Raw genomic sequence first — 57,671 nt, forward strand, 5'->3', positions numbered from 1 at the left:
TCAGGCAAAACGCTGCAACGATCGCTCCGATTGCAAACTTCATTTCGACCTACTCAAATGAGCGCTCATCTTAAGAGGCGTTGAAATCAAACCGCAAGCGCCACGCGAATCTTCAGCGTCACGCCACCGCGACAGGCGCGCGAAGTGCGGCCCGAGCCCAACCCACAAGTTCTTACTTTGTTCTTTCAACTCCCGCGTGTCAATCCGGAAACTGAACTGCAAGGCGCCAGCGCCTTACTTCGCCTCGCTCGCCTTGACGCCCGAGCTTTCAACGAGCTTTGCCACGCGTGGCAGATCGGCGGCGAACAGGCGCGCATGCGCCTCGGGCGTCAACTCGTTCTCAGGAAATGGCAGGGTGCCGAGTTGCGTCAGCTTCTCCAGCAGCACCGGGTCAGCCAGCGCCTTGCGGAGCGCCGAATTCAGCGCGCCGACGGTTTCCCTGGGCGTGCCCTTGGCCACGTAGAGGCCATGCCACATCGTGTAGCTGACCTCGGGCATGCCGAGCTCGGCGGTGGTCGGCACGTCTTTCAACTGTTCAAGCCGTTTTGGCGACGTAATGGCGATGCCGTGCAGCGTTCCGGCCTGAATCTGCGGCAACGCATTGGTCACCTGGTCCCACAGCAGATCGATCTGCCCGGCGAGCAGATCGCCGATCGCCGGCGCCGATCCGCGATACGCCACGACGGTCGGTTTGAAGCCGAGCACATTGCCCATCATCACGGCGCACAAATGACTGTTGGTGCCGATACCACCATGCGCGAAGTTCGCCTTGTCGCCCTGCGCCTTGATCCAGGCCACATAATCCTTCGGTCCCGCGCCGGGAATCGACTTGCGGCCGATCAGCACCATCGGTGCGTTGTTGACGAGGCCGACCGGCTCGAAGGCGGTTGCCGTGTCGTAGCGCAGATTGATGAACAGGCTGGGCGCCGCCAGCAGCGCGACGTGATTGATCAGGATGGTGGAGCCGTCAGGTGCCGATCGGGCAACACGGTCATTGGCCAGCGTGCTGCCGCCTCCGACCACGTTCTCGATGATGACGGTCTGGCCGAGCGTGCCCGACATCCGCTCGCCGATGAGACGCGCCACGGTGTCCGTGCCGCCACCCGCCGCATAGGGTACGACAAGCGTTATGGTCTTGGGAGACGATTGCGCTTGGGCCTGCGTCACAAGCGCAGCAAGCAAGAGGCCAAGGCCGATAAGCGCGCTGCTAAAAAGCCGGTTGATCACGACGGCGTCCTTCCCATGGTTTTTCTTGTCATGCCGCATGTTTGCGGTCGTGCACGCGTTCGCGAAATCGCACTGCAGCAAAGCGGGCGGTATCGCGTGAGTTCAGATCATGCTGATTGTGCGTCTGCAAATCAAATACAATGCGACGCGGGCATTCCTAGCGTGCCGGGCTCAATGTCGGGCGCTGGTAGCGAAGCCATAGGACGGCGGCAGCGGCGGCCAGCATCAGCAGCACCGAAAACCAGTTGAGCGGATGCCAGCCCCAGCGATCCTGCAGAAACCCCGCCATGAAGCTCGACGTCGCGGTGGTGCTGAACACCAGGAGATCGTTGAGCGCCTGGGCCTTGCCACGCTCGCTCGGGCGGTAGCAGGTCGTCACGACAGTGGTGGCGGCGACGAACAGGAAATTCCAGCCGACGCCGTTGACGGTGAGCGCGATCCGGAAATTCCATTCGCTCAGCCCGGCGAGCGCGGCAGCAACGCCGGCCAGCATCAGCGCCACACCCCAGGCCATGACCGTCGTGGCGCCGAACCGGTTGATCAGATTGCCGGTGAAGAACGACGGCACGAACATGCCAAGCACATGCATGAAGATGACCCAGTGGGCTTCCGCGTGCGGAAAGCCGCAGCCGACGATGGCCAGCGGCGAAGCGCTCATAATGAAGGACATCGTGCCGAACGCCAGCATGCCGGCGATGACTGAGGCGATGAAGCGCGGCTGGCTGGCAATCACCCAGAGCGGACGCGGCGGCGCTGAAGAGACGGCAGCCCCCTCGGCAGCCGTCGAAGCCGCGACCGAGGGGAAGGTGATGAAGGACATCACCGCAAAGACGATCACATGCAGGCCGAGAATGGCGGCGTAGGTCGCAAGATACAGCGGCATCACCAGATCGTGCGTCACGCGCACGAGGCTGGGGCCGATCACCGCAGCGGCGACGCCGCCGGCCGTAACCCACGAAATCGCCTTGGCGCGGTAATGGATCGGCACCAATTCCGCCGCGGCAAACCGGTACATCTGCAGACAGGCGACGGCGTAGCCGAGGATGAGACCGCCGGCGCACATCACCATGAAGTTGGCGGTGTATAGTCCGGTACACATGATGATGGCGCCGGCCATGCCGAACAGCGAGCCGACGCGAAAGCCGATGCTGCGGCCGACCCGCTGCATCAGCAGCGCGGCCGGGAATACCCAGATCATCACGCCGAGGTGCTGCATCGTGACCGGCAGGTTGGCGAACTCGGGATGGTGATAGAAGGTGATGACGGACAGCCCCGTCGCCGCAAACATCATGGTGTTGCAGGACTGGCCGACCGCCTGGCAACAAGCCAGCAGCAGCAGATTGCGACGTGCCCGCCGATCGAGGTCCGGCGCGGGATCAGCTTCCGGCTTGAGCCCTGATAGGGGGTTCAGCGCATCCATTTTGGTTTTTTGCCTAACTGACCTCGGAGCGCCGATTGCGCGACGGTTCGTCACCTTCTCTAGGAGAAACGTTCCCCATTCAAGGCCTGGGTGGAAGATTTTGCTGCGCATAGCCGCATGGGAGGCATGAAAATCCCTTTGGCGTTGATGGTCCGACGAAATCGCGTAAGCTGACGGTCCGGGGGAAACGAATGTCCGACGATCTGAAATTCACGGTCCAGCGCCCGCCGGCCTATGGCGAATTGACCGACGTGCTGCCCGGATTGTTCTGGGTGCGGCTGCCGATGCCGACGATTCCCAATCACGTCAATTGCTGGCTGCTCGACAACGGTCCGGGATGGACGCTGGTCGATTGCGGGCTGAACACCGACGACACGTTTGAAATCTGGGACAAGCTCTGGCGCGGGCTGTTGCGCGCCCGCCCGTTGCAGAACCTCACCTTCACGCACGCCCATCTCGATCATCTCGGCCTCGCCGGATATCTGGTGAAGGAAATGAAATGCACGGTGCGCATGCCGCTTGCCGAATGGCTCAGCGGCTGGAAGATGTGGCATGAGCGCGAAGAGGGTCCGGACGAGCATTTTGCCGGCTTCATGAAGCGGAACGGCGCCTCCGACGAGGACGCCACCGGGATCATCCAGGCGCAGCGCCCATCCAAATATCCTGGCCTGCGACCGCCGGGCGAATTCATTCGCATCCGGGACGGCGATGTGATCGCCATGGGGCAGCGCGAGTGGCGGACGATCACGGCGGGCGGACATTCACCCGAACATGCGATGTTCTATTGCGAGAGCGACAAGCTCCTGATCGCCGGCGACCAGATCCTGTCGCACATGGCGCCGTCGGTGATCGTGCCGTCGGCGCAGCCGGAAGCCAACCCGATGAAGGAGTATCTGGAGGCGTTGACGCGGCTCGAGGCGCTGGCGCCGGATACCCTGGTGCTGCCGTCGCACGGCCTGCCGTTTCGCGGACTGCATGCCCGGCTCGCCCAGCTGCGCGAGCATCATCAGGCGCGGCTCGACGAAGTGGCATCCGTCGTGTCAGGCAAGACGACTGCGTTCGCGATCGCGCAGGAAGTGTTTCCGCGGGTGCTGTACGCCAATCCGCGCCAGGCTTTTGGCGAGTCGCTTGCGCATCTGAACATGTTGGCTTCGATCGGCAGATTGACGCGCGATGTCGATGCTAATGGTGCGATCAGCTTCGCACCGGCGTAACACAACGTGCCTTCAGCAACCGAACCGAATCCTCCCAAAGCATCTGTCGGCCTTCTCCACTCCAAGGCGTGGCAGATTGCGATGATCGGGCTGGGCACGGCGACGGCGCAGCTCGACACGTCAGTCAATATCGCCTTCCCTGCCATCACCCGCGGCTTCGAACTTTCGATCGGCGACATCCAGTGGGTGGTGATCTGCTACGTTCTGACCTACGCCAGCCTGCTGTTGGCGCTCGGGCGCATCGGCGACACCATCGGTCACGCGGTCGTCTACCGGGCCGGCCTGATCTGCAGTGCGGTGGCGTTGCTACTGGTCAGCTGTGCGCCCAGCTACGGCGCGATGCTGGTGTTTCGCTGCCTGCAGGGGATCGGCGCGGCACTGGTGATGAGCTGCGGCGTAGCGCTGGTGACGTCGCTCTACGGCGAGGAGCGACGCAGCCGGGCGCTCGGCATCTACACGATGATGATGGCATTGGGCTGGATGCTCGGCCCCTTGCTCGGCGGCGCCTTGACGGCCACCTGGGATTGGCCGGCGGTGTTCTGGTTCCGAATTCCCGTCGCAATCGCGGCACTGCTGCTGCTCCGCGGCCTGCCCGCGGCCCCGCCGCGCCTGACAAGCGAACGCTTTGACATTCCGAGCGGCATCGCATTGGCGCTGGGCCTGGTGACCATGCTGATGGCGATCAATCGCGTCAGAGAGTTCTCCGCCGTCTGGCTCGGATTGCTGTCCGTCGTGGCGTTTGCAGGCTTTGCCTTCCGCCAATCCCGCACGGCGCGACCGATCATCGCGATGGACGTTCTCAAACGGCCGGGATTCACGCTGCTCAACTTTGTCAGCGTGCTGGCCAATCTCGCAGCCTTTTCGGTCTGGCTGCTGGTGCCTTATTATCTGGCGCGAATGCCCGGCTACACGCTGACAGAGGGCGGCGCCATCCTGGCCGCTGGAGCGGCCGGCGCGGCGCTGGCAGCGCCGATCGCCGGCCGCCTCACCGGACGGCTGATCTCATCGGAGCGGCTGGCCATCGCAGGTGCCGCCATCATTGGCGCCGGGCTTCTGCTGCTGGGCGCGTGGACCGAGCAGACCCCGACTGCGCTGCGGGTGACAGGGCTGATCGTGCAGGGTATCGGCCTCGGCCTGTTCCAGCTCGCCTATTCGGACATCGTGACTGCAACACTTCCGCTGACGGAGCGCGGCGTCGCGGGCAGCCTTGCGCTGCTCACGAGAACGCTGGGCACGGTGACCGCGGCATCGGTTTTCTTTCTGGTGTTCGAAATCCTGCAAGCGGCGCATGGCTTCTTTGAAGCCTTCCAGCAGACGTTTCAGCTGGCAGCAGTACTGGCATTTGTCGCGGCGGGGTTGTTGATGCTTGCACCGCGCAAGATCGGCAAGGCGTAGCCACGCTCAATCCGGCGACACCAGCAGCCAGGCCAAATAGCCGTAATAGCCGGTCGCGCCCAGCGCGATGGCGAGCGCAAGGGCGGCGATGATGTCGGTCGTGGCAGATTTCGATGCCTTCATCCACCAATAAGGCAAATGCTCCGATGTTGGTTCCCCGGCATTACCGATGCATCGAGGAAGCTCGAACCAGCCCGCCGTCGCTTGCGCTCATCGCGGGCATGCCGCGCCGAAGCGCAAGCGAAGGCGGGTGACGGAGATCACCGTCCAGTCGCGGGAACTGACGGTGGCTCATCCGGGTTCCGGCCCGACCCTGGGCGAACTCGGGCAAGTGGGCCTTTCTCAAATGGGCCGCAAACCGGCTACGCCCCATTTGGTCTCGAAGGTGGCCAACGTGTCGAGACCAGACATTGGGTCGCGCACGTCATCGACAGCGCGAAACTCGAACAAGGCTTGGTCTCGCGTAAATGTACAACGCGTGTAACCGTGACGTTCAGCATCGACGAACTGGATATGCGGATTGTCCGGAAGCGACGCCATATAGCCACTGTGATCGCCCAGGCGGGAGCTGATGGCGCCGCAGACGATGTGGGCTGCGACAGTATCCGAGCGAATATTCTGTCGCCGGGATGGAACATTCGAGGCGACGAATCCGTGAATATCGCCTCCGAGAACGATGGTGTCGCGGCGTGGACGTGCGGCGATCAGATCGATGACGCGCTGATGGGCTGCCGCGTAGCCATCCCAGCCGTCGGTGGAGAAGCCGGTGCCGGATTTCAGCTTTCGCTCGAATGGCGAGAACATGAGTTGCTGTCCGAGAAGCAGCCACCGTCCGCGAGCCGGCTCGGCAAGGCAGCTCGCAAGCCAGCTCTCCTGATTCAGTCCGAGCATCGTTCGCTCGGGGTTGAATGCGTCTGCGCATTCCGAAGCAGAAACCAGGCGGCTGCGATCAAGCGCCGGTGCTGGTGGTGGGCAAGGGAGCGGCGAGCGATACTGGCGTTCGTCCAGCATGATGAGGTCGATCAAGTCGCCGAACGCCAAGCGCCGATAGAGGATTGCGTCCGGTCCCAACGGGCGCTGTGCGTTCCTCAGTGGCATGTGCTCCCAATAGGCCTGGTAGGCCGCAGCCCGCTGCCGCAGGAACGCCGCCGTCGACGGCCGACCGGCAGCGTGGCTTCCCGCATAGTCGTTCTCGACGTCGTGATCATCCCAGATGGCAATCCAGGGAAAGGCAGCGTGCGCCATCTGGATCGCCGGATCGGTCTTGTACCATGAATGCATCCGCCGATAGTCGGCCAGCGTCTTTGGAACGTCGAAGGGAACGTCGCGGACCTTCTGCTTGACGGCGGCAGGGCTAGATGACGGAGCCTCGTAGATGTAGTCTCCGAGGTGCAACACGAAGTCGAGGTCTTCATCGGCCATCCGTTGATAGGCGGCCCAGTTCCCGTACATCCAATGCTGGCATGCGGCCGCAGCGAACCGCAGACGCGACACCTGCTGTCCCGGCGCAGGCGCGGTGCGAGTTCTACCGATTGGACTCTCGGTCTTCTCGGCCCGAAAGCGGTACCAATAGGAGCGCCCGGGCTCGAGGCCGCCGACCTCGATATGCACCGAATGCGCGACTTCCGGCATCGCCAGGGTGACGCCGGCCCGCACGACATCCTGCAAACGTTCGTCGCGCGCCACTTCCCAGGTAACCTCGACGGGAGCATCACCCATACCTCCGTCGGGAGCCAGAACGTCACGAACCAGCCGCGTCCACAGCACAACGCCATCGGGCCATGGATCTCCAGATGCGATCCCCAGTTTGAAGATGCTGCTGCCTGAGGACGCGCGAACCGGATGAGATGCAAGTGAAGTCGACAAGGCAATGCCGATGGCTCCGGCAAGCGTGTCGCGGCGCGTATACGACGTCATGGTCGGCTCCGATTGATCGTCAGCCCTGCCAGGGCATCGAATACGTCCGCACGTTGGTGAAGCCTTTCATGGCTTCCACAACTCCCTCCTTGTAGCCCTGCCCAGAGTCTTTGATGCCGCCAAACGGCGACATCTCGGTGCGATAGCCCGGCACCTCCCAAACGTTCACCGTGCCGACCTCGAGCTCATTGATGAAGCGCGTAATGTAATCGAAGCGGTTGGTGCAAACGCCGGAGGACAGCCCGTAGGCGGTCGAATTGGAAATGCGGATCACCTCTGCGATGTCGTTCGGACAACGGATGATCGGAATCACCGGACCGAACGTCTCCTCGTGCACCAGTTCGCAATCGTACGGCACGCGGTCGACGACAGTCGGGGAATAGAGCGCACCCTGGCGATCATTGCCGTGAAGCAGCTCGGCACCTTTCGTCACCGCGTCGTTGACACGGCTTTCGAACAGCACTGCGGATCGCTCATTGATGACCGTGCCGACGTCGGTTTCCGGATCGGCCGGGTTGCCGCATTTCAGCTTCCTGGCCTTTTCGAGCACGCATTTCGAGAATTCATCGGCAACCTTCTCGACGACGAGAATGCGCTTCACCGCCGTGCATCGCTGGCCCGAATTCTTCGTCGCACCCTGCACGGCGAGTTCGGCCGCCTTGTCGAGGTCAGCGTCTTCCATGACGATCAGCGGATCATTGCCGCCGAGTTCGAGCACTATACGCTTGTAGCCTGCTGTGCGGGCGATGTGCTTGCCGACGCGTACGGAGCCGGTGAAGGTAACCAGGTCTGCGTCCGGATCAGTGATCATCGCATCACCCATCGTGGATGGATTGCCCGTGACCACAGAGAGCATTTCGGGCGGCAGTCCCGCCTCATAGAGCACGTCCGCGAGTGCAAGCGCGGTCAGCGGAGTCAGCTCGGTCGGCTTGAGAACGATCCGGTTGTTGGTTGCGATCGCAGGCGCGAGCTTGTGGCTCACCATGTTGAGCGGATGATTGAATGGTGTGATCGCCGAGATGACGCCCAGCAACGGCGTTCGCAGCGTATGGATGCGGCGCGCCTTGCCGTTCGGCGAGATGTCGCAGGCATAGGACTCGCCATCGTCCTTGACGGCGAGTTGCGCGGCGAACGACCAGACGTCGTAAGCGCGCGTCGACTCATAAATCGCGTCCTTCCAGCACAGGCCGGACTCCGCGGAGATGATACGCGCGAAGGATGCGCGCCGCCCCCGCAGCAGTTCAGCGGTTTTCTGCAGAATCTGCTGACGCTCGAAACGCGATAGTTTCGGTTTGAATGCTTTCGCCCTGGCAAACGCTTCGCGCACGTGTTCGGGGCGCGCTGCCGGCACGGTACCGACAAGCGACCCGTCGTAGGGATTACGGACCTCAACGACGTCATCGGTCGTGATGTGTTTGCCGGCAATGCGCATAGCCTCCCGCTTTGCCGCATAACTAAAAGGCACGTTCATGGGACCGGTCCTCAGGACACGAGATTCAAGGCGACGTCGAAAACGTCGAAGTTGCGCAGCGTCCGCCCGGCGGGAATCTTGATCTTTCGATTGGCGATCATCGGCACGGTCTGCTCCGTGAGACCGCCATGCGAACGCAGCGGTTCCGTGAGTCCCGACAGATCGTGCTTGGCGGCGGAGGTGCCGAGCACCTTGTGTTTCGACGAAAGCACGACGACGTCGCCAATGCGGTCGGCCGGAAGCTCGAACCGCTTGCAAGCCTCCTCCGCCGGGATCGCAACTTCGACGCCCGCGATCGTCTTGATGTGATCGAGCACGGCTTGCCGCTTGTCAGCATCGACGTAGACAGTCGCGAATGAGCCGAGCGCGCCATGATGCGCGACATATGGGTCCGTGATCGGGAGAATCACCCGGGTCATCCCGGAACCGAATTTCTCATCAAGGATCTCCTGCAGGTAGATAACGTCCGGCTGGCCGTTTGGCAGATGCTTGTCGTTCATGCCGTGATCGGCGGTCATCACCAGCACACAGCCCAGCGCATCGAGCTCTCCGACGTAGCGGTCGAACATCTTGTAGAAGCTGTCGGCGATCGCCGAACCTGGCGCCGCCTTGTGCTGCACGTAGTCCGTGGTCGAAAGATACATCACGTCCGGCCGGAAGGTTTTGAGCAGTTTGACGCCGGCCGCGAAGACGAATTCCGACAGATCGGCCGAGTAAACTTCCGGCAGTTTCATGCCAACGAATTCGAGCACGTTGTCGATGCCGTTTTCGGCCATGTCGGCCTTGTCGGCCTTCTCCGATGAGAACGCGATAGCGGTACCCTTTTGAAAGTCGAGACCCTTGCCCAGCAGCGTGCGCAACTTGTCCTTCGCGGTCACCATAGCGACCTTGCTCCCGGCCTTCTGGAAGTCGGCGAGGATCGTGGGTGCGCGCAGGAAGCGGGCGTCGTTCATCATCACTTCCTGCTTGGTCTCGCGATCGTAGAAGAAGTTGCCTGCGATGCCGTGCACGGCCGGCGGCCGGCCGGTGATGATCGACAGGTTGTTCGGGTTGGTGAAACTCGGGATCACCGACAGCGCCAGCGCGTTCGTGCCGGTCTTAAGTATCCGGTCGAGATTGGGACAAAGCCCCTTCTCGATAGCGCGCTCGATATAGCCTGGCTCGGAGCCGTCGATGCAAATGACGACGGTCGGGGTATTGGGGAGGCGATAGCTGCGGCCATTCGTCGTCACGGAAGCGGGAGTACGTGTGAGCATGGCTCATCCTTTCCAGTGTTGCGCCACGCGGTGGAGCGCTGAGGGGTTACCGTCTTCTCGGCAATGCCGGGAACGTTCATAAAGTGGCCGGGCAATATTCGCACGGCCGAGTCGCGTCAGCGGATCATCGAGCGGACGCGGGAGGAAAGGAGGTCGGTGACCAACACCATCGCAAGGATAACCAGGATGCAGGTCGCCGTGTCCTGGTACTGGAACAGCTTCATGGAGGACACGAGTTCGAAGCCGATGCCGCCCGCGCCGACCATGCCGAGTACGGTGGATTGCCGCACATTGGTCTCGAGACGGTAAAAGATGGTGCCGAGCCAGGCCGGCAGCACTTGCGGCAGCACCCCGAAGAAAAAGGTCTTGAATGGGCCGGCGCCGGCCGAGCGAAATGCTTCGAGCGGTCCTTCGTCGATGTCTTCCATGGCTTCGGCAAAGAACTTGCCGAGCATGCCGGCGCCGTGGATGGCGAGGGCGAGCACGCCGGCGAACGGGCCGAGGCCGATGGCGGCGACGAAGATCAGCGCCAGGATGATCTCGTTGATGCCGCGCATGCAGTTCAGCACCTGGCGGGTGAAGTGATAAATCGCCGGATGCGGCGAGAGGTTGCGGGCCGCGAAAAAGCTGATCGGCAGCGAGATCGCGACGCCGAGCAACGTGCCCCAGATCGCAACCTGCAAGCTTTCGAGCGCCGGTCGCCAGAGCTTCTCAATGAAGCCCGGGTTTGGCGGCATCATGCGGACCATAAAGTCCCACATATAAGGGATACCGTTCCACAGATTGGTCGCGTTGATCTGCGATCCGACCGCCGCCCAGTAGAGGAATCCAAGGATCACCAGACCGACGGCGCCGGTGCCCCACCAGCCGAAGCGGCCCTGAGGCGGACGAAGGACGAGTTGATAGCTGGACATGGTCATTCTCCTGCTCAGGCGGATGCCGCGAGGGCGACGGGATCGAGCGAATTCGACACCAGGCGTGGGCCTGCGTTCGGCCGCAACACGCGGGCGACCCCCGGATCTTCGAGCCCTGGATAGATCTGGTGCACGACGTCGACGGTGAGGTGATCCGGCGTATCGTCGAAAACCACCTTGCCGCCGGAGAGACCGACGATGCGCTCGCCAAATTCGACCGCGTAGTCGACCTGGTGCAGATTGCAGATGACGGCGATGCCTTCTTCCTTGCAGATCGCCTTGAGATAGCCGAGCACGACACGCGAGGTTTTCGGGTCGAGGCTCGCCACCGGCTCGTCGCACAGAATGACAGCCGGGCGTTGTGCCAGTGCACGGGCAATGCCGATGCGCTGCTGCTCTCCGCCGGAGAGCTGATCGGCACGCGACATCGCCTTGTGGGTCAGCTCGACGCGCTGAAGACATTCCATCGCGATCTCGACGTCCTTCGTCGGGAAGATTTGAAGTGCAGAGAGGATCGACGACATCCCGGCCATCCGGCCGACCAGAATGTTCTTGAGCACGGTGAGTCGCTTCACCAGGTTGTGGTTCTGGAAGATCATCGCGACCGGGCGCAACCGTCCGCCGGCCGCACGTTTGGAGTCGAAGATCGCGCCGTCGATGACGATCTTGCCGGCGTCCGGCGGCGTGAGGCCGTTGATGCAACGGAGCATCGTTGATTTTCCGGCGCCGCTCGGACCCAAGACCACGAGGAATTCGCCGGACTTTACTTCGAGATCGATGCCCTGGAGCACCGGCCTCCCGCCGTATGATTTCTTCAAACCTTCGATCTTGATCATCTGAGCAGTCCTATGCCGGAGGGTTGGTTACGGCGTGTTAGCGCAGTGGGCTCATTTCATCTTCTTCAGATCGAGATTAAGCGCTTTTGCGGTATCCCGAATTACATCGTAGGCCGCGTCGTTGGTTTCGACGAAGCGGTTGAGCTTGCCCTGGTCGGCCCAGGTGATGTCCCTGATGTCCAGGAACGCGGTTTTGATCTTCGCCTTGAGCTCCGGCGTCAGATTCTTGCGCCACACCGTCGGTGATTCCGGGATCGGGCCGGAACTCCAGACGACGTGGATGTCCTCGCGCTTGACGAGATTCTTCTGCACGGCGGCATCCAAGATGCGGTCGGCGATGGTGGCCGCGTCAACGCGCTTGTTGGCTACCGCCAGCGCGTTGGCATCATGCGAACCGGTGAAGAGAACGCGGCCGAAGAATTTATCCGGGTCGATACCGAGCTTGAGCAGGCCGGCCTTGGGGAAAAGGTGACCCGATGTCGAAGACGGATCGACGAACGCGAAGGTTTTGCCCTTCAGATCGTTGATATCCTTGATACCGCTATCCTTCCGCGTGATGATCTGGCTGTGATAGAAGGTTCGGCCGGACTTCGAGGTCTCGGCAGTCGCGAAAGCTTCGATGTTCGCAACGCTTGTGCCGAGCACGTAGGAGAACGGCCCAAGGTAGGCCACTTCGACGTGGTTCGAGCGCATCGCCTCGATGACACCGTTGTAGTCGGCGGCGACAAAGCCCTGCACTTTCATGCCGAGATTCTTTTCGAGCGCATCGAGCAATTGCTGGCTCGACGCCAGCATCGCGCGGGAATCTTCCGACGGAATGAGGCCGACGCGAATCACACCCTGTGCACGCAATACATTCGGCATGGAGACTAAAGCGCCGGCAACCGCAACGGACCCGACGAGCATTTTTCGACGCGTGATGGTCATGTCTTTCTCCCTTTACGCGGCCGGTCTTTGTGACCTTGTCGGTGATCTAATGATTGGTGCGTTCGCCTCTAGCTTTGTTTCACTACGCTGCCTTGACGGTCTGCCTTCCAATGAAATTCCTGCCGCGCTCGCCTTCCAGCGCCTTCTCGACCAGGCGTGTCCACTCGGCGGGCGAGACCCCATACGCGGCTGGATCAGTCTTGACGCCCATGCCCTCGAGGAAGGACCGCAGCTTTCGGATGCCTTCGCTGAGGTCCGGGCCAAAAATCCGGCGCAGTGCAGCATCGCAGTCGGAGCTGTTGCCTATTGCCCACCCCATTACGATCGGAAGCGAGAACGAACAGGCGATGCCGTGGATCAATCCGGTCTTCAGCGTAATGTCGTAGGAGATGTTGTGCGCCAAAGCCGTCTTGGTCTGCGAGAACGCGAAGCCGGCGAGCAGACTGCCGCGCACCTGACGGGTGCGCAGATCGATATCGCCGAGATTGTCGAGCAGGCGCGGCAGCGTTTCGATGATCTCGCGCGCAGCCTCGACCGCGAAGCTCGCCGAGACCGGGTTGGCATTGACGTTCCAGATGCTCTCGAGCGCATGTGAAAGGGAATCGAGGCCGGTCGCCAGAGTCAGCCCGCGCGGCGCCCCGAGAATGAGTTGCGGGTCCAACACGGCGGCTTCCGGATAGAGCAGTGGATGTGCGAGCGAATATTTGCTGCCGTTGGCCGAATCCCACACGGTTGCCCAATGGGTGACTTCGCTGCCGGTTCCGGAAGTGGTCGGTACCGCAATGATCGGCACGATCGCCGAGGTGTCGAGCGGCGCCTTCTCAGTAAGGTGGCGGCGGACATTCTCGAAGTCGCCCTTGCTGGCGGCCAGCACCTTGGCAGCATCCATCATCGAGCCGCCACCGAGGGCAACGATGACTTCGGGCGCTTGCGTTGCAGCGCCGAAGACTCGGCAGGAATTCACCAGATCGGCGCAATCCGGGTTGGTGTCGATATTGTCGATGACGGCGACCGGCTCACCCGCGACTTTTGCAAGGCGGGCCGCTAAGTCATTGAAGATTGGCTGGTTATAGGTGACGAGGGCATAGCGTCGCTTGCCGATCAAGCCCTCAACTTCATCGAACGTGCCGGCGCCGAAGCGAACTTTTACGGGATTCCAGTAGGCCCACCGCATGACGTTCCACCCTTGATCGCGCCTGGAGCGCTGCCACTTCCGCGCTTCTCAGGAGCGCTCGTTATGCCGAACCATCGCTGGAAGCTGATACATCGACAAATTGATTTTTTTGGAGAAATAGATAGGTTTATTCTATGCGTTATAGCCAGCTCCGCTCTTTCCATGCAGTGGCAACCGCCGGTGGCTTCAACGCCGCATCGGATGCCGTCCACATCACCCAGCCGACGCTGACAGCGCAGGTCGGCGCGCTGGAGGAGGAGTACGGTGTCGAACTCTTCATCAAGAAAGGGCGGCGGCGCGAGTTGACCGATACGGGGCGGCAACTATTGGCGATTACGTCACGCCTGTTTGCCGAAGAGGAAGAGGCGGCGGCATTCCTCGAGCAGTCGCGCGAGCTCAAGACCGGTCGGCTTTCCGTCGGCGCGGTCGGTCCATATCATGTTACCGAGATGCTTGCGGCCTTCAATCGCGCCTATCCGGGGATCGAGCTTGCCGTGAAGCTCGGCAACTCGCACGACGTGCTCGCCGATCTCCTGGACTACAGGAGCGATATCGCGGTGCTCGCACACATCGACGAGGATGATCGTCTTCTCACCATTCCATATCGGCGTCATCCGGTTGGCGTCTTTGTGCGCACAGATCATCCGCTGGCAAAGCGGAAGAACGTAAAGATCGCCGCACTCGAAGGTGAGCCGCTAATCATCCGTGAGACCGGCTCTACGACGCGACGCGCGTTCGAACAGGCACTCGCCAAGGCGAAGATCAAACCGCGCATTGTCATGGAGATCGGAAGCCGCGAGGCGATCCGCGAAGCCGTCATTCGCGGGTTGGGCATAAGCTATGTCTCTGAACCCGAGTTCGTTCCGGACCGTTCTCTTCGTCTCATTCCAATCGGCGATACGGAAATCTTCACTTATGCGCATGTCGTGATTCTACAGAAGCGCGAAAACAGCCGGATCATTCGCGCATTTCTCGAAGTCGTGCGCAAGACAAAACTCTCCAGTGCAAGGTAGGTCATTCACGGCAATCGGGTTGATCGGGACGACTGGAGAATCGGCAGATCTCGTGGAACGAGATCACATGCGCATCTTCAACCGCGTCGGTATCGCCGGCCATTGCGGCGTGACATTGTCGGGTAGCCGGCAGTATTCGGAACGCGGCGGCGTTTCCGTGTATCGCCCTTTACAGGCAATCCTGAAGGCGGGTGGCGGAGAGAGTGTCAGATTTGGCCTATATTGCGCTCCTTCGCACACGTTCGCCGGAATTCACGAAACGGTTGCTCCTCAAGGGCTTGGGGTACGCTGGTCTTCACGTGCATTCGTCCCAATTCGCATGCAATTTTCAACCAAGTATGGGCCAGAGTATGGGCCAGAACGTTCGATGTAAGATTGGATTGAGGACTGAATGTCGACTCCAGCTCTTCGGCCCGTCTTTATAAGACGATCGATCATGGAAGAGATAAAAGGCGTGTATTCGAGAGCTACCATTGCATGCGCAGAAGCCTTGTAGCGAGGCTCTGTTGACTGTCTTGGATGGGTGCCGTTACCCACTAGCGCGACGTCTTCTGCGGATTGGTACCCGTAGCATCCCGCTTGCTGTCATAGGGTGAAGGCGGCGCCCCTGCCGGTGGAGTCCGAGTGATGGCTGTTCATCTGCGAAGCCTGGCGCTGCCGCCGTAGTTCCGCTTGCCATCCCGGTACTTCACGGTCGTCGACAACGACTGCTCATTGGTGGTCTCGGCTTTGGCGCCTCACGGTCGAGAGCGCCAGCACCGTCGCCAGGCCGAGCTTCCCTATCCTCATGGCGGCAGCCATCTGTTTGCCAAAACATCACGCCGAGTTGCGTTTGTCGGCATCCTGGGGATCCGCCAGCGAGATGTGCCGTGAGCAAAGCACGCTGGCCGGGTCGAATATTGTAGCCAGCGACATCGGTCGGCCAGTTCCAAGACGAGCGCTACTAGCAAACCCGCCACGCAAAGGGTCAAAATTGGACGCCGAGACACCAGCGCACACGGTGCTGCCATACCGCACAATTGGAGACCCGCCTCGAGGAGAACGCCGGATCTCGACCATTTTCCTTATACAGATCAAATGGATAAAAAATTTTTGACTGGATACTAAAAAGCACCCCCTTCGGCGCGCCACTTATTAGACCAGCATTCTATCCCTTGGAGACGAAGATGGACGTTCAAAAAAATGGCCCGGAGGATGCGCTTGCGCGTGCCAAACGCAAGCGTGCTCAGAGCGCGCAGCGGGCTTATTGCCCCATCATGGAAGTCCGTCAGCGCCTGTCTGACGAGACGCGCGATGCCGTCGCCGGCCTGCTTCTTGAAGAAAATCCGGCGGACGCGCACGACGCCCAGGTAATTCTGGAAGCAGATCCCGCTACGAATGATGACCCGGACGCATTGGACCTCTTGGGCGTCTCTCTGCGAAGCCAAGGTAAGTTCATCGCAGCCAAGGAAGTTACGGAGCGCGCCATGCGACTGAAAAATGCGCGCTCGCTTGCGCAGTTGGCAGCGATTCATTTCGATCTCGGCGAGATCGACCTAGCGGTCAAGCTCGCGCGTGAAGCCGTAAGCAATAATTCGCATATACCACAAGCGTGGATCAACTATCTCCACGGTCTCGCCAAACAAGCAAACACCGATCAGCTCCAAAGAGAGTGGGAGCGGCTAGGTGTCGAGTTTCCGACGTGGCGCTCCAACGTCACGTTTGTCGATCAACTCACCCGTGACGTCGTAATGGTGCTGGGTCCCGAGAGCCCCGTAGCACGGCAACTCATCAAAGAAATAGGAGAATGAGGCCATGAAAGCAACTATCGCACTTCTCGGTCGCGCGCTTTGCGCTATCGCGATCGTATCTACGATCGGCGTATCTGCCGCCACGAATTCCTCGGCTTCGCTGCCGGGCGCGCGTTCAACCGAGGGGATGGTTCAATTCGCGAGGAGCTCGCCAGGGGTAGGCATCTGATCTGAATGAGATTGCCGATTCCTTCGTCTCGCTGAGCAAAGGACGCCTGAGATGGACGGGTATGATCAACAGCTGCTCCTGCTTATCAAGACGGGTAAGCGCGATGCGAACCAGATCAAAGAGGCCGTCGAACGGGCGTTCGACAACGATCCGCGGCTTTATGCTTTGGCGGAGGAGCTTCTCCCTGCGCACCTGCGCCAATACAACGGGGCCGTCGTGGTTACGGCGGAAGAGATCCTCAACAAGTCCATCGCGCGGTATCTCGTGGACAAGGTTCGGCGCGCGGCTGATGAAGCCGAGCATGAGGCTTCTGATGGATCCAAGCCGCGTAGCCCCATCGCTGCGGCGATCCACGAGCTTGCGGGCGGCAAGTTGAGTTTCATAGATCTCGTTCGCGTCGTCATGACCGAGCGCGCCATCAGCAAGGTGTTCAACGGGGAGTACGCTCGGTACCGTAAGCCCAAGTTTCAGTTGATCGACGCTGAGGGCAACCTCGAGTCGTTTGACGACGCGTACGACCGCGTGATGCACGAACGCGACGAACCGTCTCCGCCCGATGTGCTGTCGCGTATCTTGGCGGTGGAAAAAGCGGCCTATAAGAGGGGCGCCATTGTCACGCTCAAGCCAAATTCCCGCGTCGCACTCGCCCTCCGCCATGATTTACTTGGGGCGTCGGCTGCCCTGCAACTCCATGTGCCGTCCGCGACCCCGCGGGCAAAGGCCGAAACATTCAAAAAATATCTGGTCGAAACGCTTAAGATCGACAAGGTGCTGGCAGCCCGCATTGCCGCTCGTTACCGGACGCACGAGCCTGCGATACGCGCGCGCTCCAGGTGTAGCGACCAGGTGCGGGAGAGCCCCTTTGTTATCGCGAACGGGGATATCGGGTTGTTGCTCGACCGCACCGGTGGCGCGGTGACTCAGATGGTCGCGAAGGCTTTGCGGGATTTGGCCAAGCTTTATTCAGAAGCTGCAGAGTAACCTTATCTCGGCCATGGTAGGGAGCATTCAGCGGCGGGGTTCACCCCGCCGCTTTTTTTTATGATCCCGTTTCGTATCAAGCGCGTACCGGTGCTCGCCTTCGACCCTCAGCCGCTCACCGGCGTTTTTCCACGATCATAGTGGCGACGGACGTTCGGCATTGGATCCGAGCAGCGCATTGGCTGCTCGATCTGATCGAGGCCAGGCCCGAAAATTATGCTGAAAGAGATCGACCGGCGATGGGGCCTGACGGCTCGGTCACGGTTTTTAATGGGCGGTCCGCCAAGGAAGCGATAAGGGCCTAAAATCGCTCCGTAAATTATTTTGAGGCATCTGTACTGAGAAAAAGCGTGGCTCCCTCGGCCAAGACTATTGGGGCAACTAAACCCAAGGAGTCCACAATGGCAAAGGATATTTCCCGGTACCTCTCGGTGGCCGGTGTAGGAATCGCGACGCTGCTGGCAGCGTCGAACTCCCTGCTCGCGCGTGAGATGCCGCCGCCGGAACAGCTCGAACGGCGAATCAAGGAGATCGAGGCTCGTTATCAGCCTCGCTTCGACCGGCTGAAGGCGGCCGGAGACGAGGCCACGAAGGACATGCCGAGCAAGGAAGAGATGGCGGTGGGCGTGAGCTTCGGGAAGATGAAACGGGTCGACTGGTACGTGAAGATCCCGGAGTTCGTCGTGCGCCAGCAGACCTGGTATGTGCGCATCCCGGAATTCAAGATGGTGCTGCGCCGCATCGTTTGGCACGTGCCGGAACCATGCATGAAGTACGAGCGGTTTCCGTGGGGCGGCGGCATGCACCGCCCGGCCGTGTGCATGCGCGAGAAGGACTGGCGTTTCCACGTCCCGGAAGTCTCGATGCGCGAACAGAAATGGATCTTGGGCGTTCCTGAGGTCACGATGAAGGAGAAGCACTGGAGCTTCGACTTCCCCGAGGTCACCATCGAGAGCTCCAAAGATCGCATCCATGACGCCGAGGAAAAGGCCGCCGCCGTCGGCAAGCAAGCCCAGCAGACGAGCGACGAAATGAATGCGGAGATCAAGAAGACTGTGAACGTCTACTTGGTCGAAGCGCGCGAGGTGGTTGCCGAACAGTTCGACACGCACATCAATACGTTGCGTGTGGCGGTTGCTTCTGCTCCCGCCCAAGCGAAGGATGAGCTGAAGCATAAGCTCGCGGAGATGGAGGAGGAACGCGCGAAAGCGCTCAACACCATCGACGCACAGATCAAGAGCGAAGGCTAAGGAGGTATTGCAATGCAAGGAGAGCCCGGCGGCTGCCGGGCTCTTTTTGCGTGATGTATGTGAGCGACCTTTTTCCGTCGACGACTCGTGCCGGGCCTTCACTGACCCAGCCAGCAAGTGACGCCACCGATCAGTGCACCTTCGTCGTCAGCTCGCAATTTCGCCGCGCTTCGACTGAAACCCCGCGCTCTATATGGGCTCAGACACGCGCGGTATTTTGGAATGGCTCGCATACGGGTGCTCACCGCACTCAAGATCAAACAGAATCTGAAGCCGGGGATGTATGCCGACGGGCTTGGGCTTTACCTGAAGGTCCGCGCCGGCAACTCTAAGAGCTGGATTTTCCGCTATCGCATTGGCGGCAGACTGCGGGATATGGGCCTTGGCCCGTTTCATACCGTGTCGCTCGCCGAGGCGCGCGAGAAGGCAGAGGTCTGCCGGGCCATGCGCCTCAAAGGCTTCGACCCGCTGGGAGAACGCCTCAAGGAGCGGCAAGCCAAGACAATCGAAGCGGCCGAGGCCGTCACTTTCGAAAAGTGTGCCGAGAATTATATCGCCACCCACAAGGACGGCTGGAAGAATAGCAAGCATGCCGACCAGTGGACGACGACGCTCCAGACGTACGTCTATCCCATCTTCAAGGACCGGCCAGTCGCGGCTATCGATGACGATCTGGTTCTGAAGGTTTTGCAGCCGATCTGGAAGGAAAAGACCGAGACGGCTTCCCGCATCCGGGGTCGGATCGAGCGCATTCTCGATTGGGCTCGCGTCAAGAAATACCGCACGGGCGACAACCCGGCACGGTGGAAGGGTCATCTCGATCATCTTCTGGCGAAGCGCTCACGAGTGGCAAGCGTTGTACATCATGCCGCCCTGCCGATCGACGAGACGCCCGGCTTCGTCCAGGTTCTACAGCGGGAAGAAACCATCGTCGCGCGCGCCTTCGAATTCTGCATCCTCAGCGCTACACGTACCAGCGAAACGCTTCGCATGCGCTGGGACGAGTATGATGAGAAGGCTCAGCACTGGACCGTGCCCGGCTCCCGCATGAAGGCGGGCCGCGATCACCGCATCCCGCTAACCAAACGTTCGCAGATTATTCTTGGCGAGATGCAGGAAATTCGCACCAGCGACTTCGTCTTTCCGGGCGCCGTCCAGGAACGCCCGCTCAGCTCCATGGCCTTCCTGATGCTGTTGCGACGCCTCGGGCGCAATGACATCACCGCCCACGGTTTCCGTTCGACCTTTCGCGACTGGGCGGCGGAACGCACCGACTTCCCGAACGAAGTCGTAGAAATGGCGCTCGCCCACACCATCAGCAACAAGGTGGAAGCCGCTTACCGGCGCGGCGATCTGTTCGACAAACGTCGGCAGCTCGCCGAGGCATGGGCCGCTTTTTGCGCCGAGACCGCTCTCTCTAAGTCCTGATCAGTCACTGCTCGAAACTCTATGGCTTCAGTGCGTCAATACAGTGCGCGCGCGTCCGCGCGCATACGCATCAAATCTATATCCGTTCGGAAGACGAGGACCTTCCGAACATCAGGAGAATTAGAATGTCGAAACAACTCGAAAAACCCAAAGGCGCGATGTCGGTTAACGACTTTGCACGCTGGGCCGGAATTGGACGCACAACTGCGTGGAAGGAAATCCGCAAAGGTCATCTTCGTGCGGTGAAGGTCAGCACGCGAACAATCATTCGCTTCTCGGACGCGGAGAACTGGCTTGCCACACGACCTCAACTCGAATGCCGCGGTCAACCCTCCAAGCGATTCTCGGAGTGGTGACCATGAGCGGGATCTTTTTCGAACAGGATACACCTGAACAGCGTCGGCAGCTCACTGAACTCGAGCGTCGTGGATATCCGGTCCGCCGCATGACACAGTATCATGTCAAAATTGGCGAAGTTAACTACTACGTCACCACGGGCACGATCACGATCGATCCGGCCGTTCGACACAAAATGAAAGGATTTCATGCATTGTTGGCGCTGCTGGATGAGAAGTATCCAGACCCAACACTGCTCTCTCTCCAATTGTGGTAATGATCCTGGAAGATCCGCAGCTACGCTGACTGCGTAGCTGCGGACAGGACCGTTAGAACGCCCGCTTGGAGCAGCTCCACTTTCGACAGTATCTTAATTAAGCAACTAGGCGCTCTGCGACCGTGCGTCAGACCGTCGCCCTGAGACCGATGCAAGCCGCGGCAGAGTCGAATATTCCCCGCAAGCGCCTATCAGTTTTTTTTCGAAACGCTGTACCTGCAGGGCCTCAAGAAACTTGAACCGGCCTTGACAGACTATTATTTCACAAGAATCCTCTCCTAGACGTAAGCTTCTCCTTCCGTATGTAGAGACTTACGTCTTCCTATCCACCATCGACCTTCTGACGTGATCTCTATCAAGGTCTTTATGGCCAGTTTTATGATCTTTAAGAGGGCCTGCCCCGGCCTGCCCTCAGACGGCCTCGTCGGACTTTCTCCAGCTGCTCCACGACTTCGCAGTCAGGATAGAACGCGGGCCTTATTTCACCGCAACTACGGTGTCTTCGGGTCGTGCACATCAAGGCACGGAACGCAAACTAGATCCGCCGACGCCAGTAGAAAGCTGCATTCTGTACCAGACGTAAGCTATTGTTTTCTCGGCATCTTTTTTCTAAACCCCAACCATTGCTTCCAAAGCGCCCCTGTTAAGCTTCCAAAACGACGGGGTTACGCTTCCAAAGATCAGGGAAAGTGGCGTAAGGGCCATTCCAGACGGACAGAGCCGGTCAAGGACCTGTTCACTCCCACCCTTGGAAGCGCACAATCCCGATCATGAACATACGGTCCAGCGCTTAGACCGGCAGGGTCTCGATCAATTCGTAGCGTTCTTTCCGCCAGCGTTCGTATTCGACGCGTTGTTGCCATTCTAACATCTCGTGGCCGGAATAGAGCTGATCGAACTGACACGCTCCCCACGAGGACACATACTGGTCCTTACGCTGAGCGCCTATACCAATATTTTGAGAAACATCCGCCAGCGTCTTCAACGGAAGCGGCGGGCTTTTTCGGATCGGCCAAGGCTTAACGACGTCTCGCGCAAAGGCTTCCTGGATCCCCGCTTCACTATCGTTCCAGTGGATTTTTGCCTCGGGCTGCAGCTGTTTGCTCAAATATCGGAACCAGCTCCAAGCACGTTTGACCGCTCCCTCTTCGGTTTTCGCGTAGCTGCGAGCCAAGCGAAATGCCTTCCAAGGAAAAGGCTTACCGGCCTTGGCCGCGAGGGATTTTCGCGACCACATCTCGAATTCCTTTTGAGCGCTACGCGGCAGGCGAAGCAAGACATGGGAGTGGAACCCTCGGTTAGGAGCATTTTCATGTACCCAAACGTATCGAAGCTCTCCACCTTCGCGCGGCTTCGCAACACGCCGCCGGCGAGGTTTGGTGCCTACCTCTGAGAACTTTTGCGCTTTGTGCAGATAGTCGCGAAGGATGGCATCGCCCTCTGCTTCGCTCAGGCCCACCATGGACCACACGATGATGATGTGAGTGTTCATCACTACACCATCCTTCCACATGGCATAGGACATCGCGTTGTAAACTTTCCGCACTTCCTTCGTGGTCAGATAGGCCGCCCGCAGCGGCCGAGCAGGAGCGGTCTCTGTCACTGACGGCCAGAAAGGATTCACCATCGGACCGCGAAGACGATAGCTAGGTCCAATAAAATGAGGCCAAACTTCGTGACCGCATGGGTTGTTTTTTAGATACTGACCGAGCTGATCGTACGGCGTAACGGGAACAGATCGATCTCCGGTCGGCGGCTTAGACGACAGACCTGATCGCTCGGTCGGAATATCGACCCAATCATCCGTGCTCTCGTCATAGACCTTCAGGTTCGGATTCGGACGACGATACTTCATGCGCCGAAAACCGGGACGATCCGGCGGCCGGCCCAGCGTAAGTGGTTTCGGCGGCGACAACAACGCAGCCAAGATGCGGGCATGTTCGCTGCGCCCTACTGTTGCACCGCCGATGAGATCTTTGAACCTAGAGTCGTTATGGTCGAGAACACAAGCCTGCAGCAGGCTGCGGGCACGATCCCGCGCTGGAATAGATTCAAGCCAAGCAACCAAGTTGTCTTTTTCACCGCTCATATCATGATCCCCAAACGAGAATGATTGCGAACTCGTTCTCACACAAGCAATGAACGGAGCTGTTCGTTGCTTTTGTCTTCGAACTAGTCAATTGCCCCGTCTCCCCTAGGTCTTCACGCCCGCACGAATGGCGATCGGCCAATTCAAAACGCGCCGCGTGCGCGGTGAGCCCCATGTGTTCTTGAGGGTATTGATGAGATTCCAAACGTCGATTCGAAAAATGGAGCCGCTGACTGTCAGTTGCCGCACCACGGGCCAGGTTTCAATAAACCGAACCAAGGTGAATAGATCCCATGAAGCTTGCATAAACATCCGCGAGCGATAATCCTCGTTGGGATTTCCCATGGCGATTTCATCGAATGGAAAGTCGAGACACCGATAAGCGTTCAACAGGTGGCGCTCGTCAGACGTAACAAGCGGGCACAGCGAGTGTTCGAATCCGTGCTCTAGCGCTCCGTTTACAGTATTCGAAGTCGCTTTTTCGTTGACCAAATTTTCGCGTGAGACCACTTTCAGCGGAAGGTAACCCAACAGAACGATCAATCCACCTTTGCGCAGAACTCGTTTTGCTTCAGCTATAGCGGAGACCATTCCAAATTCGTGCCCTTGCTCGATGATCACCTTATCAAACGTTTCGGCCATAAACGATGTTTGCGGCAGTTCGGCCCATCGATAGTCGATGCCAGGGCGAATAACATTCTCCCGGAGAATTCGAGGATCTCGGTCCGAATTGGCGATATGGTTTGCGATCGATGCCTTGCTGCCCAGTACTCGCGCCTTCATCGCTTCAACCACAATGGGTTCGTGATGGATCACCACTACATCGCGAAGATATTCAGCGAGCTGAACGGTGAACGCGCCGCCCCCGCCGGAAAGAAGCAAGGTCGTACCACCACCGCTCGCGGTCTTGAGGGAGCGAATGTGATCGAGCAACTCATCTGTGGCAGCAGGACCTGTGAGCCGGCTACTAAGCTCGCGCTCCCGGAGTTCCTCAGGGGAGAGAGCACCGCCATCGGCCTGCTTCGCTTGGGCGGGCGGGGCTACTGGCCGTATGCGGGACAACAGATCAGACCAGGCAGTTTGCGGATTGAACAGAGCTGACATCGGCGTTCTCCTCTAAAGTGAATGCAGAGGACGTCACCGCAATCGCAGCGCTTGAGACGGACGGTACCGATCTCTGCGCCTATATATTCAGACTAGTGGGTATGGAACTTGCGGGCAAAACGCATATGCGACAACCTGCCGCATCATGATATGTAAATAATGCAACTAATTCAAATACTTACGCTTTTGCTCTGCCTGCCAGGTCGCCCTATTAGTTTCGACAAAGCCGCCGCCGCCGCCCGGCGCACCTACTACTAATAGAAGTCATTTACGGCGTCCCATCCTACGCAAGGGCCTTGAGGCTAACGGCAGACCTCTGCCGCCCTGCGACAGGAGCCTCCGGATGCCAGATCGCGTTCAACCGCTCGCGTATAAACGCGCGAGTGTACGCTGGCGGGCGACTATCGAACTTGAGAGGTTCATGTTGCGGAGAATGTAGACTCCGCAGGGATCGGGCGAAAAGTGCAACTCCCGTTACAAGCAACGAGCAATTCATTGGGAGAGATTCGAGGTCAGGTGCCCAACGTCAACTTGCAGGTCGATCGAGCCAGCTTCGAAACGCTCTGCCTCTCACGCTAAAATAGCGGCCCTGCGGATGTCCGTTTGCTGGTGAATGAGCAATATCCTTTAGCCCCCTTGTTAACTGATGACTTCCAGCAACTTCTATCTTGTCTCTCTTGTCTATCTTGTCTCTCTTGTCTCTCTTGTCTCTCTTGTCTCTCTTGTCTTTTCTTTCTTCTCTCTTTTTGCTTACCAACTTACCTCTCGGCCTGAATGAGTGCTCTCGAGCCAAGACTATTGGTTCGAAAATCAGGCGAGCCGGTAAACATCGGTGCCCATCATTCGAATCTCGAGTGTCATCATCACTGCGAGATTTTCATGCAAACGTCGTCCATTGCCTTCACCAGCGCCGCTCACCTCCCGCGCGTACCGCTTGTTCCTGACGAACTCCTTCGCCGCAATAACGTCTTCTTCGAAATCGACACGCGTTTCCGCCGCGCCGCCCGCCTTCTTCAATGTCTGTGGCTGAAAGATCGGGCCATCCCCACCGGCCACCACGTTCGCGGCGATGGCGACGACGCTATCACCATGGAGCTTCATTCATACCTTAGCCGCGACGCGGCCCGGGCCGGGCTCAATTTCCTTTCCCCGGAAATCCATGCTTTCGTTCGTCGCGAGCTATTGATGCGGGAGGAAGGCGCCGCCATCGACGAAGACCGCCTATTCGGCAACGCTCTCAGCTCCATGCCGCTGGTCTTCAATCTGTTCGGGCCCATGGCCCTCGACCTCAACCTCGCCACCGCCGCCTTACGTCAGCTGCTGCCGGGCTTCGTCCATCAGGTGACGGGTTTCATCTTCGAGCACTCACCCGGCCGCCGCCAGGAGCGCTTTCTGAATGATGGCACTGCCTTCGACGTCGCTATCCAGATCATCACTCCAGATGGGGAACAGGGAACAATCTTCGTAGAACAAAAGTACTCCGAAGACATGACTGGACCCGCGGCCAGGCTGCGGGATCGCTACGACGAAGCGTCACGCGCCGTCGGCCTCTTCCTCGATCCCGACAGCCAAATGCTCCGTTCGCTGGCGCTGGAGCAGCTCTGGCGTGAACATATGCTGGCCCAGCTCGCCGTCGATCAAGGCCTCATCCCACGGGCCATGTTCATCGCCATCGGCCCTCGCCTCAATCGCCGGGTCATGGCCGCCTTTCGTGTTTACGAGAATGAACTGATTGGTGCCGACGACCAAGACGCCAATCGCGTCCAGTTCCACGCCTTTACGCTGGAAAGCTTCATCGACGCTCTTGCCGACGCAGGGGCAGGTGACACCGCCCGTGACCTGTGGGGTCGCTATGCTGATTTCGAGCGCGTCTACCATCTCTCCTTGGGCGAATACCTCGAAAACCCCTCAAGCCACACCGTCCCGAAGCCGCTTGCATCGCCTTCGTCCACAGACAGCAAGGTGTCGCTTCGAGGAGCCAGAACGATGGCAGCTAGGGGCACGACGAAGAACAAGCTGCAGAAAGTCCAGGGAGGAGTGTGCGAATGAAAAACGACACCCTCTTGACGACCACCGACCGCGTCGAACTTCTGGTGAATGGGCTCAATTCGGGCATCGACCATTGGCCTGCGGTCAAACTATTCATGCCTGATGGCGCCGCGACTTGGCTTCTCACCGAATGCGATCCGGATGAACCGGATCGCCTCTTCGGACTATGCGACCTGGGCCTCGGCTATCCCGAGCTTGGTTACGTCAATCTCACTGAAATCATGGAAATTCGAGGCCGCCTCGGACTTCCCGTCGAGCGAGACCTTCATTTCGTCGCGGACAAGCCACTCTCGGCTTACGCCGATGAAGCGCGTGCTAATGGTCGCATCATCGCCTGACAACGAGCAATGCACTCACCCACGAAACGATAACAGCAGCGCACTGATTTCCCGGCATGGGCGCTCACTCGATTCGCATCCTTGGAAATTGATCTCCCGAACCATCTAAGCGACACCGATTAGCAATGTCGAAAGGTAGAGCGCGGCGAACAAGCCGGGTCATTTCTCGATCGCGTCCTTGTAGTAGTAGGGAATGTTTACGAATTGGGAGGCAACAACAAAGAAGAAATGGACTGGTTCACCCGCATCACCGGCTTCAAAGAAAGCACGTACGCCTCGACCCGCGCGCAGTTTGAGGTGCACGGCAGTACACTCCGCTCCAAAGCCAACGGCCGCAGCTATGGAATTGGCGAGTTCGAATGGGCATCACTCAACGACCTGCGCGGCCGTGTGGCCCGTGGCACTGGCGCCGACGGCCGACCTTGCGTGCAAATTGTTACCGGCGACGTGCGTAAAATGCACCAGGAGCCAGAGTACGCAGGCGCGCTGTTCCAGGTTGCCAGCCAGTTCAACGCGCTCGAGATGGTCGGACCCAGCGTGACGCCCGAGGATGGCGTGACGCGCTATGAGCACGATCGCACGCAAGGCCCGGCGTGCGCCTTGGCAGCGGGGGCGGCGACGATCTACCGCAACTACTTCGTGCCCGTGGGCAACCAGATCGGTCAAACGGCGGCGCGCCAGCTTGATGGCCTCGCAGACATTGGCGCCGAGTTGAGCGTCCGGCTCCGCTGTCCCGTCGCTGATCTCTGGAACTTCCGCAACGGGTATGCGCTCTGCACCCGCAAAGGCCTGGACCTGATCGCGGACCATCTGCGAGCCATCGGCCCCAAGCGGGCCGACGCGCTAGCCGGCAAGCTGCGCATCGGCATCCATCGCGATGTAGAGGTGACGGATGTGTCGGACGCCCCGAGGCCCGTAGTGAGCCAGGCCTTCTGCTCGGCGCTGCCCGTGGCCTACGGCCGTGTGCCGCAGCAGCACTGGGAAGCATTCGCGCAACTGGTGCTCGATGCCGCCTATGAAGCAACGATGCTTGAGGCAGTCATCAACGCGCGGCGCCGCGCGGCGACTATTGTGCTGCTCACGTCCCTCGGCGGCGGGGCGTTCGGCAACGTGCCCGAGTGGATTCACGCTGCCATCAAGCGCGCCGTAAAGAAGGTACAGGGCTTCGACCTGGATGTACGGCTAGTGAGCTATGGACCGCCATCGGTGCAGGCACGGGAGTTGGTGAAGGAACTGGCTTAGCGATGCCCTAAACGAGGGCCGCGAGCCTAAGCGCGCGCAAATCCGCAGGAACGGCCCTGCGAAACCAATAAACACCGTTGTCGGGATGCTTCCACGGACGAGACATGCTGAGGAGCATTTGTACCAGCCTTTTGTACCAAGCAGGTAGACCTAAGCATCTGATCTTGCATTGTGTGGAAACAATCGCCCTCTCAGCCGACAACGGCCGGCTGCTTCACAGGCTTGGGTGAAGCACGTCACTCCATGCCACGGGGGCGTCGGAGTGGCTTGAGAGCTCGATCAATAAGACGTCTCATTGGGTTTCCACTGCCGGGTCCCCAAAACTAAGAAGTCAGCCAACGGCCGCCCCGCTCACCTTGCGCGAAGGATCGACACCGAATGGCGGAGGCGGTTCCGGGAGCGCAGCGATGAGAGGCCAATGCGCCGTCAGGTGCACGCGCGCACGGAATTTCTTGGGGCAACCGATGCGGTGGCGCAATCGGGTCGGGCTGCCAAGCTTCCCATGCTCGGGGTGGCCTTCCAGTCGGCGAGATATAACTTTGCGCTCAGCGCTACGGACGCTGGCCTTGTTGCGCTCCCGACAGCAGCGCTTCAAAAAAGGTACGCGGCGACTGCGGATGCCGATGCACTATTTGTCTCGGCATCACCGGCGAACCAAATCAGGTCCGATGGCGTGGTCTCGCTATCGATCCTAGGCCGGCAGGTTGACACCTCGCCGACTGCCTAATAGGTTGCGCCACATGGCGATGCACGTGACGCCTAAATCACTCATCCGAATGACTGGGTAGAGCATCTTCAGCCTGATCGACCTCGATGACCTTCTTTAGGTCCGCGATGTGGGTCTTTGTGAAATAAATCGTGGCGTCCTTCTGAGCGAGGACGACTTCAAGTTCATTGCCCGATAGCTCAACGAACATATCGCGCATAAATTCCGCGGAGCCGTTCGCTTCCATGAACATGGCGGCGTGATTGGGACAGAGTGCCAGATAGTTCTGGTAGTGGCGCTTCTTCAGTTCTGGCAAGAACTCAACTTTCTCGAAGTACGCAGTGCCGTCATCGAGCTTGAACGGCATCGGCGCTTTGCAGACTTGGCAGATCACGTCGCCGTCGCTTGTGTATTGCTGACAAAGGTACTGAGCGGCCTCTTCCTTGACTGCTTCGCGCCCAAGTGACACGGACCGCGTGCGCTTTTCGGTAATCCTTTCGGGCGCTTCAGCGGCTTGCGCGGCAACGCCCTCGGCGCGACGAACTGGGTTGCCGGGCTCGTGGTCGGGGACCTCCACGGCCACTCGGCGGTCCTGATCAGCCAGAATCCGTTCCTGATCTTCAGGCGGCAGAGCGACAAAGCGCCTTGCGCGTTCCAGGCTCTCATTATCCGCAAAGCCGAGCTCCTTCGCGATCGCTTGCTTCTGGCGTTGCTCTTCCGACCTTCTGGTTACCTCCTCACCAAACCGGACTGCCTTGAGCCAGGCTTGGCCCGGATCAAAGGCGAAGCCGTTGGGGAGAAGGCCGCGCGAAGCCTCGGCGGGGCGCACGAAGGAGCCATTATCCTGTGGGACCCAGGCACTGCGCCTTAAGATATGAACCAACTTAGAGTTGGCGCTTCGAGACCCTGAGCTGGCGTTCCGGCGGTAGGTAGCGACCAAATATCGCCCGTCTCCCGGCAGCGAACACATGGTCCGCCAGACAAGTCTGGAAAGCTCCAGCGATGGCGTGGTCAGCAAAACCTCAAGCGCCGCAATTGTGTAATCGCGGTCGATAGGTGAAGTGCTTCTCTCGCCGCCGACCGCCCGCAGGTACGGCCACTCCGGGTTTCCGTAACAGGCCACATGCGTGAGCTTTAGTTCTGTTGCGGCACCAACCGCCTTTGCGAATGCCGCAAGTCTCTTGGCGGTTATGCCACAATCCTGATACCGCTCGGCGAGCGCAAACAGCTTTGCATCTTGCCCCCTGGCTGCGTAGTAAGCACTCAAGCCTGTGTCCAGAAACGGCTGATCAAGATAGATCTCGGAGGGCTGGCACCATTGGTCGCCATCGCATTCAAAGATGTAGTGGTCGTTAAACAGCTTGGCGCACTCCGGCTGCTTCTCAACGAGCGCGATAAAGCGCTTCAGGTCCTTTAGGTACGTCTTCTCATCCGGAATCTCGGCCTCTTGAGTATATCTCTGATTCAGGATGACCTCGACCTGCTCGGCCTCGCCGACAACACGAACGCCGATCTCTTCGAGGAATTTTCTTGCGTTGCTCTGCTGCACCTTGCTCTTACCCGAGCTATAGACGGCTGATTCAACACGCGGCAGGACTTCATCGTGCTCGACACCATCGCTAGAAAAAAAGGATTTGTCGCCTGTACTGAAGCCGCCATCGCTGCGTCGAACAATCCGGCAATCCTTGAGGCGATACAAATCGCCTTCCGGCGCGAGCTCTGTGTAGAGAAGCGCATATAACTGCTGGTGCCATTCCACAGGCTTTGAAGCAAGCCACGCCATGAAGTCCTGATCGGGCTCGGACGCGTAGTACGGAGGATGGGAAAGATAGCGTGTGCCCTCTGCGACTTTAGTCGTCAGAAGCTCGACAAACTCCTCTATGCCCCAGTCCTTTATCGCGAGCGAACCGAGGAAGCGGTCGATGTTCGTATTCTTCTGCGTTGCCGCCACAGCCCAGCGCGGTGGCTCATTGTCGTAGTCGACCAGATACTCAATGTCTCCCTCGGCAAGGAGGTCCTTTAGTGAGGCCTTGGCCTGGAGCAGGTGTTGGGCCGGACCATGCCCTTTGGCATGCGTCGGCGTAAGAGGCTTGGTGTTCATCGCCTCGATGAGGGTCTGCCGTATAGCTTCATAGCGCGGAGGTATCTGCTCATGGCGGTTGGGTAGCACAGCAAGGAATTCTGCCGTGAGCAGGCCATGATCGCGAATGTCATGCAGAGCGGCTGCCGTAAGTTCGGCAAGCTGCTCGAACAGCGGCGCATTAGCGGGTGTGTCCTTGATGCTGGCGCGGCTGAGTTCAGGCACGAAAGGCGCGTGCATATGAAAGCGCAAGCCTGACGTTTCTTTTTCGGCCGGAAAGTAGACTGCGACCGCACCCCGCGTCTCGGCGATCCTGAACTGCTTAGCCAGCAGCAGCTTTTCATCAAACCGCTGCACGTTCGGCAGGAGGTCGAGCGCGAAGGCGACCGCCGCGCGTTGTCGTTCCAGCCCCGCAACAGGCCGCTCGAATTTCAGGAAATGCAGGCTGGATGTCGCCTCGGCGCTGCTCTCCTTAAGAACCTCAATGTGATTGTCGGAATGGTGAATACGCAAAATCTGACCGGATGCGCCTGCGCCGGTCTTCCATCCCACAGATTGCAAATGGGACAGAAAAAGAAGGGCAGTCTCAGCCAAGTTGCGCAGACCACCTTCAACGTCAGCATAGGCTTTTTCCTTTGGCTTCTTGGGATTGTTGAAGGGAAACTCGAATCGGGTCTTAGTCCCGAGATCGTGGCTGTGTTTAATCGCCGTCGGCAGCACCAGGTTTTCGATCTTGAAGGAAAACGTGGGCGACCAGATGTGCGGCGTTTCAGAGTAGGCAAATACGGCCTTAAAGCCGACGCCGAACCGGCCGATTTTGTCGTCGTCTTGGCCCTTCGTTCCCTCTCCGATATCGGTGATCCCGTAAATATCCTTCTTCTCAAAAGGACGGCCATTGTGCTCGAAGATCAGGCTCGTGTCCGACAGAATGAAATTGGCGTCGGTAGCGCCGGTATCCTCTGCATTCTGCAGGAGCTCGTAAATAAAATGAGCACTGTCCGGATAGAGGTCTTCAACGATCTTCCGAATTCCCGTATGCTTCTTCAAAACCCGCGCAAGGTCCTCCCTGTCGCGGCGCACCTCTTCAATGATGTCCTGCTCTTGGCCGATAACCGCCATCGCTTGCTTTATGACGGTCATGTTGAGGCTTCCTGCGTCACCGTTATCGTCCCGAACACTACCGGCGCCGTCCGGATGTCCCCGCTTCCCGCCGCAAGATTAAGCTCCTCAATACGGCGGTTAAAATCGGCATTGGCGCGCGCCAGTTCGCTATCCTTCATCAAACGGATTTTTTCATTGGTCGCCCGAGCAACCTGATCCTCGATGGTCTTGCAGCGCGCGCGATGGCTGGCTGTCAGGCTCTGAACGCGGTGGTCGGCCAGTTCCCGGTTCTGCGCCATGTGGTTGGCTTGGGCTTCGGACCACTTCGCGTGGTGACGTGCATCCAGTGTATCGCATGCCGCCGCATCCGGCAGCGGCGCTGTGTCGGTCTCGCTTGCGGACTGCAACAGGTTGAACAGCGCCGTCTCAAGCTGCGGGTCGTCCGCGACTGCTACAAGAGATTCGTCCGGCTTGATGCCATGCTTCGTCCATCGATACAGGCCAAAATGATAGATTCCGGGCTTCAGTGCATTGCTTTGCGCCGTGAGAGCACAGTACTTGGTCTCGGAAAGATCCAGGTAGCCCGCAGCCTGGCGGACCAGCGGATGCACGACGGTTAAGTGAACGGATTTCGGATTTTCGGCAGCGGTTTCCTGCTCGAAGGTCACAGATAACAAAGGCTGCGCACCCTTGAGCCATTTCTCCCACTCGCGCGCAACCGGGTCGATTGAGCGCGGCAACCGCTTGTAGTGATCGAGCAGCTTGTTTCGCGCCTCCTGATTGAGACGCAAAGTCTTGAGCGGCTTTTCGCCAAGAACGTAGTCTCCATCACCTCCCACCCGCGCGGCGAGATAGCTCGCGACGCAGCGCTGAATCGCGGCAGGCGAAAGCCAGTAAGTCTCTGCGGCTGCGATGTCGTCCCGCCATGACTGACTGGGCACATTCAGGCCAAACAGCTCTGACTGCTTTGATTCGAGCTCCTGCTCCTCGCGGATGTGGCGGATACCGTTGTCCGCGAGCTGCTGAAGCCGCTGGGCACGCTCTTCAGGCGTCAGTGTGAAGCTTTCGGCGATGTCATGCAGTTCCAGTGTGATTGTGCCCAGAATCTCCTCGCTGCCGCCCACCGCGTGCTGAAATACGCCGATGCGCCACAGGCACCGCTGATAGATGTCGGCATCGACCGTTCCCGGCGTGATAAAGTTGATGATCGCGATCGCTTCGCTCTTTTGGCCATAACGATCGATGCGGCCGATCCTCTGCTCGATCTTCATGGGATTCCACGGCAGGTCGTAGTTGACGAGAAAGTCGCAGAACTGGAAGTCGAGGCCCTCGCAGCCCACTTCGGAAGAGAGCAGAACGTCGAGCGCTTCGCTGTCTTCCTTCGGCAAGGCGAAGCGACGGCGCAGATCGGCCCGCTCATCATCGGGGACATCGCCGTGAACAAGACCGTAGCGTAGGCCGGCCTTCTGGGTGTGCTCGGCAAGGTATCGCAGCGTGTGGCGGAACGTGCTGAAAACAAGCGCCTTGTTATTGGGAAGGCGGCTCTTTTCAGTAAGCGTCTTGATAAATGCCTCGACCTTCTCGTCGCGGGGATCGAGATTGCGCGCTTGATCGATCAGGTCTTCAATATCTTCGCGGACCTGGCTGATGAAATCGAGGTCGATATCGGCATCGCTGTCGCTCGCCTCCATCGCTTCGAGGCGGTCCAGTTTGCCGGCAAGGATTTCGGAGAGCATCGGTGCAAGCCCGTACAGACAGCTTGCTGCCTGCCGGCGAATTGTTGTCATCATGAACTTGACGTTCTGCTGCCCGTGGCAGCGGCCGAGTATGCGCGCGATTACGTCGAGCAAGCCGTCATGAAGGCGGCTTTGCTCGGCTGTGAAATCGATTGTCACAGTTTCCGGTTTGCGCGTTGTGAACTCGCCTATATCCCGGCGCCGTGTTCGGTTGATGAGAGGGCTAAAGGTATAGAGCTCTTCGATGGAACGAGTGAGCGTGACCCGATCCGCATCCCCGAGACCGCTGTCCTGAAGCTTATCGTAGGCCGCTTGAAACGCCGGCGCCTCGCGAAGGAAAATTCGCCCCCATTCGGTTTGCGCAACCTCGGCAAGACAATTGCGCGCCTCCTGCTGCCAGTCCGGTTTGGCCATCCGGCAATGCTGGACGGCTGTGTTGATATGCCGGTTCGGCTCGGCCATCTGCTCAAAGCTGGCGTGATCGATCACCAGATCGGGCCGCAGCACGTTAAGCAGAGTGAAAAGGTCCTCGCTGCCCAGCTGGACAGGGGTAGCCGTCAACAGCACGACCGCCTTGGCGTTATCGCAGAAGTACCGCACGCCTTGGTGAAGGAAGGTTTCGCTGTTCCGGATGTGATGCGCCTCATCGACGATCACCAGATCGAATTGTGGCGGCGGATTGAGGTTGAGAAGCCCCAGGTCCTTCTTCTTCGCCCGTCCGGCCTGGCCTAAAACGAGGTCGGAGTCGAACAGGGAGAAAGGGAGTATGGCCTTCGCATACTGTTCGGGCCATTCGCCTTCAAGGTCTGTTTCCTTCAGGCAATGCCGAAGCAGCGGCCCGTCGAGCGCGGTGAAATGCTCGTCAAACCGCTTCATCTCGGCATACCATTTCCGTTCGGCGACCAGCGCCTTGGGGCAGATGACAAGAACGGAGTTGATGTCCATCCGCGCCCGCAGTTCCTTGATGATGAGTCCCGCCTCGATCGTCTTGCCGACGCCGACCTCATCGGCAACCAGCAGGCGAGGCCGATCTGCGCGGATGAGTTTGAGAACCGGCCGGTACTGATAGGGTACAAACTGCACCCGGCCGGACCGCAGCGAGAAGAGATTCGCCGTCGACGGCGAGAGAATTTGCAGGCCGGTCAGATGCGCGTGCAGGCTTTGCACAGGAAGCGCTTCGCGTTCGTCCGTCTGCGCCGCAATCGCCTGCAACTGGCTTTCGTAATAGGTCGCCTTAGTGTTGTTTTCAAAAACTCTATACCGACACTCTGGTCCGCCGGTGATAACCTCCAGAATCGGCATGTGGAGGCTTGGATTTGAACGCAGGGCGACGAGGTCGCCCACGTTAAAACCCGATAAAACGGCAGCCGGACCGGCGTCCTTAGAGCCGGGCGCAGCGTGCAAAGTTTCGTCAGCGGCCTTCGCGGCTTGAGCGTTCCGGTTCGGAGTCATCGCTGCCAGCGCAGTTGCCTTGACCGACTCGGCGGCATCAAGTGAAGCCGGGTCCGCGCCGATCATTCCAAGAAAGCGGCGGAGAGTGTCGGCATCGCGATACACCTCGCTCGCCGGCATAGCCTCGGAAGATAAGTGTGCCCACTTGTTCCGCACGGTCTGCAATTCCCTGACCCAACTCCTGCCTTCACGAGGCAGGCGCATGGTGTTCGAAAACTCGTACCAGTTCTGGTCAAGCACGCGCAGCAATGCGGCAAAGTCGAGCTGACGCAGCGTTCTGTATCCGCGCTCCTCGACGGCGCGTTGCTGCTGAAAGCTTAACCGATCCACGACGTGCTTTTCCCACCAGTCTGGCGACAGCGCGGGCATTTTCAGCTCCAGGAATTGAGCCAGCGCGGAAGTGGCTGCTCTTATCGCTTCGATCAACTCGTTCCCTCCTCAGTGTTCCGGGGCTCAAATACTAAATGCATTCTATCGCCGAAATACTTCGTTGTATGTCAAGGCGGCTCAGAAGCCGTCTTGTTGAACGCTCCCCTCCAGCACTGGAACTTGAAGGCCTTCGATCTCCTGAAGGGCCTTACCTGCTATGCCCTGCAAGTCGCCGTACATTCCGACGGTGGACTCGATGACACCATGGATTTGCGCTTCGCGCTTTGCCCACAGGCGCATCATTGACTTACGCTCTCTGTCAAGGTCGGCCTGCATATCCGAAAACTTCTCGACGATGGCTTCAACGCGATGCTTGAACTTCGGGCCGGTGAGATACTGGTAGACGAGCTGCATCTTCGTCTCCTGCCCTTCCTGAGCGTGCCTCACGCAGGAGATTTCGATTAGCGATTGGCGAAGCGCGACGGCAAGCGGGATAGTGAATTGAACATCTGTGGTCCAGATGCCGTCGATCGGTCCGAAGGTCTCGATCTCCTTCGGAAGCGCACTGGAAACAAGGATGGCTATCTCGGCGCCGCAAGCGCGCTGGTCAGCGCGCAATTTCGCGAGCCAGGCGTCCGTCCAGTTCTTTGTTCTCTTGGTTTCCCAGAGGATCGATCCGCAGGCTTGTCCAAGTGGTCCATGCACACGCTGAACTACATCGCCGCCGAATTCTCCCTTGCAGACCGGCTCGATAGTGTCCCACGGGAAGTGTGATCGAAGCGTTGATTCAAGTTGGAGCTCTAGGACTTCGCCCTGCAATTGTTGCGACCCTTGCTCTGCCTTACGCTTCAGATCATCGATCTGGCGTTGCATCGACGCAATTTGCTGCTCCTTCTCCGCCACCTTGAGCTTTAGGCCCTCTTCAGCTTCCGTCTTTGCCTTCAGCCGGACGTCGTTAACTGACTCCTGGACTCGCTTTTCAACCGTGAGATCGAGTTCGCGCTTCGCGTCATCCAGCTCACGCTGCTTGCGCAGTAATTCCGTTTGCGCCTTTTGCGCTTCTTGCAGCTTCGCGTTCCGCTGCTCCAGTAGAGCCTGGAGGTCGGCGACTTCTCTGGATCTCGATTCGAGATCGGCTGCCGCGGCCGACTGAGCTCTCTTCGCCTCTTCAGCGGCTATGGCGGCCCGCGCCGCTTTCAGCCTCTCCGCAACCTGGTCCTCAATCGACCGCCTGGCTTCCTCAATCTGCTCCAGCTCAGTTCGCAAGGCGGCCTCGCGCTTGGCAACGTCAGCCTCTTTGCGAGAAAGTTTCGCTTCATATTCTTCGCGTGTCGCCCTGATGAGCGGAGCCGCGAGCGACTCCGTCAGCTTGATCTCGGTCGAGCAAGACGGACAGGTTATTGTTGGTTCGCTCATAATCGCCCCTATGAAATTCAGTCAGCCATCATGGGTATAGAAACTATATGGATATAGTTATGATGTCAATCGTAGCTGTGTATAGGGGCATTCCATCAGGACGCGCGTCGTGGGGTGCGTGACTCCGTCCCGTGCATCTTGGCCCATTGCCGCTTGCCGCGCGATGAAATCAGTCGGAGCCGGCCGGAAGCGGCGCTTCCGCCAGACCAGTTCAGGTTGCGTTGTGTGCTTCGGGGTCTAAGGTGATCCAGCGATTGAGGCATGCCGCCGCCATTCGTTGTCTTCATCTGCTTCCGTAGAATGCCCGGACGGTGGCTGGGCCGCCAGCTCCGGGGCATGCTCCGCGATCAGCGCCTTGGTCAGTTGCTCCCCGCGCCTGCTGAGGCGCTCGATCCACGCTTCGCTCATCGCCGAGAAGTCCGTGGGATAGGCGTAGGCTTCCTCCCTCGTGACCAAGCCGGGCGGTCGGTGCTTGAGCCTGTTGTCATCCTGCCCGAGGTACGGGAGAATGACGGTGCGCAATTTGCCCGCGCCGCGCAGCTCGAACAGCCGCTTCATCGCCGCGTTCTGCGCCCGGTCGTGGATGCAGGCGATGGCGCTCTTCAGACGCGCGATCATGAACTGGCTCGGCGGGTCGTGGCGCAGCCCGTATCCCGCCCGGCAACAGATGATCGTGTCAACCGGCTCCACATTGAGGCTGATGGACGGATCGCGGTCCGGCCAGAGCGGCGCGAGCCCGAGATTATCGTAGACGCCGCCGTCGGTGAGATTGACACGCTCGGAGCGCCTTGTGCCGTCGCGCTTGTCGAAGGGCAGCTCCTCATCGAGCGCCGGCAGGAACATCGGATAGGCCGCCGAGGCGGTCACCGCATGCGCGAGCGTGATATCCGGGCGTGCCAGCCGGCCAAGCCGCCAAGACCCTGACTCGTTGGGAGTGAAGTAAAACGCCGAGCCCGTGCGCAGCTCGGCTGCGTTGGCGATCAGGAGCGGCCTGCGGCCTTGCAGGTCGCGCAGGCGTTTTCCTTTGAACAGCTCGTCGTCCATCGCCTTGCGCAATATCGTCGTGCGGCTCGCAAAGCGGCGGAACGGCAGGTGCCAGGTTTCCATCTGCCAGCGGGGCCGCATCCCGGCGGGCAAGAGAAGCGAGCCGAGCCAAAGCAGCCATGTGAACGCAATGAAAAGCAGGTTCGCGCTTCCGACAAACATTCCGCAAAGAAGCGCCTTCAAACCTTCCTCTGTCAGGAATGCTGTCCGGAGTGCGGGGCCTGCGAGCCCGCGCGCAAGCGCCGCGCGCACGCGCGTCTCGAAAGCGGGGAAAGGCTCGTCGTTCGCCGCATACAGCGCGCCGATGACGCTGCCGCCCGAGACGGTCGATAGGATCTGCACCCGTTCAAGGATGCCGAGATCGTTGAGGGCGCGCAGGCACCCGAGATGAAAGGCCATGGCGCGCGCGCCGCCGCCGGACAGGGCAAGGCCGATCTTCGGTTCCGTCATCTGCATCCCTGCCCCCTCACGCCGCGCGCCGCTGCGGCAACCGTTCTGCCTGCTGGTCGGCGAAGATCACCGCCAGTTCGCGCTCCGCGGCGATCATCATCAGCGCCGGCATGGAATCCATCCCCATCAGCGCGGCAAGCCAGTCGATCTGCTGGCCGTCGACGGCGCTCGGCCTTGCCGATGAGCGCGGCGGATGCGAATGCCATTCGCCGACATAGCGCACCTGGCCAGCCGTGCGCTTGCGCACGCTGTCCATAAGCTCCTCGACGCCGCCGACGCCACGCACGAAGCTGCCCGGCTGCTCGTCGCTGTCCGGCGGCGCAGCGGAGGCATCGACCAGGTGAATGCGCTTTGCGGGAATATCGACGAGCCCGAAGAGAACGCCGCCGGTCTCGGACGGAACACGGGTCTCGCGCATGGCGCGGACGCGCCGCACAAGGCCCTCATCGAGGGCGATTTCCCATGCGCCCGCCCGGAAGCGCGTGACCGGTTCGGGCGTCATCGTCTCTATCCTGACCCCGCCGTCGGGCGCGAGAGTCCAGACGCGGATCGCCGCCGATTGACCGTCGATGGCGGCGGTCAGACCGGAAGCTGTCAGGCCGCTCAGGATTGCGGCCTGCGACTGCGGAATCCGGTTGGTAATGGCGCGGCACGCGCCGGTGTAGGCGATGGTTTCAGCCTGCCTGCCGAGATGATCGGCAAGACGCTCTGTTCGCAGCACAAGGCCGAGATATTGAGCTTCAAGGTCGCGCAAGGTAAGGGCGCGGTCCGCAGGTTCTGCGAGCAGCACCGCCGCGTCGCCTGCCGGATTGAAGAACACGCTCGCCCGCCGGCCCGGCGTCGCATGGTCCGAGATGTGCCGCGCGGCGACCACGGAGGCCGTCGCGTCAATGATCAGGTCCGCGCCGCGAAGCGCGCTTTCAATAGCAGCGCCCTCGTCTCCTTCCGCGAAGAGATTGGCCGGGATCGCGCTCGCGCGCGGCGGCCCGGCAAGAGTGAGGTTGATGTGATCGGCCAAGATTGTCGCCTTGGGGCGGGTCACCGCGTCTCCCCGCGCGATGTGACGCGCAAGATTGTGCGGCAGGAGCCGGTCGTCATCGATCACCGTCCAGCGACACCGACCTTCGCGCGCAAGCGCATCGGCAACGTGCGAGCCGATGGCGCCCGCGCCGGCCAGAACCGCGTTCCTCTCGTCGGGTGCGCTGCGGCCCGTGAGCCGCGCCGCGAAGTCAGCCTCGAACGCGAGATGCACTTCGGCAGTCTGTACCTCGATGGCCGCGATAGCCGCTTCGTCTGGGGTCGTCGCCCCGATCATCTTCACGTAGCCGACAGCCCCGAGTCCTTGCGACGGCTGCGCGAAGCCAAGCGCCACGGCGATGTCGCCCGCGCTGCGCGCGGTGACGAAGGCGCGGTGATCCAGCCCGTCCTGCTGCACGCCGCGCGGCGAGACGACCGGCATTTCCACGCTCACGGCAAAGCGGCCATGGAGACGCCATGCTGCGGAAGGTCCTTCGGCAATCCAGGAGCCAAGCCGCGTCCTGAGATCATCGAATAGATTGATTCCGCGCTCGCCGAGCATCGCCGCAAGGCTGGCAAGACTATGAGGCGCAAACTTTAGGCGCTTCATGTACTCGGGCGGCACCTTGTAGGTGACGATGCAGAACGGCTCGGCGGTGGACGGAAGTTTGCCCGGGTCCGCTTTTCGGACGCGAAGGATCGCGCCGTCGCCCGGATCATGCTCGGCGATAAGGTCCTGCGCGGGACCGGCGTCCAGCACCGACCGTGCAATGAAGAAACTGAGAGGGCTGCCCATCAGCACCGGGTCGAGCGGCTGGCGGGCGTCGTGCAGTTCGCCGCGCCCCGCCCGCCGAAACCACGACACGATGCGCTCGATCAGTTCTGCCGGCGTCCACGTCAGCCGCGCCTCGGCCCACGGCCGGTCGTCGATGCAGATCGTGACCGGGTAGCCCTCGGGCACAAGCTGCTGGTGTTCCGTATCGGGGAAGTCATCGCGCAGCATCGTGACCAGAGGCTGCGCGTTCGCGCGCGCGAACAGGATGCCGACGCGCTCGGTGGAACGGATCGGGTAGACGGGGCGCTGCGGCACGCCCGTCAAAAGATCGAGAACAACGAGCTCCTGATCCCTTCGTCGGCGGCCTTCAACAAAAACGCCCACCGGCGCCCCGTAGCGGCGCATGAATTCTGCGACCGCCCCGGCCTCCGCGATGCGGAAACCCGAGCTGTCAATGGTCTCACTGAAGGTGGCCAGCCAGTTTTCGATGGTCATTATCCGGCCCGCGGCGTGCTCGCTGCGGCGTAGGTGCTGACCATCGGCGCCGCGATGATCATCGCGATCCCGAAGGCCGTGATCTCGTAGCCAAACGGCGCGGGCCTTGCCTTCGACGGATACTCCATCGTGACCGTGAACTGGCCGCCGATGTTGCTCGTTACGCGGCGATGGTGATTGGCGGCCTGCCGGTGAGGCGGCTGCACGTCATCATCTTCCTTCGATCCCGTCGCCGGGATCGGCCAGCTCGGCGATACGATGATGCCGCCGCTCCGTCCCTGCGTTTCGAACAGCCACTTCACTTCGGGGACGGCCTTCGTTTCGTCCGGTCCGCGGCCGGGACCGAGCGAGAGATAGGAGCAATGGTGCGGGAGCTTCATCAAATCCCAGAGCAGCCGGTCGTCGTTGCCCTTCCCGCGGGTCACCTGCACGATCGTCGAAATGCTCCCGTAGTCGACATCCGAGCCGAGGATCGCGTAGGTGTCGTTGCCGCCCTCGCGGAATGTCACCTGCATGACGATGGAATCCTGGTTGCGATCGATCACTGTCTGCTCGTCCTGCCGCCAGCCGAACGGGCTGTGGACGAAGAATTCGGCCTGTGCCGGGCCTTCCTTGGTGTAGCTCGGCACGAGCTTGCCGGCGTTGACGATCAGATGCTTGCGGCTTTCGAAGTCGATGCCGAGTTTCTCGAAGCACTCCTTGAGCCGTTCGGGACGGGAAAACACCAGGACGCCCTTGCCTTGCTTCAGCCGGTGAATGGCCTCCGCGCGCACCAGCCGCGCGTCGCCGTCGAGCCCTTCCTCGCAGATTGCCGCGGCAGGCACCCAAAGCTCGGTGATCCGCACGCGGTCGTCGTCCTGGTAGACCTTGGCATGCTCAAGCCAGAAGAATTCGGCGAAGCCGCAGCAGTGGTCGTCGTCGAGATGGGTGATGCAGACGGCGTCGAAGTGATTGCGCCGCGCCTTTGCGAGATCGCGCCGCAACTCCTCGGGGAGATCGCAGCGAAGGTCGTCGACGTCATCGGCGCAGCGCATGTTCGCGTAATCGACCAGCACCTTGCGCCCGTCTGCGAGGTCGAGGCGGAGCGTGTCGGCATTGCCGAGAGGGAAAAAGTGAACTTTCGCAAGCATTTAAATAACTCCTTGTTCGGGCCTGCGGGCCCGTTGTGGCTAAAATTCGCCGTTGACGATTCTCCGTCGATTAGTGTAGAAAGTATACTGATCGTGTTACGCGGTCAATATAGTTTCTATTCGCATCCACAGCCGGGACGAAATGGGCAAAGAAGCAGCCGATCTGCGCTGGGGCGTCGAAAAGCGATTGGAATTCATTGAGTTTCGCCTCCTTTGGGAGGGCGGCATCAATCGTGCTGACATAATGAAAAGGTTTGGGGTTTCGGTACCCCAGGCGTCCAAGGACCTCAGCCTGTATGAGGAGAAGGCTCCTGGAAATCTGCTCTACGACAAAAGCGAAAAGCGGTACTTTGCGGCACCGAAGTTCAGGCCTGTGTTCCTGAAGCCGGAAGCCGACCGCTATCTTGCCCAGCTTCGGTCGATTGCCGATCGGATAGTGCAGCCGGAGGAAAGCTGGTTATCTCATCTGCCGGAGTTCGACGCGATGCCGGTTCCCCATCGGCGCGTCGATGCCAATGTGCTGCGTTCGATTGTTGCTGCGATCCGGCGTAAACGGTCACTGGAAATCCATTATCAGTCGATGAACCCGGCACGATCAAATCCGGAATGGCGATGGATCACACCTCACGCCCTCGCCAACGATGGTCTGCGATGGCATGTGCGCGCGCACTGTCATATCGACAGAAAATTCAAGGATTTCCTTTTATCTCGTTGCCTCGGCGCTGGCATCGATGGCGCTCCCGGTGCTGATGCTGCCGATGACACTTTGTGGAACGACTTCTTCGATGTGATTCTCAAGCCCAATCCGGCGCTTAGCAAGACGCAACAAGAAGTCATCGCTCAGGACTACAATATGATTGATTGCCGCGTTTGCGTTCCGGTGCGCAAAGCTCACCTTTACTATTTCCAAAAGCGACTACGTCTGGACGTTGCGGATGCATTTGACGATCCGCAGGAAGTTCCCATCCTCGTCGCGAACGATGATGCGTTCACTGAAGCCCTGGCCGAAGCGAAAGCATGAAAACCGGCGATCATGCCGCTGCCGTCTTCCTACGTACGTCATCCAAAACGTGAATCAGAACTTTTACATCGGCAGCTGGAAACACGCCGCTGGCGCCTTGATCATCAAGATCGGTGAATGGGCTCTCATAGAGACGGCGTGGGTCCATGACCCCGCGATCCGTTAGATAGTCAACGATCAGATTGACAAATTCAATTTGATTGGCGGAAAGAGTTCTGCCGTCAAGAAATGTCGCAAGAGCCTGCTTCGCCGCCTCACGGTCAAGCCCGACAAGCGACCGGACGAACAGACCAAGTCCGCCCTCCTGACGGATGCGATCAAGATCGGTGGGATCACCGACAGCCTCCTCCAAGAACATGCGCTCAAGCTCGGCAAGGTCTTGTGGCGTCAGCTGCTCATTGCGACGCAGCTTTTGAATGCTGATATGGCTTTTGTGCTGTTCGAGGAAATGCCTGACCTTCATAAGAAACCGTGCTTTGTCCGTGCCGGAGCCGATATTCGGCAGCACGACATCCACGGATGAGCCGATTTCGTCCTCAAAATCTGTATAGACGATTTTGCGTTCACCCGGCTCGATAAGCTTGACCAGCTTGCGCAGGCGTCGGCGCAATATTTCAAGAATCGGCAGATTGATGTCCTGCCAATACTCGTCAGTCTGGACTTCCAGGATCAGCGTCATTTCTGCTGCAACCATCGGTACATTCGACAGCTCTTCAAGCGCTCCTGCGATTCCCATGATCCGGGCTTGGTAATTCACGAACGCGGGATCGGCCCGCAATAGTGCGAGCTGCGAGAGAAGCACCAGATAGTCGAATTGCTTGGCCGCGAGGTCGTCATCGACCAGAGCGCTCGGCAACCCGGCAACTTCGTGCGCCAGCTCATGGCGATCTTCTGCCTTCAGCTTGTCCCAAGCCTCCTTCGCCTGAAATTTTTCGACGAAACGCCGCTTGGGCCTGACGATGAAGTTGTCGATACTCATCGCCGACACTTCGTCAAATAGCTGTGTGGCGACCGACTGCCGGAGCTCCACGAGCGCCCCGCCTCCCTCGTCCTGCGGCTTCTCATCGATTTCGCCGATGAGTTCGACTCTTGCAATGAACAGCTTCTCGCTCAGTGACGCGCCGACCGCACCTTCTGTCAGCTTCGGGTTTTGATTGAAGAATTCGAAGTTCTGGCAGAAATCGAATACAAGGAAGTGTTCCTTGTGCTGTCCCGGACCAAACAGATTCGGACAAAGGCGTGTGCCGCGCCCGATCATCTGCCAGAATTTCGTCTTGGACCGAACGATCTTGAAGAATACGAGATTGACGACCTCCGGCACGTCAATGCCGGTGTCGAGCATGTCGACGGATATGGCGATGTGCGGGGCCTTCGCGGGATTCGAAAAGTCATCTATGAGCGATTGCGCATACTCGGTCTTGAAGTCGATGACTCGCGCGAAATGCCCCTTGAGGTGCGGATAATTCGCATCGAAGCGCTCGGCAATGAACACCGCATGATCATGGCTTTTCGCGAAGATGATCGTCTTCCCGAGCCGGTCGCCCTCTTCGACTTTCAACCCATGGGTCATCACATGCTCAAGCACCTTGTCTACGGTGTCCGCGTTGAAGAGCCATTTGTTAATGGCGGAAGAATCGACTCGGTCGGGTATCTGGCCGTCCTCGCTCCATTCAAGTGCGTCCCAGGCTTCCTTCTCCTCATCCGAAAGGTCGTCGTAGTTGATGCCTTCCCGTTGGAACTTCAGCGGCACCGAAACCGCCTTCGGCGGCACGAGGAATCCGTCCGCAACGGCCTCCTCCAGGTCATAAGAATCCGTAGGGACGCCGCGTTCCAGATTGAAAAGCGAATAGGTATCGCGATCGACCTCATCCTTGGGCGTAGCGGTCAGTCCGACAAGAAAACTGTCGAAATACTCGAAGATCGCGCGATACTTACGATAGACTGAACGATGCGCTTCATCGATTACGATCAGATCGAAATGGCCCGGCCCGAAACGGCGCACACCGTTTTGCAAATCGTCGATTAGCCCGACCATTGTCGGATAAGTCGAAACGTAAACGCGCCCTTCCGTCTGCTTATCGGTAACAAGATTGACGGGAGCGGAATGGGGCAGGTGCGCCTTGAAGGCACCAACCGCCTGATTAACGAGCGCCACGCGGTCGGCAAGAAACAGCGCGCGCTTGACCCAGTTCGCGCGCATCAGCTGATCAATAAGCGCGATGACGGTGCGGGTTTTGCCCGAACCAGTCGCCATGACGAGCAGCGCCCTCCGCTCATTGTCCTGCTCAAACGCCTCGCCGATGCGTCGAATCGCGCGCGTCTGATAGAAGCGCTCGACAATTGTTGAATCCACATCCGTAGCGCTGAGAGATTTCCGGCCTGTCCGGCGCTGATGCAAAAGCATCAGCTCGTCCTTCTTCAGGAAGCCCTGCACCGCGCGGGGCGGATACCCCGCATCGTCCCAAATCCAGTGCTCGTAGCCGTTGCTGTAGAAAATGACGGGCCTGCGTCCGAACTCCTTCTCAAGGCAATCGGCATAGAGCTTCGCCTGCTGCTGCCCCACGCGGGCGTCGCGTTTGGTGCGCTTAGCTTCGACCAATGCCAGCGGTTTGCCGTCATCGCCCCACAGTACGTAATCAACAAAGCCCTCTCCCGCATTGTTCGGCATGCCCTTGGCGGGATACTCCCGGTCGCGCGGTTGATCGAGCGGCCACCCAACCTCATGTAGGAGCAGATCGATGAAGGCGTCCCGCGTCTGCTCTTCGTTGTAGTTGTGAGTATCCGGTGCTGCCTGGTTTGCCTTCTTGACGGCTGCAATCTCGTCTTGAAGCTTTTTGATTTCGGCTTCGAGCTGGCCCCGCGCCTGCTCTGTCTGAAGCCGCGCGGCCTCAGCCTGTTCCTGCGCCTTTGCTTTCTGTTCGAAATTCTGAGCGAGCGTCTGCAGCCGTGCAAGCGTGGTCGCCTCGACCAGAGTGGTCTTGGGCAGAGCGTCTGCCGAAAACTGAAGCCCAGCCTCGGGCTTTGTGCCCTTTGCATAGGTACGAACCAGCCAGTAGCTGAAATGAAAAAGCTCCCGCAGCGTCGTCACAGCGGTCTGCTGCGCCACCGGCCTCGTATCGTGCACCGCCCGGTTTCCGTGATCCTTGATGATCCGCGCTTTGGCGACGAGCGCGTTTCCGGCGACATTGCGAAAGGTCGGCTCGTGAATCAGAGCAGAGAGTGTAGTATCGTATGGCAACTTTAGCGCACGGTCGCGCTCATACATCCATTTGACGGCCGTTTCCAACGCGAGCCGCGCGTAGAAACACGCCGCTCGTGGATCGGACAGTGCTGCGCTTTCGGCCTTCCGTGCGTGATCGAAGACTGGCGCATACTCGGACTGGAGGAAGCCAAACTGGCTCATGCATCGCCCCCATTTCCGAGCTGGCGTTCGAGCGACTGGCGCACCAGTCCGATTACGTAGGGCAGCTCTTTCAAGCTGCTAAGGCGCACCTCAACATCGCCGTTACCCCATCGCCCGAGGCCGGCAACGTCTTTGCACAAGCCTCGCGGATCGCTGATCTCCGGGAATTCCATGTTGAGGGACAAGCGAAGCTGTTTCGCCTGCGGCACGACATCAACGAAATTGGTTTCCGCCTTGTAGGCCACATAAAGTTTGAGAAACTCTTCGCCGATGCATGGATCGAGGGCGAGCACCTCCGTGCGGAAGGCTTCAAACAACTCCCGCATCGCTGGAGTGAGAAGATGCGGATGATCCTCGATGGTGTAACTGGTCGGTGCCCCCACACTTGGCCGGTACGCCGCGAGGATTTCTGCGGAAAGAGCGGGGGCAGGCCAAACGTCAGGCGCAAGCGCTGCAAGTTTCTCGGCACGCTTCTTGATGGCGTCCTCGTTCCAACTTTCCAGCTTTCCGAGCCCTGCATTGACTTTCAGCGGACTATCACGGAAGCCGCCTTCCATGTCCCGCTTCTCCAGGAATGGACGATCGCTGTATTCCGAATTGTACCCGGTCAGCGTAAGGTTGCCGAGCGTATGCAGCCACGTCTGGTGAACGCGCTCCCACTCCGAACCAAGCGCCTTCTTCCAATCGGCTGAAAGCACCTCGTTCTGAGGCATGATGTGCTCGATAGTGTATTCATCGACCGGGACGCGCTCCTTGCGACCGTGATTCTCGAAGCGACGAAGCCAGTAGCTGCGGCTGCGGAAGTGATAGAGGTCACGGGTTTGCAGATCGCGCCGGAACTCGTCATCGCCTGGGAAGCGGCGATACGAGGGAATGGTAAGAAAATGAGCCTGGATGCTCTCCAGATATCGGTCTTTCTTGAGCGCTTTCGTGAATGTGGCGAAAGTCTTGTTCATCGAGTTCGTCGGAATGGCGCAGATTGCGCGACGGAACACGTATGCTTCTACGAGCCGCACCGCATTCACCAGATCTGATTTGGGCAGAAGCGCCCCCGCGTAGTCGTGGTAAAGCTCCAGAAGGAATGGGTAAGCCACATCGACCTTCAGCTCGCGAAGGTCATGGAACGCGAGCTTCAGATCATTGTCGGGCTCTTGCCCAAGGGCCATTGCACAGAAGTACCGCGCAAAATCCCGAATATCCTTGACCAACGCTTCCACGCCCGCCGCCGCCGTTTCGGGCGACCGCGCGTGTTCCTTGAAGGCCTCATAGACTTCATCCAAGCGCGGTATGTCGCCGGTCTTCACCGTTAGGTAATGGCGCATGAAAGCATCGAAATGGGTGTTGTAGGCTTCCTGCCCGAACGCCACTTCCATGGGCCGCCAGAATTGCTCGTACAGCCGGGTCTGAACGCCGGGCTCCAAGCCCATCAGGATGAAATTGCGAATGAGATCGGCCTGGCTCAACTCGCGCCCGGTCGAGTTCATACTCTCGAAGATGAGCTGTGGGTTGTCATGATCGCGGCTCAAGGCGATGTCGACGACCATCAACTTCGCCAGGCCGTTGCAGATAGACTCAAGGTCGACCTTGCGCGCCGCAATCAGTTCCTCGAAGAACTCGAAATTCTGCGTCACGCGAACGGACTGCTCGGCGGGCTGCTCATTGCTCGCAACGAGGGCCGTCAGCGAAGACTTGTCAGTCTGCGAAAGCAGCAGCTTGTAGTGCCGCTCCCCGGTTTCTTCCGGGTTGACGAGATAGTAGTTGCGCAGCTTCCGCGACGAGAAACCGTCCGCCGGTTCCGTATCCCCCAGCGCGTTGGCCAAGGCGGCCAAAAGCAGCGTCACGGTCGTCAGACGCTGCTGACCGTCTATGACCAGCAACGGGGCCTGATGGGAAACCTGGGATAGGCCCGACTCGATGTAGACAATCGAGCCTATAAAATGCACCCGGATCGCATCATTTGTCCCAGCGCGCACGATGTCGTCCCAGAGCTGACGGCATTCCTTCGCGGTCCAGGAATACGTGCGCTGATAGATCGGAATCACGAACTGCGGAGACTTCTTTAGGAACGCCAGAAGATTCGCTTCGGTCGCTTTCATCGGTCACAACTCTCCTCTGAAAGCACGATCTCTTAGACAGGCCAATAATTCATTGGTGCGCGCAGCCCCATTGAGAAGCCGAAGGCGCAGTTCATCTGCCTTTTCAAGTAGAGACGAAATCCTCTCTTGCTCTACAAGGTCTGGTAGCGGTAATTGCAACTCGTCCAGGAAGTATTGAGGGACCCGTCGCTGCCCACCACTCCCGGTCATTTTTCTCTCTCCTAGTATCCTTACATAATCGTGCCTGAGGATGTGCACCAAATATTTAGGATTCAACATCTTGCTGTTGCAGCGCACTACATGAAACTCGGTCGATCCAAACGCATAGTCAGTACTTACGCTTGCTAGCGCGATTTTATTGTTTTCAAAACACGGTGTGATTTTCGCCACTAGAATGTCGTTGCGCATGAACGGAGTAAACCCACTGGACACCTCGCCGTATTTTCTTTGCTCCAAGACCTCCATAGAGCCATCTTCTTTGACTGACGCCATCGGGATAAAATCAACAAGATCATCAACGGCTAGCCGTCCCTTCTGAGGTCCGGGTGGGTTGATTGTGGTAATGGTTCCTAGTGAGGCCAGCTTCACTTGGCTAACTCCTGCAACGAACTAAGGCACACTTGGATTTCCTCATTGATGCACTTAAAGTCTGAAAGCATTTTTGCTGGATCGCCGGGGAGTCTTTCGAGCATCGGCACTTCTACATAGCGATTAAAAGATAGGTCGTAGATTTCAGTCTGGGCGATTGCCTTTTTGGAAACACAAAAGCTCTGAGCGGAGCGAGGGCGCTCTAATTCCTTGCCCAAACGCTCGCCCCAACGCCTGAGAATGTCGGGCAGGTTGTTCCGCTCATGGTCGCTTTCGGAGAGTTCGGAGTTCGGACGAACCCCGAGCTTTTCAGCCTGGAGCAATGGCGTCCGCTTATCGTCAAGTGAGAATCCGTCCGCTTCCATGTCATAAAACCAGACGTTGTCGGTGCCACCGACGCCAGTTTTGGTAAAAATTAGGATTGCGGTCGAGACATTCGAATAAGGGCGGAAAACTCCGGATGACATTTTGATCACAGCCTCCAGCCTGTGCTCCTCCACAAGCATCCTGCGCATCTCTTGGTGAGCTTTCGAAAGGCCAGATGAAACTCCATCCGGAACGATCACCGCAGCTCTGCCACCGGTTTTTAGGAGGCGCAGAAAAAGGGCCAGAAATAGCAGCTCGGTCTTTTTGGTTTTGACAATTTGCTGAAGGTCTTTGGCTGTTGCCTCGTAGTCGAGCGATCCGGCGAAGGGTGGATTTGCGAGGACCAACGAATAAGTGCCTGCATCGGCGGTGTGATCCTGCGCCAGGCTGTCGCGGTAAGTCACATCGGCATTCTCCACGCCATGCAACGTCATGTTCATCGCGCCAATGCGCAGCATGGTCGGATCGAAGTCGTATCCGTGGAACATGCGTTCGTGGAAATGCTTACGCTTCTTCTCATTGCGGAAGAGCGCGGCGTGGTGGTCGCGCAAGTGCTCGCCGGCAGCGACAAGAAACCCGCAGGTCCCGGCAGCCGGATCACAGATCACATCATCGGGCGTCGGCTGAACCAATTCCACCATCAGCTGGATGATATGGCGTGGTGTGCGAAACTGACCGTTCTGTCCGGCGCTCGCGATCTTGCCGAGCATGTACTCATAGACATCGCCCTTAGTATCCCGGTCCTCCATCGGAATCTTGTCGAGCATCTCGACGGCCTTCGCGAGCAATGCGGCATTGCTGAACCCGAGCCTGGCATCACGCATATGACGGCCATAGCTCGATCCCTCCTCACCCAGGGTGCGGAGGAACGGGAAGACGTGTTCATCGACGACCGTCATCATCTCGCGCGACTCGAAATTCTTGAACCGCGACCAGCGCATGTCGGCATACGGCCGCCCCTTTTCGTCATTCCCTTCCGGGAATATCCGACGCTCCATCGGAATGCCGAGCGTTTGGGCTTTGCTTTCTTCGAGTGTATGAAGGTCGTCGAGCCGCTTGATGAACAGCAGATAAGTGATCTGCTCGATCACGGACAGCGGGTTGGATACGCCTCCTGACCAGAAGGCGTTCCAGATTTGATCGACTTGATTGCGAATTTCACCTGTAAGCACTGCTGCGCCCCTTTTACTTGCTGTTCAGCGTTATGTTAAACATTTCGTCTTCTGTGATTTTCATCCTGCTTCGCAGCACATCAATATCTCTCAGTATTTGACTGTATTCGTCAAACTTTTTGAGAAGTGTTGCTTGCGCTTGCTCGTTTGGAATGGGCACCGGCATATCCTTCAGCTCTCCCATAGCCACGTTGGGAATCGTCGTGCCGCCGGCCATGCCGTGGAGGAGCGACTGTGCGAGGGGGGAGCGGAGATAACTCACCAGTGCTCGGGGATCGGTGATTGCGCCGCCTTTGCGAAGACGGACGATGACGAAGGATTGTCCCGGCACAATTGGCACAGTATCGCTTTCGGCGATGGCGCTGTCAGTCACCAGCGCAGCCTTGCCAATCGTGCCCTTGATTGAGAGCAATATGTCGCCCGGCCTAAGCACCGCACTCTCGATCTTTGTGGATGCGGACCTGGGCAACTCGCTCAGTTTGGTGGGCAGGGAAAGGCGACCATTGTCGATGTCGGCCAGAAGAGCCTCCCGAACCTCGAACGTCGATTCCTTTCCAGATTCGCGCGGAAGAGCCTGCGGTCTTCGTATATCGGCGAGATCGAAAAGCCTTACCGTTTTCTGCCGGTTCAGCATCTCACGGGTACGCCGCGTTTCCGCATCGAGTACATAGCGATCTACGGACAGATTGAACCCGGTCTCGGAAATCTGTTCTAGGGAAGCGTCGGCACATAGGGGGTGCTGGCGCTCTTTGCCATCAAGGAGTTCGGGGAGCGCGGAAGCGTCGAGAGCAGAGTCGCTACCATCGATGAACCGTATGCGGCGCTGGCGACCTTTAAGCCGTCCGTCGCCAGAGAAGACTAATGCCGACATTGCGATAGCGGTGCCCGAAAACGTTCCGCGCGGCAGCGATATGACCGCTTCCAGCCCGTGATCATGAAACAGGTCTTGCTTGAACGCGGCATCCTTGCTCGATGTTCGAAACAGCAAACCATTGCCTACAACAACGATATTTCTACCTTTCCCGGCGTGGGCTCCCCAAAGGGCACCGAGGGATTCGCTGCTGATTTGATCTCCGATGGCGGCGCCTGAACGCGATAGTGATGGGCGATCCACCCTTAGGCGCATACCGATTGGCGGAAAGATCAGTGCATGTTCTGCCGCGTCATGGGCGTCGGTCGCTTGAGCGACGGAGTCGATCGTGTTCACTTGAACCTTGATGGAGCGGTCACAGGCTGCGGCAAGGATCGAAATCAGAGGCGCAAGGTCTGCATTCTCGATGTCAAGATCAACGGTCACATCATTCGCCAAGGCCCATGCGGTGCGCATTGCGTAGGAGAATGCGCACCTGACCCTTGATCCTTTCTTGGCATCAAGGACCGCGATCAAAATAGCGGAAGTTTCACTGGCCACGCTTGCATACGGCGCGCAAAGTTCAAGGATCGCGTCAGCAATCTCTCCTACGGGAGAATGCGCGTCGAGCCCGTTCATAACAGCGCGGCGCAAGCTCTCAAGTTCGCTTGAATGATGGTCTGCTAAATTGCTTACGATCGAGTCGCTTAGTTCGGGAGCCAATGTCCGCGCTACCCTCGACGGGTCTTTGAGTATGAACTCGGCTGACGCATCCCTGAATGAAGGCAATCCCTTTAGCTTGGATGCTGGGGTTTGCGACCAGAGTAGCATTAGGGAAAGCACCGTCCCGGCGGTCCGATCCGGTCCGAGTCGGCTATTGCGGAGAGAGGAGGCAAGGTCGAATTTGGTCAAGGTGTTCATTGTCCGATGCTCGCTCTCAAATTCGGTTGTATGCAGTGATGAGGGTACCGTTGTCCGCCACGACGACCACGCCGCCCTTGTCACGCACCTTGAGAAGCAAGCCTCGCTCGCGGTTGATTTCATCTAGGCGCCGGTCAACCTCGCGCCGGTCGAGAATATATTTGTCTAGCTCGCAGCGTCCTTGCGTGAGGACAAGGTCCACCATCGCCTTTTCAATGCCGCGCTGGTTCATCCTCGAGCTGAAGTGCTTGCTGTGTCTCATCCTGCCCTCCAATCATCACGAGACATAGTTAGCCGCCGCAAACTTAAAAGTCAATCATTGATTATTATGCCATTTTGAAATTTTTACTTTCTCGAAAGCACCGATTCCAAAGCAATGGGGTTCTTGCTACCGAAGCCCATCCAATTTGCGACAAAACCTGCCTCAGGCCAGAAGGGTCGAAGCGGACAATGGCGGATTTCTGCAGTTCTCGGGGGAGCGCCTCGCTTGTGGCAAAAACGGGCCCCGAACGGCCGTTTCTTTCCGTAAGCTTCCGCTAAGTCATTGATTTAAAATGGTGAGCGATACAAGGCATCGGCGGGCGCTTGAGTTGTTCAACACGAGCGGTCCTTTTCTTGCGCTGCGGGCGGAGAGGGAGGAGATCCCGGGGTTGGTGGGGTTTGGAAGACACACCTGTCGTTGAGCAATTGTTATTTTTTCAGTGCTGAATGCAGATCTTCTTTCATAAGGTCAAATGTTCGTTTCTGCTGCAATCAGAAGTATGGGCCGCAATATGGGCCACCAAACAGCGAAGCGAATTGCGTACTGATCAATAAGAACTTTTTGGCCTGTATGGCGGAGAGAGTGGGATTCGAACCCACGGTACGGTTTCCCGCACACACGCTTTCCAAGCGTGCGCCTTAAGCCACTCGGCCATCTCTCCGGAGGCCCTCTCTTGAAGGGGCAGGACACATTTTGCAAGGGACCGCGGACACGCGCGCTGAAATTTCCCCAATTGTCTGAATTTATTGGATAATTTGTCCCTGATGTCGGCCGGGGCAACCGCGTGGCGCTGGGCCTTGAACCGGAATCAGGTTATCGCCGACGACCATGGGGCAACCATGGGCGGAGAATGGCATGATGATCGCGCGGGCACTTTCATTCGCCACCCTGACAGCGGCGCTGGTTACAGGCGCCGCGGCCCCCGCCATGGCGCAATCCTGCACCCGTCAGGGCGTCGATGTGAGTTGCGACGACGGAAGGCGCGGCATCCTTTCGGGGGAAGCGATCATCTGGGCCGACGGCACGCGATCGAACCTGGCCTCGCCGCATCCGAGTGTCATCATCGGTAACAAATCGTCCGTCATCGTCGGAAAAGGCGTGTTCGTCGGCAAGGGCAACGGCGTGGCGCCGATGGAGAATCCGAGCGATCCGCGCCGGGCACGCTGCCCGGTGCTGGATGGCGTTTCCTATTGCTACTGAGAGCAGGCTTTGGATTTTTGACGCGTTTTCTTGACGCGAACCGGCGGCCACTTCGCTTGAAAACGCTTTAATGATGATACCGCGCGCCATTGTTGATGGAGCGTAGCGGCCAGCGGGTCGGCGCATCAGCCAAGACGGGTCCCAAAGGGCCTCTATCGAGCTGGCTTTCCTGCAGCGCGTCGATGAAATCGGCAAACCATTGCTGGATCGTGCCGCCGCGCAGCTTCTCCATCATCGCCTCCCAGCGCATCCGCCGCTCGGTCACCGGCATCGAGAGCGCCGTTGAGATAGTGCGGGCCATGCCGTCGATATCGTGCGGGTTCACCAGCAAGGCGGTGTCGAGTTGGTTGGCGGCGCCGGCGAATTTCGATAGCACCAGCACGCCGGGGTCGGCGGGATTCTGGGCGGCGACATATTCCTTGGCGACCAGATTCATGCCGTCCTGCAGCGGCGTCACCACGCCGACCTGCGCGGTGCGGTAAAGCCCCGCGAGCACAGCCTGGCCGAAGCCCTTGTTGAGATAGCGGATCGGCGTCCAGTCGACTTCGCCGTGGACACCGTTGACGTCGCTGACGAGCTTGGCGACATCGCTCTGCAGATTGCCATAGGCTTCGATCGCGCCGCGCGACGGGGTGGCGATCTGCAGCAGCGAAACGGTGCGCAACAGCTGAGGATGCAGCGTCCACATCCGGTCGAACGCCTTGATGCGGTTGATCAGCCCCTTGGAATAATCCAGCCGGTCGACGCCGATCGCGAGCTTCTCGCCATTCAGGCTGCGCCGCAGCCGCGACACGTCGGGATGCGTCATCGCCTTGGCGGCCTGCTGGGCGAATTTCTGCGGATCGATGCCGATCGGAAATACCGCGGCGCGCGTCCGGCCATAGCGCGAGACGACAACGCCGTCACGCACGGCGAGCCCGAGATCTGACTGCGCGTAAGCCAGGAAATTCTCGCAATCCTCCTCGGTCTGGAAGCCGATGAGATCATAGGCCAGCATCGCCTCGATCAGATCGCGATGATGCGGCACGCCTGATATCACCGAGCGCGTCGGCCACGGTGTGTGCAGGAAGAAACCGATCGGCTGTGTCACGCCGAGATCGCGCAGCTCGGCGCCGAGCGCGAGAAAATGATAGTCCTGAACCCAGAACGCGGAGTCCGGCTTTTTGAAGCGCAGCAACGCGCGCGCCATGAAGGCGTTCACTTCGCGATAGCTGACGTAATCCTCCTGGGAGGCGCGAATCAGATCGGCGCGGGAATGCAGCGCCGGCCACAGCGCCGAATTCGCAAAGCCTTCGTAATAGCCCCCGTAATGCGCCGCCGGCAGATCGAGCATGGCAAGCGCGCCCGCGCCCAATGCTTCAATTTCGGCGAAAGGTTCCTTCTGGTTCCCGTCACGGACGCGACCGCTGGAACCTACCCAAATCGCCCCGGATTTCTCGACAACGGGCAATAAAGCCGCCGCGAGGCCTCCGGTCATGGGTTCATTGGGTTTTCCGCGCGCAACGCGGTTCGAGACGACGACGAGGTTCACAGGTCCCCTCCTGTTGCTGCACCCGCGAATTAACAACCATTCATCAATATGGTTCCTGGCCAACGTTTCAACGAATTGAAACCAAATTCGGGCTGGCTCGGACGGAACTCACCTGAACTCACGAAAAAGAAAATTTTCCGCGAGATGGTGGTGATGCGTCAGGGAACTGTGTTCTAAAACCGGCGCGATTTGTAAAAATCGTGCGCCGATCATGGCCGCGCCGCGTCTCTTTCGTCATCGAGCAGATGCGCAAGAAACTCCCTCACATCACTCGGCGAATCGAAATGTCCCTGCACGCCTTTCGCGCGGCGGCCGACCGAGAATGCGAGACCATCGTAATCAGGCATAATGCCAAACACGGTTTCGTCGGTGACGTCATCGCCGATGAAGAGCGGACGTCGGCCCTTGAACGGCTCGCGCGTCATCAGCTCGCGCACGCCGGTCGCCTTGGTGAAACCGGAATGCTTGATCTCGCAGACGCATTTGCCCGGCAGCACTTCGATCGGCGCGTTCGGCAAATCGGCCCTGATCAGCGACACCGCGGCATAGATCGCCTTCTCCGCATGCGGCGCCAGGCGATAATGCAGCGCCAGTGAATAGCCCTTGTCCTCGAGAAGAATTCCCGGGCTGAGCTTGGCAATCGCCGCAAGCCGGCGCTTCAATTCCCTGTCCAACGGCGGCGCATGGGCGTCGACCGATTCGTTGTCGGGATCGATGCGCATTTCCGCGCCATGGCCGCCGACGGCCGGGAATTGCTCCGGCGCGAAGATCAGGTCGATATCGTTGAGCGAGCGGCCGCTGACGAGTGCCAGCGCGCCGTTGGTGCGGGCCAGCAGCCGGTTAAGCGTCTTCGACAGCCCCGGCGGGACCCAGACCTCGCGCGGCGTCGGCATCAACTCGAGCAGCGTGCCGTCGACGTCGAGCAGGATAGCGGTTTCGCTCAAATGCGGCACCAGCGAGCGCGGCACCGGAACGGTTTCCGGCGCACCTTCCTCCTCGCCAACGATCTCATCTTCCAATGGCATTTCCAACAGATCCTCGTTCATCTCATCTTACTCCACAAAGGCTAGCGGTCGTGCGACAGTTTCGAGCGACTTGCGCTCGGCGGCGACGGCGTAGCGCCACGCCACGGCTGCCGCCACGATCATCAGCGCCGACCCCAACAGGTAGCCGGCGAAAACACTCGTGCGCGACCCCGTATCGATCAACACACCAAACAAAGCGGGCCCAATTACGCCGCCAATTCCGGTGCCGATCGCATAAAACAGCGCGATCGCCAGCGCGCGCACCTCCAGCGGGAACGTCTCGCTGACGGTGAGATACGCCGCACTCGCCGCGGGCGAGGCAAAGAAGAAGATCACCATCCAGGCGATCGTCTGCGTCTGCGCGGTCAGGGCTCCGATCGAGAACAGATAGCCCGACAGCGCCAGCAGTACGCCCGACACGCCATAGGTCAGCGTGATCATCTTGCGGCGGCCCACCGTGTCGAACAGCCGGCCCAGCAGCAGCGGGCCGAGAAAATTACCCGCCGCGAACGGGAGAATGTACCAGCCGACGTGATTGGCCGGGATGTTGAAGAAATCGGTCAGGATCAGCGCGAAGGTGAAGAAGATCGCGTTGTAGAAGAACGCCTGCGCCGCCATCAGCACCAGGCCAACCAGCGAACGCTGGCGATAGACCGTCAGCAGCGTGTGCGCGACTTCGCGCAGCGGCGTGTGGCTGCGCATCCGCAATCTGACCTTCGGCAGGACGCCCTTCGTCTCATCCCGCACGTGCCCCGCCGACTTCTCGATTGCGTCCACGATCGCGTGTGCCTCATCGGGACGGCCATGGATCATCAGCCAGCGCGGGCTTTCCGGAATCCACATCCGCATCACGAACACGACGAGGCCAAGGACAGCGCCGGTCATATAGGCGAGCCGCCAACCCATATCAGGCCCGAACCACGCCGGATCGAGCAGCACGATCGCGCAGACCGCGCCGAGCGCCGCCCCGAGCCAGAAGCTGCCGTTGATGACGAGATCGGTCCAGCCGCGATAGCGCGCCGGCACCAGTTCCTGGATCGTCGAGTTGATCGCGGTGTATTCGCCGCCGATACCCGCACCGGTCAGGAATCTAAAGAGCGCATAACTTCCCACGCTCCATGAGAACGCGGTTGCCGCGGTCGCCGTGAGATAGACCGCGAGCGTGATGAAGAACAGTTTCTTGCGGCCGATCCGGTCAGTCAGCCAGCCGAAGCCAAGCGCACCGAGTACGGCGCCGGCGAGATAGGCGCTATTGGCCAGTCCGACATCGAAATTCGAGAACCGAAGCGTCGGGCTTTCCTTCAACGCACCGGACAAGGCGCCGGCGAGCGTGACTTCCAGCCCATCCAGAATCCAGGTGATCCCGAGCGCCAGCACGACGCGGGTATGAAATCCGCTCCAGCGCAAATCATCGAGCCGCGCCGGAATCGAAGTTTCGATGACGCGATCATTGTCCTGCCGCACGGCTGCGGAGGCGGAATCATTCGCTGCCGAACGTTTCCCTGTCAGCTGCACACCCATGGGAATTGAACCAATGAAAAAACACCCGGAACGCCCCAGCCCCAAGCTTCTTTGGCCCGAATTAAGGCAGACATGATGTCCGCCATGGGACCACAACGTCCGCGCGGTGTCATGGTTCCCGCATTGC

The 57,671-nt window shown here is 59.3% G+C and carries 42 protein-coding genes and 1 tRNA gene (1 of these 43 only partly in view); 14 read left to right on the forward strand and 29 right to left on the reverse strand.

Annotated elements, in window-relative coordinates; genetic code table 11:
• The 3 genes from JQ558_RS21570 to JQ558_RS21580 form a co-directional block, all read right to left on the reverse strand.
• Nucleotides 1–43: the 5' portion of a S1C family serine protease gene (locus tag JQ558_RS21570; RefSeq protein ID WP_212294931.1), read on the reverse strand. 1,220 nt of this gene lie to the left of the window's left edge; 43 of the gene's 1,263 nt are visible here — the first part of the coding sequence; the start codon lies at nt 41–43; the stop codon falls past the left edge of the window.
• A 191-nt stretch (nt 44–234) separates the two neighbouring features.
• A complete protein-coding gene (locus JQ558_RS21575; RefSeq protein WP_212294933.1) occupies nt 235–1,227 on the reverse strand; it encodes a tripartite tricarboxylate transporter substrate-binding protein in 993 nt (330 codons plus the stop codon).
• A 157-nt stretch (nt 1,228–1,384) separates the two neighbouring features.
• Nucleotides 1,385–2,647: an MFS transporter gene (locus JQ558_RS21580; protein ID WP_212294935.1), complete on the reverse strand. Its 1,263-nt coding sequence runs from the start codon at nt 2,645–2,647 to the stop codon at nt 1,385–1,387.
• Between the two features lie 191 nt (nt 2,648–2,838).
• On the opposite strand from JQ558_RS21580, the gene JQ558_RS21585 reads away from it, so the two are divergent.
• Together JQ558_RS21585 and JQ558_RS21590 are read left to right on the forward strand one after the other, a co-directional pair.
• Complete coding sequence (locus tag JQ558_RS21585) at nt 2,839–3,861, forward strand: MBL fold metallo-hydrolase (protein ID WP_212294937.1); 1,023 nt, start codon at nt 2,839–2,841, stop codon at nt 3,859–3,861.
• Between the two features lie 81 nt (nt 3,862–3,942).
• A complete protein-coding gene (locus JQ558_RS21590; protein ID WP_212294939.1) occupies nt 3,943–5,256 on the forward strand; it encodes an MFS transporter in 1,314 nt (437 codons plus the stop codon).
• 342 nt (nt 5,257–5,598) lie between these two features.
• On the opposite strand, the gene JQ558_RS21595 is transcribed toward JQ558_RS21590, so the two are convergent.
• The 7 genes from JQ558_RS21595 to psrA all read right to left on the reverse strand — a co-directional run bounded on the left by JQ558_RS21595 (nt 5,599) and on the right by psrA (nt 13,751).
• On the reverse strand, nt 5,599–7,173 hold the full coding sequence (locus JQ558_RS21595) for an alkaline phosphatase (RefSeq protein WP_249142565.1): 1,575 nt from the start codon (nt 7,171–7,173) through the stop codon (nt 5,599–5,601).
• A gap of 19 nt (nt 7,174–7,192) precedes the next feature.
• Nucleotides 7,193–8,644: a phosphonoacetaldehyde dehydrogenase gene (phnY, locus tag JQ558_RS21600; protein WP_212213403.1), complete on the reverse strand. Its 1,452-nt coding sequence runs from the start codon at nt 8,642–8,644 to the stop codon at nt 7,193–7,195.
• 11 nt (nt 8,645–8,655) lie between these two features.
• Nucleotides 8,656–9,900, reverse strand: coding sequence for a phosphonoacetate hydrolase (gene phnA / locus JQ558_RS21605; protein ID WP_212294942.1), 1,245 nt, complete (start codon nt 9,898–9,900; stop codon nt 8,656–8,658).
• A 116-nt stretch (nt 9,901–10,016) separates the two neighbouring features.
• Complete coding sequence (gene phnE / locus JQ558_RS21610; protein WP_212274101.1) at nt 10,017–10,814, reverse strand: phosphonate ABC transporter, permease protein PhnE; 798 nt, start codon at nt 10,812–10,814, stop codon at nt 10,017–10,019.
• Between the two features lie 14 nt (nt 10,815–10,828).
• The gene (gene phnC / locus JQ558_RS21615; protein WP_212213412.1) at nt 10,829–11,650 is read right to left on the reverse strand and encodes a phosphonate ABC transporter ATP-binding protein; all 822 of its coding nucleotides are present in this window, start codon (nt 11,648–11,650) and stop codon (nt 10,829–10,831) included.
• A gap of 51 nt (nt 11,651–11,701) precedes the next feature.
• Nucleotides 11,702–12,577: a phosphonate ABC transporter substrate-binding protein gene (phnD, locus tag JQ558_RS21620; RefSeq protein ID WP_212294944.1), complete on the reverse strand. Its 876-nt coding sequence runs from the start codon at nt 12,575–12,577 to the stop codon at nt 11,702–11,704.
• An 82-nt stretch (nt 12,578–12,659) separates the two neighbouring features.
• Nucleotides 12,660–13,751, reverse strand: a complete 1,092-nt coding sequence (gene psrA / locus JQ558_RS21625) for an iron-containing alcohol dehydrogenase PsrA (RefSeq protein ID WP_212294946.1) — start codon at nt 13,749–13,751, stop codon at nt 12,660–12,662.
• 134 nt (nt 13,752–13,885) lie between these two features.
• Between psrA and JQ558_RS21630 the strand changes: the two genes are divergently transcribed.
• From JQ558_RS21630 to JQ558_RS21660, 7 genes are all read left to right on the forward strand, one after another.
• A complete protein-coding gene (locus JQ558_RS21630; protein WP_212213421.1) occupies nt 13,886–14,764 on the forward strand; it encodes a LysR substrate-binding domain-containing protein in 879 nt (292 codons plus the stop codon).
• A gap of 1,166 nt (nt 14,765–15,930) precedes the next feature.
• Nucleotides 15,931–16,554 carry a hypothetical protein gene (locus JQ558_RS21635; RefSeq protein WP_212294948.1) on the forward strand — a complete coding sequence of 208 codons (624 nt, stop codon included), beginning with the start codon at nt 15,931–15,933 and terminating at the stop codon, nt 16,552–16,554.
• 220 nt (nt 16,555–16,774) lie between these two features.
• Nucleotides 16,775–17,704: a hypothetical protein gene (locus tag JQ558_RS21640; protein ID WP_212294950.1), complete on the forward strand. Its 930-nt coding sequence runs from the start codon at nt 16,775–16,777 to the stop codon at nt 17,702–17,704.
• Nucleotides 17,705–18,105: 401 nt separating this feature from the next.
• Nucleotides 18,106–18,954 carry a hypothetical protein gene (locus tag JQ558_RS21645; RefSeq protein ID WP_212294952.1) on the forward strand — a complete coding sequence of 283 codons (849 nt, stop codon included), beginning with the start codon at nt 18,106–18,108 and terminating at the stop codon, nt 18,952–18,954.
• Nucleotides 18,955–19,176: 222 nt separating this feature from the next.
• Nucleotides 19,177–20,382, forward strand: coding sequence for a phage integrase central domain-containing protein (locus tag JQ558_RS21650; RefSeq protein WP_212294954.1), 1,206 nt, complete (start codon nt 19,177–19,179; stop codon nt 20,380–20,382).
• 125 nt (nt 20,383–20,507) lie between these two features.
• A complete protein-coding gene (locus JQ558_RS21655) occupies nt 20,508–20,738 on the forward strand; it encodes a helix-turn-helix domain-containing protein (protein WP_212294956.1) in 231 nt (76 codons plus the stop codon).
• 2 nt (nt 20,739–20,740) lie between these two features.
• Nucleotides 20,741–20,995: a hypothetical protein gene (locus tag JQ558_RS21660; protein WP_212294957.1), complete on the forward strand. Its 255-nt coding sequence runs from the start codon at nt 20,741–20,743 to the stop codon at nt 20,993–20,995.
• Between the two features lie 790 nt (nt 20,996–21,785).
• On the opposite strand, the gene JQ558_RS21665 is transcribed toward JQ558_RS21660, so the two are convergent.
• The 3 genes from JQ558_RS21665 to JQ558_RS21675 all read right to left on the reverse strand — a co-directional run bounded on the left by JQ558_RS21665 (nt 21,786) and on the right by JQ558_RS21675 (nt 25,289).
• Entirely contained in the window at nt 21,786–23,084 is a 1,299-nt protein-coding gene (locus JQ558_RS21665) for a hypothetical protein (RefSeq protein WP_212294959.1), read from the reverse strand.
• A gap of 105 nt (nt 23,085–23,189) precedes the next feature.
• Nucleotides 23,190–24,188 (reverse strand): methyltransferase domain-containing protein, encoded by a 999-nt coding sequence (locus tag JQ558_RS21670; RefSeq protein ID WP_212294960.1) that lies wholly within the window; start codon nt 24,186–24,188, stop codon nt 23,190–23,192.
• 810 nt (nt 24,189–24,998) lie between these two features.
• Complete coding sequence (locus tag JQ558_RS21675) at nt 24,999–25,289, reverse strand: hypothetical protein (RefSeq protein WP_212294962.1); 291 nt, start codon at nt 25,287–25,289, stop codon at nt 24,999–25,001.
• Here JQ558_RS21675 and JQ558_RS21680 point away from each other — a divergent pair.
• From JQ558_RS21680 to JQ558_RS21690, 3 genes are all read left to right on the forward strand, one after another.
• Nucleotides 25,215–26,237 (forward strand): PGN_0703 family putative restriction endonuclease, encoded by a 1,023-nt coding sequence (locus JQ558_RS21680; RefSeq protein WP_409410562.1) that lies wholly within the window; start codon nt 25,215–25,217, stop codon nt 26,235–26,237. The two genes, JQ558_RS21675 and JQ558_RS21680, sit on opposite strands and share 75 nt — an antisense overlap.
• Nucleotides 26,234–26,575, forward strand: coding sequence for a DUF2958 domain-containing protein (locus JQ558_RS21685; RefSeq protein WP_212294966.1), 342 nt, complete (start codon nt 26,234–26,236; stop codon nt 26,573–26,575). The genes JQ558_RS21680 and JQ558_RS21685 overlap by 4 nt, the downstream gene beginning before the upstream one ends.
• Before the next feature lie 228 nt (nt 26,576–26,803).
• The gene (locus tag JQ558_RS21690; protein ID WP_212294967.1) at nt 26,804–27,817 is read left to right on the forward strand and encodes a hypothetical protein; all 1,014 of its coding nucleotides are present in this window, start codon (nt 26,804–26,806) and stop codon (nt 27,815–27,817) included.
• 764 nt (nt 27,818–28,581) lie between these two features.
• On the opposite strand, the gene JQ558_RS21695 is transcribed toward JQ558_RS21690, so the two are convergent.
• From JQ558_RS21695 to JQ558_RS21720, 6 genes are all read right to left on the reverse strand, one after another.
• Nucleotides 28,582–31,743 carry a sacsin N-terminal ATP-binding-like domain-containing protein gene (locus JQ558_RS21695; RefSeq protein ID WP_212294969.1) on the reverse strand — a complete coding sequence of 1,054 codons (3,162 nt, stop codon included), beginning with the start codon at nt 31,741–31,743 and terminating at the stop codon, nt 28,582–28,584.
• Nucleotides 31,740–35,318 (reverse strand): DEAD/DEAH box helicase, encoded by a 3,579-nt coding sequence (locus JQ558_RS21700; RefSeq protein WP_249142566.1) that lies wholly within the window; start codon nt 35,316–35,318, stop codon nt 31,740–31,742. The genes JQ558_RS21695 and JQ558_RS21700 overlap by 4 nt, the downstream gene beginning before the upstream one ends.
• An 81-nt stretch (nt 35,319–35,399) precedes the next feature.
• Complete coding sequence (locus tag JQ558_RS21705) at nt 35,400–36,677, reverse strand: DUF2130 domain-containing protein (protein ID WP_212294971.1); 1,278 nt, start codon at nt 36,675–36,677, stop codon at nt 35,400–35,402.
• Between the two features lie 237 nt (nt 36,678–36,914).
• Complete coding sequence (locus JQ558_RS21710) at nt 36,915–38,177, reverse strand: patatin-like phospholipase family protein (RefSeq protein ID WP_212294973.1); 1,263 nt, start codon at nt 38,175–38,177, stop codon at nt 36,915–36,917.
• Between the two features lie 10 nt (nt 38,178–38,187).
• Nucleotides 38,188–40,458, reverse strand: coding sequence for a ThiF family adenylyltransferase (locus tag JQ558_RS21715; RefSeq protein ID WP_212294975.1), 2,271 nt, complete (start codon nt 40,456–40,458; stop codon nt 38,188–38,190).
• A complete protein-coding gene (locus tag JQ558_RS21720; RefSeq protein WP_212294977.1) occupies nt 40,458–41,588 on the reverse strand; it encodes an MBL fold metallo-hydrolase in 1,131 nt (376 codons plus the stop codon). The genes JQ558_RS21715 and JQ558_RS21720 overlap by 1 nt, the downstream gene beginning before the upstream one ends.
• 142 nt (nt 41,589–41,730) lie before the next feature.
• Here JQ558_RS21720 and JQ558_RS21725 point away from each other — a divergent pair, with 142 nt between their 5' ends.
• Nucleotides 41,731–42,609, forward strand: coding sequence for a WYL domain-containing protein (locus JQ558_RS21725; RefSeq protein ID WP_212294979.1), 879 nt, complete (start codon nt 41,731–41,733; stop codon nt 42,607–42,609).
• A gap of 10 nt (nt 42,610–42,619) precedes the next feature.
• On the opposite strand, the gene JQ558_RS21730 is transcribed toward JQ558_RS21725, so the two are convergent.
• The 7 genes from JQ558_RS21730 to JQ558_RS21760 all read right to left on the reverse strand — a co-directional run bounded on the left by JQ558_RS21730 (nt 42,620) and on the right by JQ558_RS21760 (nt 52,928).
• Nucleotides 42,620–46,012 (reverse strand): DEAD/DEAH box helicase family protein, encoded by a 3,393-nt coding sequence (locus tag JQ558_RS21730; RefSeq protein WP_212294981.1) that lies wholly within the window; start codon nt 46,010–46,012, stop codon nt 42,620–42,622.
• Entirely contained in the window at nt 46,009–48,108 is a 2,100-nt protein-coding gene (locus tag JQ558_RS21735) for a DUF262 domain-containing protein (protein ID WP_212294983.1), read from the reverse strand. The genes JQ558_RS21730 and JQ558_RS21735 overlap by 4 nt, the downstream gene beginning before the upstream one ends.
• Nucleotides 48,109–48,111: 3 nt before the next feature.
• Nucleotides 48,112–48,696 carry a restriction endonuclease subunit S gene (locus JQ558_RS21740; RefSeq protein WP_212294985.1) on the reverse strand — a complete coding sequence of 195 codons (585 nt, stop codon included), beginning with the start codon at nt 48,694–48,696 and terminating at the stop codon, nt 48,112–48,114.
• Nucleotides 48,693–50,234 carry a class I SAM-dependent DNA methyltransferase gene (locus tag JQ558_RS21745; protein WP_212294987.1) on the reverse strand — a complete coding sequence of 514 codons (1,542 nt, stop codon included), beginning with the start codon at nt 50,232–50,234 and terminating at the stop codon, nt 48,693–48,695. The genes JQ558_RS21740 and JQ558_RS21745 overlap by 4 nt, the downstream gene beginning before the upstream one ends.
• A gap of 13 nt (nt 50,235–50,247) precedes the next feature.
• The gene (locus JQ558_RS21750) at nt 50,248–52,005 is read right to left on the reverse strand and encodes an N-6 DNA methylase (RefSeq protein WP_212294989.1); all 1,758 of its coding nucleotides are present in this window, start codon (nt 52,003–52,005) and stop codon (nt 50,248–50,250) included.
• Nucleotides 52,006–52,021: 16 nt separating this feature from the next.
• A complete protein-coding gene (locus JQ558_RS21755; protein WP_212294990.1) occupies nt 52,022–52,267 on the reverse strand; it encodes a hypothetical protein in 246 nt (81 codons plus the stop codon).
• A 571-nt stretch (nt 52,268–52,838) separates the two neighbouring features.
• Nucleotides 52,839–52,928, reverse strand: a tRNA-Ser gene (locus JQ558_RS21760).
• Between the two features lie 266 nt (nt 52,929–53,194).
• On the opposite strand from JQ558_RS21760, the gene JQ558_RS21765 reads away from it, so the two are divergent.
• Complete coding sequence (locus JQ558_RS21765; protein ID WP_249142579.1) at nt 53,195–53,467, forward strand: hypothetical protein; 273 nt, start codon at nt 53,195–53,197, stop codon at nt 53,465–53,467.
• A 67-nt stretch (nt 53,468–53,534) separates the two neighbouring features.
• On the opposite strand, the gene JQ558_RS21770 is transcribed toward JQ558_RS21765, so the two are convergent.
• The 3 genes from JQ558_RS21770 to JQ558_RS21780 form a co-directional block, all read right to left on the reverse strand.
• Entirely contained in the window at nt 53,535–54,998 is a 1,464-nt protein-coding gene (locus tag JQ558_RS21770) for a trehalose-6-phosphate synthase (RefSeq protein ID WP_212294994.1), read from the reverse strand.
• A gap of 209 nt (nt 54,999–55,207) precedes the next feature.
• Complete coding sequence (gene otsB, locus JQ558_RS21775; protein ID WP_212294996.1) at nt 55,208–56,044, reverse strand: trehalose-phosphatase; 837 nt, start codon at nt 56,042–56,044, stop codon at nt 55,208–55,210.
• Nucleotides 56,045–56,050: 6 nt separating this feature from the next.
• A complete protein-coding gene (locus tag JQ558_RS21780; RefSeq protein ID WP_212294998.1) occupies nt 56,051–57,544 on the reverse strand; it encodes an MFS transporter in 1,494 nt (497 codons plus the stop codon).
• Between the last annotated feature and the right edge of the window lie 127 nt (nt 57,545–57,671).

The sequence above is a fragment of the Bradyrhizobium sp. AUGA SZCCT0160 genome (genome assembly GCF_018130105.1).
GTDB lineage: Bacteria > Pseudomonadota > Alphaproteobacteria > Rhizobiales > Xanthobacteraceae > Bradyrhizobium.

What these genes read in the sequence shown, in the direction of transcription:
- JQ558_RS21725 (WP_212294979.1), top strand. Translation starts at nt 41,731, where the DNA reads ATGGGCAAAGAAGCAGCCGATCTGCGCTGGGGCGTCGAAAAGCGATTG.
- otsB (WP_212294996.1), bottom strand. Translation starts at nt 56,044, where the DNA reads ATGAACGAGGATCTGTTGGAAATGCCATTGGAAGATGAGATCGTTGGC.
- JQ558_RS21640 (WP_212294950.1), top strand. Translation starts at nt 16,775, where the DNA reads ATGGACGGGTATGATCAACAGCTGCTCCTGCTTATCAAGACGGGTAAG.
- JQ558_RS21645 (WP_212294952.1), top strand. Translation starts at nt 18,106, where the DNA reads ATGGCAAAGGATATTTCCCGGTACCTCTCGGTGGCCGGTGTAGGAATC.
- JQ558_RS21750 (WP_212294989.1), bottom strand. Translation starts at nt 52,005, where the DNA reads ATGAACACCTTGACCAAATTCGACCTTGCCTCCTCTCTCCGCAATAGC.
- JQ558_RS21585 (WP_212294937.1), top strand. Translation starts at nt 2,839, where the DNA reads ATGTCCGACGATCTGAAATTCACGGTCCAGCGCCCGCCGGCCTATGGC.
- JQ558_RS21675 (WP_212294962.1), bottom strand. Translation starts at nt 25,289, where the DNA reads ATGAAGCTCCATGGTGATAGCGTCGTCGCCATCGCCGCGAACGTGGTG.
- JQ558_RS21655 (WP_212294956.1), top strand. Translation starts at nt 20,508, where the DNA reads ATGTCGAAACAACTCGAAAAACCCAAAGGCGCGATGTCGGTTAACGAC.
- phnE (WP_212274101.1), bottom strand. Translation starts at nt 10,814, where the DNA reads ATGTCCAGCTATCAACTCGTCCTTCGTCCGCCTCAGGGCCGCTTCGGC.
- JQ558_RS21765 (WP_249142579.1), top strand. Translation starts at nt 53,195, where the DNA reads ATGGCGCAATCCTGCACCCGTCAGGGCGTCGATGTGAGTTGCGACGAC.
- JQ558_RS21660 (WP_212294957.1), top strand. Translation starts at nt 20,741, where the DNA reads ATGAGCGGGATCTTTTTCGAACAGGATACACCTGAACAGCGTCGGCAG.
- JQ558_RS21690 (WP_212294967.1), top strand. Translation starts at nt 26,804, where the DNA reads ATGGACTGGTTCACCCGCATCACCGGCTTCAAAGAAAGCACGTACGCC.
- JQ558_RS21735 (WP_212294983.1), bottom strand. Translation starts at nt 48,108, where the DNA reads ATGAAAGCGACCGAAGCGAATCTTCTGGCGTTCCTAAAGAAGTCTCCG.
- JQ558_RS21730 (WP_212294981.1), bottom strand. Translation starts at nt 46,012, where the DNA reads ATGAGCCAGTTTGGCTTCCTCCAGTCCGAGTATGCGCCAGTCTTCGAT.
- JQ558_RS21650 (WP_212294954.1), top strand. Translation starts at nt 19,177, where the DNA reads ATGGCTCGCATACGGGTGCTCACCGCACTCAAGATCAAACAGAATCTG.
- JQ558_RS21635 (WP_212294948.1), top strand. Translation starts at nt 15,931, where the DNA reads ATGGACGTTCAAAAAAATGGCCCGGAGGATGCGCTTGCGCGTGCCAAA.
- JQ558_RS21595 (WP_249142565.1), bottom strand. Translation starts at nt 7,173, where the DNA reads ATGACGTCGTATACGCGCCGCGACACGCTTGCCGGAGCCATCGGCATT.
- JQ558_RS21685 (WP_212294966.1), top strand. Translation starts at nt 26,234, where the DNA reads ATGAAAAACGACACCCTCTTGACGACCACCGACCGCGTCGAACTTCTG.
- psrA (WP_212294946.1), bottom strand. Translation starts at nt 13,751, where the DNA reads ATGCGGTGGGCCTACTGGAATCCCGTAAAAGTTCGCTTCGGCGCCGGC.
- JQ558_RS21580 (WP_212294935.1), bottom strand. Translation starts at nt 2,647, where the DNA reads ATGGATGCGCTGAACCCCCTATCAGGGCTCAAGCCGGAAGCTGATCCC.
- JQ558_RS21630 (WP_212213421.1), top strand. Translation starts at nt 13,886, where the DNA reads ATGCGTTATAGCCAGCTCCGCTCTTTCCATGCAGTGGCAACCGCCGGT.
- JQ558_RS21780 (WP_212294998.1), bottom strand. Translation starts at nt 57,544, where the DNA reads ATGGGTGTGCAGCTGACAGGGAAACGTTCGGCAGCGAATGATTCCGCC.
- JQ558_RS21715 (WP_212294975.1), bottom strand. Translation starts at nt 40,458, where the DNA reads ATGACCATCGAAAACTGGCTGGCCACCTTCAGTGAGACCATTGACAGC.
- JQ558_RS21755 (WP_212294990.1), bottom strand. Translation starts at nt 52,267, where the DNA reads ATGAGACACAGCAAGCACTTCAGCTCGAGGATGAACCAGCGCGGCATT.
- JQ558_RS21670 (WP_212294960.1), bottom strand. Translation starts at nt 24,188, where the DNA reads ATGTCAGCTCTGTTCAATCCGCAAACTGCCTGGTCTGATCTGTTGTCC.
- phnY (WP_212213403.1), bottom strand. Translation starts at nt 8,644, where the DNA reads ATGAACGTGCCTTTTAGTTATGCGGCAAAGCGGGAGGCTATGCGCATT.
- JQ558_RS21705 (WP_212294971.1), bottom strand. Translation starts at nt 36,677, where the DNA reads ATGAGCGAACCAACAATAACCTGTCCGTCTTGCTCGACCGAGATCAAG.
- phnD (WP_212294944.1), bottom strand. Translation starts at nt 12,577, where the DNA reads ATGACCATCACGCGTCGAAAAATGCTCGTCGGGTCCGTTGCGGTTGCC.
- JQ558_RS21720 (WP_212294977.1), bottom strand. Translation starts at nt 41,588, where the DNA reads ATGCTTGCGAAAGTTCACTTTTTCCCTCTCGGCAATGCCGACACGCTC.
- phnA (WP_212294942.1), bottom strand. Translation starts at nt 9,900, where the DNA reads ATGCTCACACGTACTCCCGCTTCCGTGACGACGAATGGCCGCAGCTAT.
- JQ558_RS21590 (WP_212294939.1), top strand. Translation starts at nt 3,943, where the DNA reads ATGATCGGGCTGGGCACGGCGACGGCGCAGCTCGACACGTCAGTCAAT.
- phnC (WP_212213412.1), bottom strand. Translation starts at nt 11,650, where the DNA reads ATGATCAAGATCGAAGGTTTGAAGAAATCATACGGCGGGAGGCCGGTG.
- JQ558_RS21710 (WP_212294973.1), bottom strand. Translation starts at nt 38,177, where the DNA reads ATGCAGATGACGGAACCGAAGATCGGCCTTGCCCTGTCCGGCGGCGGC.
- JQ558_RS21665 (WP_212294959.1), bottom strand. Translation starts at nt 23,084, where the DNA reads ATGAGCGGTGAAAAAGACAACTTGGTTGCTTGGCTTGAATCTATTCCA.
- JQ558_RS21695 (WP_212294969.1), bottom strand. Translation starts at nt 31,743, where the DNA reads ATGACCGTCATAAAGCAAGCGATGGCGGTTATCGGCCAAGAGCAGGAC.